This window comes from Chondromyces crocatus, from assembly GCF_001189295.1.
Lineage (GTDB): Bacteria > Myxococcota_A > Polyangia > Polyangiales > Polyangiaceae > Chondromyces > Chondromyces crocatus.
On record NZ_CP012159.1, the window covers coordinates 7,495,001 to 7,552,671 of the forward strand.

Annotated in this window: 10 protein-coding genes (2 of these 10 running past the window's edge); all 10 read left to right on the top strand. The window is 70.2% G+C overall.

The window, feature by feature from the left end; all coding sequences use genetic code 11:
• Positions 1-3,808: the 3' portion of a HEAT repeat domain-containing protein gene (locus tag CMC5_RS26950; RefSeq protein ID WP_050433112.1), read on the top strand. Its footprint begins 827 nt before the window's first position; the window shows 3,808 of its 4,635 coding nt (coding positions 828-4,635); its start codon lies beyond the left edge, outside the window; the stop codon is at positions 3,806-3,808.
• Positions 3,809-4,051: 243 nt separating this feature from the next.
• The gene (locus CMC5_RS26955; RefSeq protein ID WP_050433113.1) at positions 4,052-10,570 is read left to right on the top strand and encodes a type I polyketide synthase; all 6,519 of its coding nucleotides are present in this window, start codon (positions 4,052-4,054) and stop codon (positions 10,568-10,570) included.
• 21 nt (positions 10,571-10,591) lie between these two features.
• On the top strand, positions 10,592-20,803 hold the full coding sequence (locus tag CMC5_RS26960) for a type I polyketide synthase (RefSeq protein WP_050433114.1): 10,212 nt from the start codon (positions 10,592-10,594) through the stop codon (positions 20,801-20,803).
• A 2-nt stretch (positions 20,804-20,805) separates the two neighbouring features.
• Positions 20,806-27,474, top strand: a complete 6,669-nt coding sequence (locus tag CMC5_RS26965) for a type I polyketide synthase (protein ID WP_050433115.1) — start codon at positions 20,806-20,808, stop codon at positions 27,472-27,474.
• Between the two features lie 55 nt (positions 27,475-27,529).
• Positions 27,530-31,765, top strand: a complete 4,236-nt coding sequence (locus CMC5_RS26970; RefSeq protein WP_050433116.1) for a non-ribosomal peptide synthetase — start codon at positions 27,530-27,532, stop codon at positions 31,763-31,765.
• A gap of 20 nt (positions 31,766-31,785) precedes the next feature.
• Entirely contained in the window at positions 31,786-38,322 is a 6,537-nt protein-coding gene (locus CMC5_RS26975; protein WP_050433117.1) for a type I polyketide synthase, read from the top strand.
• Positions 38,319-43,061, top strand: a complete 4,743-nt coding sequence (locus CMC5_RS26980; RefSeq protein WP_050433118.1) for a type I polyketide synthase — start codon at positions 38,319-38,321, stop codon at positions 43,059-43,061. The genes CMC5_RS26975 and CMC5_RS26980 overlap by 4 nt, the downstream gene beginning before the upstream one ends.
• Positions 43,058-51,898 (top strand): type I polyketide synthase, encoded by an 8,841-nt coding sequence (locus tag CMC5_RS26985; protein WP_050433119.1) that lies wholly within the window; start codon positions 43,058-43,060, stop codon positions 51,896-51,898. Before CMC5_RS26980 ends, CMC5_RS26985 begins: the two co-directional genes overlap by 4 nt.
• Positions 51,895-56,757, top strand: a complete 4,863-nt coding sequence (locus CMC5_RS26990) for a type I polyketide synthase (RefSeq protein ID WP_050433120.1) — start codon at positions 51,895-51,897, stop codon at positions 56,755-56,757. Before CMC5_RS26985 ends, CMC5_RS26990 begins: the two co-directional genes overlap by 4 nt.
• Before the next feature lie 39 nt (positions 56,758-56,796).
• Positions 56,797-57,671, top strand: partial view of a cytochrome P450 gene (locus CMC5_RS26995; RefSeq protein WP_050433121.1) — the 5' portion only. 502 nt of this gene lie beyond the right edge of the window; the window shows 875 of its 1,377 coding nt (coding positions 1-875); the start codon lies at positions 56,797-56,799; the stop codon falls past the right edge of the window.

Here is a 57,671-nt window from a genome sequence, read left to right on the forward strand (position 1 = left end):
CGGAGGGCTGGGTGACGCCGCCGATGCCGAGGTCCTGCTGGTCCTGGCGGAAGAGGATCCTGCGGGTGCCGGCCCGGAAGCGCTCGAGGCGTTGCGCCAGCTCAAGCGGCGTGGGCGCTCGCTCGACGAGGATCAGGCGCGTCGCGTGATCGACCTCGTGCTTCGATACGCGCTGCTGTCGCTCGAAGCGGCGGCCGAGTGTGCGAGCAGCAGGGCCGACGCGATGGTCTCTGTGCTCGATCGAGCCTTGGACGAGGGGGCACCGAAGGCGCGTGTCGTGCGACTGCTGGGCGCCTTCGGGACCCGGGGGGCGATCGGGCGACTGGTCGAGATGGCGGGTACCGATGCCGACCTGCACCTGTCAAGGGAGGCCATCCGCGAGCTGGGCAGGCTGGAGGAGCGCTCGGCCGAATCCATGATTCTGGCGAGGCTCGATGCCGAGCCCGATGCCTGCCTGTTCGCTCTGGGTCGGCTCGGCGGCGCAGCCACGGTGGCGCGACTGCGGCTGCTCCTCGATGGGCCTCCCCTCCCCTGGCAGTCGGCAGGCCTCTCGGTCCTCTTTCGACTGGATTCGTCGCCCCGCGTGCTGGCTGCGGCAGTCGAGCACGGGGCGATCTCCGCCGAGACGCTCGACGCGCTGCCGGCGCACGGGAGCGAGGAGCAGCGTGAAGCGCTCGCAGCCATCACCGAGGCCCCGGGGCACCCGTTCCGCATCGCAGCGATTCGAGCGCTGGGCCGCACGGGTGGGCCGCTCGCGGTGGACTCGCTCGGGGGGCTGCTGACCGATGGAGACGAGGGGGTTCGCGCTGAAGCGCAGGCGGCGCTGCGGGTGTTGGGGCAGCGCCTCGCCACGCCCGATCCGCCGCTATCTTGCCTGGAGGGTGCGCTCGACCCAGGTGGCGCGCTCGTCGCGGAGGCAGCGCTGCGCAGGCTGCGTTCGAGGCCAGTGTCCGTGACCGAGACCACGCTGCTGCTCGACGCGGTCGCCGGTCATCGCCATCCCCACCTGGTGCGCGTGGTGCGTCCACTCTTGCGCCGGGACAATGCCGAGATTCGCAAGCGCGCAGTCGCCTGCCTGTCCGCCGCAGGGCCGGGATGTGCGGGCTGGGTCTTGCCGTACTTGAGCGCGACCACACCACTTCCGGTCGCACGTCAGGTCTTGCTCGCCCTCGGTGGGGCGGCAGTGCCTGGGATGGGCGTGGAGCTCGCGGCGTGGCTCGCCCATCCCAACATGAACCTGAAGAAAACGGCCGCAGAATTGCTCGCCCGGAGCGCGGATCCCAGGGTCGTTCCCGCGCTGGTCGAGGCGCTCGCGCACCATGATCAGCCAGGCCTGAGGGTGCTTATCGAGGGTGCGCTACGAGCACTCGCGGGACCGTTCTTCCGTTCGCTGCTCGTCGAGCGACTCACTGCCGCAACCAATCCACGACACGAAGGCTTGCTCGCGACCGCGCTCTCGGGAGCCTTCTCCCCTGCAGAACTCGCCGCCCTCGTCGCGCATCGCCCCGACGTTCCCATGGCCTTGCTGGCTCATGTGTACGCGGCGGACGCTGGTCTCATGGCTGGAAAGCATGCAGAGATGGACGCCGAGCTGCGCCGGCGTGGCGTCGGACATCGCATTCCAGATGAAGGTGACGTGGCGCCAGGGAGCCTCTTGCGTGCGGGCCTCGCACGGGCAGATGCGGCACGTCGCGCATCGACGCTGAGCAGGCTCCTCCGCGCGTTGCCCTTCGAGGACGCGGACGCGCTTTCGTCCGACGTGGTCGCCGGGATCCAGGCGGCGGCAAATGGGTCTCCCGCCATCCTGACGCTCTCGATCGTCGAGCAGCGCCTCCTCGCCGGGCTCCTGCCTCGGCTCGATTCCACGATACGGAACGACGCCATCGCGCTCCTCGCCACAACGACGGATGCCTTCGTCCTGTGCCGGGTGCTGCCGTTTGTCGAGGGTGAGGGCAAGCTCGATCCACGTCATGCGCCACTGCTCGTCCCGATGCTCCTCCAACGCGGGCCGGAGACGGCGCGTGCCCTGAGCCGCGCATCGCGCCCGGAGGTGCGCGCCCAGGCCGCGCTCGTGCTGCGGCTCGCAGGAGAAGCAGGGATCGCGCATCTGCCTCCGGATCAGCGCACCGTGATGATCTCTTCCTGGATCGAGGCGGGGCGCGATGACGTGCTGCACGCGATGCTGGAAGGTTCGGGAGCGGGCGCGCTCGCCGAGGTCACCGCCCGTCTGGCCGAGCAAGCGGGAGCCGCCGCGGCGTGGTCCCTGGCGGAAGCGTATGTCGCTCGTTCTCCGCTCGAGCGGGCCCCCGCCCTGGTGGATCTCGCGTTTCTCGGCGAGGTGGCCGAGCCGGCGCTCCGGGAGCTCGCCAGGAGCGATGCGCGTGGCGAGGTGCGCCGGCGGGCGCTCCAGGCGCTGTCCAGGAGGCGCAGCGCGGATCGGGCGCTCCCGCGAGGGCTGCTCGACGATCCGCACCCCGGTGTCCGTGAGGCGGCAGCGGAAGCGCTCCTGAAGGCGGGGGATCGCGACGATCGCGCGCTGGTGCTCGGCGCGTGGCTGGCAGGCGCATTCCGGAAGGCGTTTCGGCTCGGGATGGATGAGCAGGACGCGCCGGTCGTCGCGGCAGCGATGGCGGAGGCAATGACCGAGGCCGCGCAGCTCCATCTCCTGGGCGCCATGGAGGCGCTCCCTCCGAGGGAGCGCGTTCCGCTGCTCATGGCGCAGCTCCCCTCCCCTCATCCCCGGGTGGCGGCCGCAGCACGCGACGCCTTGCGCTCGCTCCCGCCGACGGAGGTGCTCCCCTTCGTCGAGGGTCAGCTCCGAGCAGGTGACGTCACGTGGCTCGACGTGATCGGTGTGACGGGCGCGCTGCCGAGAGGGCTCGCCGAACTGGCGCGCACGTCCCCAGACGCCACCGAGTGGCTCCGGTTCTGTCTTCGTGCAGCGGGGACTGGTGTCCTGTACCCGGCGGGACTGGGTCCCTCGATCGCCGCGTGGGCGGCGGCGGATCCCTCGCCTACGGCGCTGTCGGTGCTCGCGCGCCTCGCCGACTGGTACGAGGTGCGGCACGCGCAGGGGCTCGTCCGGGCCCTCGCTCCCGCCCTCTCGGGGGCGAGCCGTGAGGCGGTGCTCGGTGCCATGCTGGATGGGCTGCGCGAGCAGCCACCCGAGCTGGTTGCGCGCGTGCTCTCGGGTCTGGTGCGTCCGACCGACGCCACGGCGCTGCTGGCTCTCGCCAGGGCCGAAGCCGGATCGCCAGGGCTGCTGCGCCACCTGGAGCCCACCATGCGGATCGCCGTCGAGCGCACGCTCGACACAGCGCTGGACACGGCCGACCCAGAGAGCGCACGCCGCCTCCTCACCTACTTCGTCGACCGGACGGAGAGCCCATCGGAGCGCGAGCGCGTCCTCGCGCTGCTGGAGCGACACGTCCGAGCCCCGTCACGTCGCGTGCGCCTCCATGCCCACCGCTTGCTCCGGGTCATGGCCCCGCGGGAGCGCTACCTCCGGGCGAGCCGCGCGCTCCTCGACGACGCCGACGCCACGACGGTGCGGCTCGCCATCCGTGTGCTCGCGTTCGGTGGCGACGTCGACTCGGTCGCGGCCATCGCCGAGCGACTGATCGACGCGCACGCCGGCGTCGCACGCGCTGCGCGAGAAGGGCTGCTCGCTCTCGGGCAGGCTGCCGTGGCACCGCTCGTTCGCCACCGGACGCGATTGCGTCCCGATCGCCGCGCCGTCATCGATACGCTCCTCACCGAGATCCAGAGTCGCTCCTCGTCAGGCACGGCGCCTCACGAGCAGGGGTAGCTCTTCATTAAACGTGGTTCCTCGACGGGATCGCTCGAGGACGATACCGCGTGAGGGCAATGCCACGGCGCGACGGTGACGCCATACCCCTAACGGGTCATCAGCGAGGCCAGAGACGGCGAATGGGGATAGGAATCCCGAGCACGCGAAGGACGAAAACGTTTCCTTCGCGATGGCCGAATCCGACCATAACAAAATTACCTCTGGTTGTTATGCCCGGGCGCGTTAGCATCCGCGCGCCTCATGGAGCACAAGGCCCGGCTCACCAGCGCCCTGCTCGCGATCAAGAAGCTTCAGGGCGATCTCGACGCCGTGGAGCGCTCCCGCCGCGAGCCCATTGCAATCGTAGGCATGGCATGTCGCTTCCCTGGCGGTGCCATCGACCCGGGCGCGTTCTGGCGGCTGCTCTCGGAGGGTGTCGACGCAGTGACCGAGGTCCCGCCGGATCGCTGGGACGCCGACGCCTGGTACGGGCCGGGCGCTGAGGGAAAGATCTGCACCCGAGAGGGAGCGTTCGTCGGACCGCTCGATCGCTTCGATCCTGCCTTCTTCGGCATCTCGCCCCGCGAGGCAGCCACGCTCGATCCTCAGCAGCGTCTCTTGCTCGAGGTGGCCTGGGAGGCGCTGGAGCGCGCCGGCATCGCGCCCGATGCGCTCTCGGGCTCGAAGACCGGCGTCTTCGTGGGCGTGGGGCTCGACGACTTCGCGCAGCTCGCGCTCCGGACCGGCGACGTGCGCTCGCTCGACGTCTACAGCGGCACGGGCGCGGGCCTCTGCTTCACGGCAGGGCGCATCTCGTTCGTGCTCGGCCTGGAGGGCCCGAGCATGGCCGTGGACACGGCGTGCTCGTCCTCCCTGCTCGCCGTCCACCTCGCGTGCCAGAGCTTGCGTCAAAGGGAGTGCTCGCTCGCCCTGGCAGGGGGCGTGAACGTGCTGCTCTCGCCCGAGATCAGTGTGTACCTCTCGCAGTCCCAGGCGCTCTCCCCCCGTGGGCGCTGCAGGACGTTCGACGCTGGCGCGGACGGGTACGTGCGCGGCGAAGGGTGTGGTGTCGTGGCGCTCAAGCGCCTGTCCGACGCGCTCGCCGATGGCGACGACATCGTGGCGCTGGTGCGCGGATCCGCCGTTGGCCACGACGGCGCGAGCAGCGGGCTCACGGTCCCGCGTGGGCCAGCGCAGCAGTCGGTGATCCGTGCGGCGCTCGAGAACGCTGGGCTCGATCCGGCCCGGATCGGGTACGTGGAGGCGCACGGGACGGGGACGTCGCTCGGCGATCCCGTGGAGGTGGAAGCGCTCGCCGCAGCGCTCTGCCAGGGGCGAGCCGAGGAGCAGCCGCTGCGGATCGGCGCGGTGAAGACGAACATCGGGCACCTGGAGACGGCTGCCGGGATCGCAGGGCTGATGAAGGTGGCGCTGTCGCTCCAGCACGAGGCGCTGCCCGCGAACCTGCATCTGGAAAAGCCGAACCCACTCATCCCGTGGGCCGAGCTGCCCGTCACGGTCGTGACGGAGCAGACGCCCTGGCCACGGTGCAAAGAGCCACGCGCAGCCGGCGTGAGCGCGTTCGGCCTGAGCGGGACGAACGTGCACGTGGTGCTGGAGGAGGCGCCGCCGAGGCAAGAGGCCGCGAACCGCGAAGAGGCCGCCACCGCGGAGCGACCCTTCCACTTGCTGCCGCTGTCCGCGCGGAGTGAGCGCGCGCTCCGCGATCTGGCCGGTCGCTACGATCGCCACCTCGGGGCGCACCCGGAGCAGCATCTGAAGGACGCAACGTTCACGGCCGGCGTGGGACGCGCACACATGGTCCACCGAGCCGCGATCGTGGCGCGGGACGTCCGCGAGGCGCGCGGACGGCTCTCAGCGCTCTCCGAAGACGCGCCGAGCGCGGGGCTCGTCACGGGGCACGCGGCGTACGGACGGCGTCCCAGGGTGGCATTTCTGTTCACCGGGCAAGGCGCGCAGTACGCCGGGATGGGCCGGGCGCTCTATGCTACGGAGCCGACGTTCCGTCGCGTGATCGATCAGTGCGCAACGCGGCTCGGGCCGCACCTGCCCGAGGGGCTCGTCGCGGTGATGCACGACGCAGAGGCCGGGCGCTGGGCGCTGAACGAGACGGGGTGGACGCAGCCGGCGCTGTTCGCGCTGGAGGTGGCCCTCTGCGAGGTGTGGCGCGACTGGGGGATCACCCCATACGCAGTGATGGGTCACAGCGTGGGGGAGCTCGCGGCGGCCTGCGTGGCTGGCGTCTTCAGTCTGGAGGACGGTCTGCGCCTCGTGGCCGATCGAGGTCGGCTGATGCAAGCGTTGCCGCGGGGCGGGGCCATGGCCGCGGTCTTCGCACCGGAGCCGGTCGTCGCCGAAGCAGTACGCAGGAGCGGAGACGCGGTCGCCATCGCCGCGGTGAACGGGCCGTCCGAGGTGGTCATCTCAGGGGCGGAGGCGGAGATCGAGGGGGTTCTCGCGCTGCTCGAAGCCGCGGGCGTGAAGGCACGGCGGCTTGCGGTGTCTCATGCATTCCACGCGCCTCAGATGAGTCCGATGCTCGATGCGTTCGAGGCCACGGCCGCCCAGGTGACGTACGCAGCGCCTCAGATCCGGCTCGTGTCCAACGTGACGGGCGCCGTCGCGACGCCGGATGAGGTGACGAGCCCCGCTTACTGGCGGCGGCACGTGCGGGAGACGGTGCGGTTTCTGGACGGGATCCGGGCGCTCGCGGCACTCGGGATCGATGCCTTCGTGGAGATCGGGCCGAAGCCGACACTGCTCGGGGCCGGGCGGCAGTGCTTGCCGGAGAGCGAGGCGGCGTGGCTGCCGTCGCTGCGCGAGGGGGAGGCGGACCTCCAGCAGATGCTCTCGAGCCTGGGCGCGCTCTATACACGGGGCGCCGAGATCGACTGGGCCAGGCTGCACCGGGGCGCGGGGCGACGCCGGATTCCGCTGCCCACGTACCCCTTCGAGCGAGAGCGGCACTGGGTCCAGGTTCCCACGCGCCGGGGCCCTGACGCTGCCGCTGGGTCGCCGTGGCTCGGCCGCGCGTTCAGCTCCCCGGCCGTGGCGGAGCACTTCTACGAGCGCGCGATCTCGGTCGCAGCGCTGCCGTTCCTCGGCGACCACCGCATCTATGGCGGCGTGGTCGTACCGGGCGCGAGCCACGTGGCGATGATGCTCTGCGCCGCCGCGGAGCAGCTCGGGAGAGGGCCTTGCGTGCTGGAGGACGTGGCGTTCGTCCAGCCGCTGCGGCTCGGTGACACCGAGGAGCGATCGCTGCAGATCGCGTGGCGGCCGGAGGGCGAAGGCGCGGCGTCATGCCGGATGTGGAGCCGCGGGTCGGGGCCGGGCGAGACCTGGCTGCTCCACGCGGAGAGCAGGCTTCGGGCCGCTGAGTCCGAGGCCGTACCGCGTCCTGGCGCACCGCGACTGGGCGCACCGGACGGCGAGGGCTGGCACGAACTCGATCCGGAGGACTTTTACCGTTCGGTCGCCGCGCGTGGGATCGATCTGGGGCCGACGTTCCGCTGGATCCGGCGAATCGCCCGGCGAGGTGGTGAGGCGTGGGGCGAACTCGTGGCCCCCGAGGGACTCGATGAGGGCGCGCCGCTCCACCCTACCCTGCTCGACGCTTGCATCCAGCTCTTCGGCGCGAGCTGGCCGGCCGAGCGCTTCGACGAGGTGGCGTACGTGCCGATGGGGATCGAGCGCCTGCGCTTCCGTGGCGGGGCCGTGATGCCCACCCGGCTGCGAGCGCGCGCGGTGCTCAGACCGGGCAGCGGAGAGGGCAAGGACCGGCTCGTGGGTGACGTGGTGCTCGCGGACGATGCTGGGCATTTCGTGGCGGAACTCTCGGGCCTGCACGCGAAGCGAGCGCCGGTGGAGATCTTCTCGACCCGGACGCGGGGGAACGATGTGCTCTATGAGATCGCGTGGCCCGAGGCGAAGCGCCATGACCGGGTGGCGCTGGTGGAGGCGCCGGGACGCTTCGTGATCCTCGCCGACAGGGTCGGCATCGGGGCGCAGCTGGGGGCCCTTCTCGAACAGCGGGGCGCGAGCATGGTGCTCGTGAGCGCAGACGACGACGTGACCGATGCCGCGCGGCTCGACGCGCTGCTCGCCGACACGATGCAGAGCGGAGCAGCGCTCGCCGGCGTGGTGAGCCTGCGGGCGCTCGATGCGCCGCCGGCCGACCAGCTCGACGCAGCCGCACTGGAAGCTGCAGGGGCGCTGTCCCTCGGCGGCGCCCTGCACGTCGCACAGGCGCTCGCGCGGGCCGAGTCGAGAGCGCGGCTCGTGCTCGTGACGCGTGGAGCCCAGCCGGTCGCACCAGGGCGCGTCGAGGTGGCTCAAGCGCCGCTCTGGGGCCTTGGTGCGGTCATCGCCCTGGAGCACCCGGAGTGGCGCTCGACGTTGATCGATCTCGACCCGACAGCGAGTGTCGCAGCGTCGGCCGAGACGCTGCTCGAGGAGATCCTCGGGAGTGACGGAGAGGATCGGCTCGCATTCCGCGGCGGCGCGCGCCACGTGGCGAGGCTGGTCCGAGCGGACGCGCGCCGCCACGGTACGGACCGCGAGACGGACACGCCTTCGCAGCTGCGGATCCAGTCGAGGGGCTCGCTCGAGGGTCTCGGGTGGGTCCCCATCGAACGGCGGGTGCCGGGGCGCGGCGAGGTGGAGATTCGCGTGCGGGCCACGGGCCTGAACTTCCGCGATGTACTGACCACGCTGGGGATGTACCCGGGAGAAGGCGGGCCGCTCGGGCTGGAGTGCGCGGGCGAGGTGGTCCGGGTCGGAGACGGGGTGGAGGGGCTCCGCCCAGGCGACGAGGTGGTGGCGCTGGTGGCGGGGAGCTTCAGCACGTTCGCGACCGTGGCGGCCGCGTTCGTGGCGCCCCTGCCGCCCAGCATGCGCTTCGAAGAGGCAGCGACGCTGCCCATCGCGTTCCTGACCGCGGAGTACGCGCTGAACCGGCTGGCGCGGATGAAGCGCGGAGAGCGCGTGCTGATCCACGCCGCGGCCGGTGGTGTGGGTCTCGCAGCGGTGCAGCTCGCGCAACAGGCCGGCGTCGAGATCTTCGCGACTGCCGGGAGCCCGGAGAAGCACCGCTACCTGGCGTCGCTCGGAGTCCAGCACACGATGAGCTCACGCTCCGCCGACTTCGTCGATGAGGTGATGGCGCGGACCGGCGGCGCGGGCGTGGACATCGTACTGAACTCACTGACCGGCGAGATGATCCCCAAGAGCTTGTCGGTCCTGGCGAAGGACGGGCGCTTCGTCGAGATCGGCAAGGCCGGGATCTGGAGCGCGTCCGAGGTCGCGGCGCTGCGGAGCGACGTGGCGTACTCCGTGTTCCTCCTGGACGAGAACGCGGCCGAGCGTCCGGCCGAGGTGGCGGAGGCATTCCAGGCTCTCGTGCGCGGGGCCGAAAAAGGCGATGTGCGGCCGTTGCCCGCGCGCGCATTCCCACGCGCCGAGGCGGCCGAGGCCTTCCGGTACATGGCCCAGGCGCGGCACATCGGGAAGATCGTCGTGACGCAAGTGGCAGAGGTGCGGTCCGACGCGACGTACCTCGTCACGGGCGGCCTCGGGAGCCTGGGGCTCTCGGCGGCGAGCTGGCTCGTGACCCTGGGTGCGCGTCACGTGGTGTTGATGGGACGGCGTGGGCCGAGTGACACGGCGCTCCAGGCAGTGCGGGCGCTGGAGGAGGCCGGCGCGGAGGTCCGCGTCGTCAACGGTGACGTCGCGCGCGCGGAGGACGTCGCGCGGGTGCTCGGCGAGATCGACACGTCGATGCCGGCGCTCCGAGGCGTGCTCCACCTCGCGGGGACGCTCGACGATGGCGTGGTGCGGACCCTGCGGTGGGATCGTGTCGCGGAGGTGCTCGCGCCCAAGGTGAAGGGCGCCTGGAATTTGCACGCGGCCACGCGAGACCGGCAGCTCGACCTGTTCGTGCTGTTCTCGTCGACCGCCTCGATGCTCGGGTCGCCCGGACAGGCGAGCTACTCGGCGGCGAATGCGTTCCTCGATGCGCTCGCCCACCACCGCCACGCCGACGGACGACCAGCGCTCAGCATCAACTGGGGCGCGTGGGCCGACGGCGGGATGGCGGCTGGCGTCGACCCGGAGCGCCTCCGTGCGCGCGGCATCGATCTCATCCCGCGGGATGAAGCGATCGCCTGGCTCGACCACCTGGTGCGGAGCGACGCGGCGCAGGTAGGTGTCTTGCCAGTGCGGTGGGACGTCTTTGCACAGGGAGGGTCAAGGCCGCTCCTGTCCGGACTGATCCGACCGCCTGCACGGCCCAGTGGCGTCGGGGCAGATATACCGGCCGGGCCTTCGTTCCTGGAGCGTGTGCGCGAAGCTGCGCCGAGCCGGCGGCAGGGCCTGGTGACCGCAGCGATCGAGGAGCAGGTCGCGCGGGTGTTGCGCCTGCGCGGTCCTGTCGAGCCGCAGCAGCCACTCCGCGAGATCGGGCTCGATTCGCTCATGGCGGTGGAACTCAGGAACGCGATCGGCCGAGGGACGGGGCTGACGCCGCCCATGACGCTGCTGTTCGACTATCCGACGATCGATGCGCTCACCGGCTATGTCCTACGACAGCTCGACGCACCCACCGCGAATGGCGCGACCGTCCGAGGGCCTGAACGCACTACGACATCTACCGAGGTGCGCTCGATGCTCGGCGAGCCGCTGGATCTTCCGGCGGAGGAGCTGTCCGACAGCGAAGCCGAAGCTCTGCTCGTCGAGGAGCTGGAGCGGTTGAACTACTGAGTCGAGTTGCGAGGGAATGCTGTGAACTCCGGAGAAAAGCGCGAAGAAGCAACCACGGCGTCTGCGCCCACGGTGGTGAAGCGCGCGCTCGCAGCAGTGCAGGATCTCCGCGCTCGGTTGGCCGCGGCGGAGCAGGAGAAGCACGCGCCGCTGGCAGTGGTCGGCCTGGGCTGCCGCTTCCCGGGCGGCGCCGACGACCCGGAGAAATTCTGGGCGCTGCTCCGCGAGGGTCGCGACGCCGTGACCGAGGTCCCCCGGAGCCGCTGGGATGTCGACGCGCTCTACGATCCAGACCCGGACGCGCCAGGCAAGATCGCATCGCGCCACGGCGCTTTCCTCGCGGACGTGGATCGCTTCGACGCAGGCTTCTTCGGCATCGCGCCGCGGGAGGCAGCCGCGATGGATCCGCAGCAGCGCCTGTTGCTCGAGGTGACCTGGGAGGCACTGGAGCACGCCGGCATCGCAGCCGATGGGCTCGCCGGTAGCCGCACCGGTGTGTTCCTGGGCATCTGCAAGGGAGACTATCTGCGCTTCCTGCTCGACGATCCCGAGCGCATCGACGCCTACGTGGGGACGGGCAATGCGGAGAGCGTCGCCGCCGGGCGACTCTCCTACCTGCTCGGCCTGAAGGGGCCGGCCGTGTCGATGGACACGGCGTGCTCGTCATCCCTCGTGGCGCTTCATTTCGCGTGCCAGAGTCTGCGGCGGAAGGAGTGCGATCTCGCGCTGGTCGGAGGCGTGAACCTGACCCTGGCGCCGGAGATCTCGATCAACTTCTCCAGGGCGCGGATGCTCGCGCCGGACGGGCGATGCAAGACATTCGACGCGGCGGCGGATGGGTACGTACGCGGCGAGGGCTGCGGGGTGGTCGTGCTGAAGCGGCTGTCCGATGCGCTGGCGGACGGCGATCGGGTGCTGGCGGTGATCCGCGGCTCGGCCGTGAACCAGGATGGGCGAAGCAGCGGGCTGACCGCGCCGAACGGGCCCTCGCAAGAAGCCGTGATCCGCGATGCGCTCCATGACGCAGGAGTCACGTCGGCTGCGGTCGGCTACGTGGAGGCGCACGGGACGGGCACATCGCTCGGCGATCCCATCGAGGTGGAGGCCCTCGGGGCGGTGTTCGGTGAAGAGCGCCGCGAGCGCCCTTGCATCCTCGGGTCGGTGAAGACGAACATCGGTCACCTCGAAGCCGCAGCGGGCCTGGCCGGACTCATCAAGGCGATCCTGGTGGTGCAGCACGGAGAGATCCCACCGCACCTGCACCTCCGGACTCCGAGCCCCCGCATCCCCTGGGATGCACTGCCGCTGACGGTCACGACGTCGCTCTCTCCATGGAATGGCGGCGGCGGTCCTCGGATCGCCGGCGTGAGCTCGTTCGGCTTCAGCGGAACCAACGCGCATGTGATCGTCGAGCAGCCGCCGGAAGAAGGAGCCAGCGTCAGCGCGAACGTCGATGCGCCGGATCGGCCGCAGCTGCTCTCGCTGTCGGCGAGGTCGGAGACGGCGCTACGCGCGCTCGCGGGCCGGTACGTGGAGCGGCTCGCAGAGAAGCCGTCCCTGCGCCTCGCTGAAGTGTGCTTCACGGCGAACGTGGGGCGCGCGCATCTCGGGCATCGGCTCGTGGTGGAGGCGGGGACCACCGAAGCGCTCCGCCAGAAGCTCGCAGCTTTCGCTGACGGCACGTCGCCCTCCGGCATGGTGAGCAACGTGCTCGAGCGTTCGGGCTCGCCGCAGATCGCGTTTCTGTTCACCGGGCAAGGGTCGCAGTACGCGGGGATGGGGCGTGGGCTCTACACGCGCGAGCCCGTCTTCCGCGAGACGCTCGACCGATGCGCCACCCTCCTCGAAGGGCAGCTCCCCCTGCCCCTGCTCACCGTCCTGTTCGAGGAGCAGACGCCGCGGCTGCTCGACCAGACCCTCTACACCCAGCCCGCCCTCTTCTCGCTCCAGGTCGCACTCGCCGCCCTCTGGCGCTCCTGGGGGCTACGCCCACACGCCGTCCTCGGCCACAGCGTCGGCGAGCTCGCCGCCGCCTGCGTCGCCGGCGCCTTCGACCTGGAGGAAGGCCTACGCCTGGTCGTGGAACGAGCCCGATTGATGCACGCCCTGCCCACGGGTGGCGCCATGGCCGCCGTGTTCGCCGACCCCGCTCAGGTCGAGCAGGCGATCCTCGCCGAGGCGGAGGGGCGCGCCGTGATCGCCGCCTGGAACGGCCCCAAAGAAGTCGTGCTGTCCGGCGACGCGGACGCGGTGGAGCGGACCGCTCAGCGGCTGCGCGCGCAGGGGGTGCGGGTCCAGTCCCTCGCCGTGTCCCATGCCTTCCACTCGCCGCGGATGCTACCGGCACTCGACGCGCTCGAACACGCTGCCTCCGCCATCACCTACCGGCGCCCCGACGTCGAGCTCGTCTCGAACCTGACTGGAGCGCCGCTGCCCGAACTCTCCGCTCCCTACTGGCGACGCCATGCCCGCGAGCCGGTGAAGTTCGCCGAGGGCGTCCAGGCGCTGTACGACCTCGGGGTTCGGCTGTTCGTCGAGATCGGGCCCCAGCCCACGCTGCTCGCCATGGCCCAGCGCTGCCTGCCGGTCGATGCGGCCACCTGGCTGCCGTCCCTGCGCAAGGGCAAGGACGAACTCGGCATCGCGCTCTCCTCTCTCGCCGAACTCCATGTCCGCGGCGTCGACGTCGACTGGCGCGCTCTCCAGCACGCCACGCCACGACGCAAGGTCTCGCTGCCGACGTACCCCTTCCAGCGGCTCTCGTACTGGGTCGAGCGCAGCGCCAGGCCCGCACGCTCCGAGGGCGAGAAGGACGTTTACGAACTCGCTTGGATCGACGCGACGCACGACACGGTCGCGTCCCCTGGCGTCGGGCGCTGGCTGATCTTCGCGGACCAGGGCGGCCTCGGGGAGGCGCTCGCGGAGCAGCTCTCGGCCGGAGGCGCCTCGTGCACGCTGGCGTTCGCGGGGCGCGAGGTCGACGTGGCCTCGTCCGAGACCATCGCGCGTGACGTCGAGGCGCTCGCAGGCGAGGCGCTCGCGGGTGTCGTTTACGCCTGGGGACTCGACAGCCCCTCTCCTGACGAGTCCACGGTGCCCGCGCTCGCCGAGAAGGCAGTGCTCACTGCGCTCTCGGTACTGCAGGCCATCGCGCGCCGAGATGGCGCCGTAGCGCCCCCGCGCTTGTGGATGGTCACCCGAGGGGCGCAGGCCACGGGCGGCGCGTCGCCAGCGGTCGCGCAGGCACCGCTCTGGGGTCTGGGCCGGGTCTTCGCGGTGGAGCACCCTGATCGCTGGGGTGGGCTCGTGGATCTCGACCTGGAACGCCCGGACCATGAGGTGGCCCCACTCGCCGACCAGGCAGCCATGGTCGCCAATGAACTCGGGCGTGACGCGGGCGCCGAGGTCGCTCACCGCGGCGGGCGTCGCCTGATCGCACGCCTGATGCCCGCTGGGACTCTCCCCGGTGGGCCGCCGAAGCTCGACGTCTCGGCGACCTACCTCGTCACCGGCGGCCTCGGCGCGGTAGGCCTGCACGTCGCACGCTGGCTCGTGGCGCAGGGGGCACGCTCTCTGGCGCTCGTCGGCCGCCGCGCGCCTTCGGATGAAGCGCTCACAGCGCTGCGTGGTCTCGAGGCCAAGGGCGCCAGCGTCCAGGTGTTCCGCGGCGACGTCACCGTGCTGGAGGACGTCACCCGCGTCGTCCAGGGCCTGGACGCGACAGGACGCCGGCTGGGCGGGGTGTTCCACGCCGCTGGCGTGCTCGAGGACGGCGTCCTCTCGCGGCTCGACGGGGGGCGCATGACGCGCGTCCTCTCGCCCAAGGTGCGCGGCAGCTGGAACCTGCACCTCGCGACGCGAGGGCGGAATCTCGATTTCTTCGTGCTGTTCTCGTCGGCGTCCTCGCTGCTCGGCTCACCGGGACAGGGCAACTACGCGGCAGCGAATGCCTTCCTCGACGCCCTCGCGCATGCACGACGCGCAGCGGGCGAGCCTTCGACCTCCATCCACTGGGGCCCCTGGGCCGGCGAGGGCATGGCGCAGCGGGATGCGCGGAGCCGGCAGCGCTGGGCTTCACAGGGGGTGCACTTGCTCGCACCCGACGACGGGCTGCGCCTCCTCGGGCGACTGGTCGCACCGGGCGCCCCCGTCGAGATCGCCGTGCTGCCGTTCGACTGGGAGCGGCTCCGCGCCTCGCTCCCGGGAGCGGCGCTCCCGCTCCTCGAGGGCCTCGCGTGCCACGAGGTTGCGGAGACCGCTGCACCGACGCTCGAACGCGCCCGCGCTGGAGAGCTCGTCCGGAAGCTCGAAGCTGCACCAGCCGCGGAGCGCATGGAGGTGGTGCTCGCCTTCGTTCGCGGTCAGGCCGCCGAGGTGCTCGGCTTCGACGGGTCGCACCCCCTGCCTCTGCACCGGGGGATGTTCGAGCTGGGCTTCGACTCGCTGATGGCCGTCGAGCTGAAGAACCGCCTCCAGGCGGCCGTGGGCGACGCGCTGCCGCTGTCCAACACCGTGGTGTTCGACCACCCCACGCTCCACGCGCTGGCCGAGTTCCTGGCCGGACGCGTCATCAAGGGCGAGGCCGTGATCGCGTCGAGGATCCAGGCGGCCTCGGACGACCCGATCGCGATCGTGGGCGTGGGCTGCCGGTTTCCAGGCGGAGCTGACGGGCCGGACGCTTTCTGGCAGGTGCTGCGCGATGGGCTGGACGCGATCGTCGAGGTCCCGAAAGAGCGCTGGGACATCGCGGCGTTCCACGATCCCGACCCCGAGGCTCCTGGCAAGATGGTCTCGCGCTCGGGCGGCTTCCTGCGAGACATCGATCAGTTCGATGCGGACTTCTTCGGCATCGCGCCGCGCGAGGCGACGTTCATGGATCCGCAGCAGCGGCTGCTGCTCGAAGTCACGTGGGAGGCGCTCGAGAACGCGGGGATCGCGCCAGGTGAACTCGCAGGCAGCAGGACGGGCGTCTTCGTCGGCATCAGCGGCACCGACTACGCGCAGCTCCAGCTCCAGCAAGGCGATCCCCGCCGCATCAACGCCTATTTCGCGACGGGCGGGGCGCTCAGCGCAGCGGCCGGGCGGCTCGCGTACGTACTCGGCCTCCGCGGCCCCGCGATGGCGATCGACACGGCGTGCTCGTCGTCCCTCGTGGCCGTCCATCTGGCGTGCCGTAGTCTGCACGCGGGCGAGAGCAGCGTCGCCATCGCGGGGGGCACGAACCTGGTGCTCCTGCCGGAGACGAACGTGAACCTGTCACGTGCCCGGATGCTCGCGCCAGACGGGCGATGCAAGACGTTCGACGCGGCGGCGGACGGGTACGTGCGCGGCGAGGGCTGCGGGGTGGTCGTGTTGAAGCGGCTGTCCGATGCACTGGCGAACGGCGATCGGGTGCTGGCGGTGATCCGTGGCTCGGCCGTGAACCAGGACGGCCGGAGCGTCGGGCTGACAGCGCCGAACGGGAGCGCACAGGAAGCGGTGCTCCGCGACGCACTGGCGAGCGCTGGCGTGCGGCCCACCGACGTGGGCTACGTGGAAGCACACGGGACGGGGACGTCGCTCGGGGACCCCATCGAGGTGGAGGCGCTCGGCGCGGTCCTCGGCGAAGGGCGCACGCCGGACGCGCCGTTTTACCTGGGATCCGTGAAGACGAACCTCGGGCATTTGGAGGCCGCGGCGGGCGTGGCGGGCCTGATCAAGGTGGTGCTCGCGCTGCAACACGAGGCGATTCCCCCTCACCTGCACTTCCAGACGCCAAGCCCTCACATCCGCTGGGAAGAACTCCCGGCGCGTGTGACGACGGCGTTGACGCCCTGGCCTCGAGGAGGACAGCGACGGATCGCTGGCGTGAGTTCGTTCGGCTTCATCGGTACGAATGCGCACGTGATCGTCGAGGAGGCGCCTGCCTCCGTGAAGATCGACGCGGACTCCGAGGTGCTGACGGAGCGGCCGCAGCTCCTCTCCCTGTCGGCGAAATCGGAGGCAGCGCTGCGTGTGCTTGCGGGCCGGTACGCGGAGCAGCTCGCAGAGGAACCGTCGCTGCGGCTGGAGGAGGTGTGCTTCACAGCGAACGTGGGGCGCGCGCACCTCGCCCACCGTCTCGTGACCGTGGCCAGCTCGACGGCGATGCTCTGCGCAGAACTCGGAGCGTTCGCGGAGGGAGCGTCGCCCAAGGGGGTGCTCACAGGAGAGGCCAGAGACCAGGGCGAGCTACGGGTGGCGTTTCTGTTCACCGGGCAAGGGTCGCAGTACGCGGGGATGGGGCGCGGGCTGTACACGCGCGAGCCCGTCTTCCGCGAGACGCTCGACCGATGCGCCACCCTCCTCGAAGGGCAGCTCCCCCTGCCCCTGCTCACCGTCCTGTTCGAGGAGCAGACGCCGGGGCTGCTCGACCAGACCCTCTACACCCAGCCCGCCCTCTTCTCGCTCCAGGTTGCACTCGCCGCCCTCTGGCGCTCCTGGGGACTGCGCCCACACGCCGTCCTCGGCCACAGCGTCGGCGAGCTCGCCGCCGCCTGCGTCGCCGGCGCCTTCGACCTGGAGGAAGGCCTACGCCTGGTCGTGGAACGAGCCCGGCTGATGCACGTCCTGCCCGCCGGCGGCGCCATGGCCGCCGTGGTCGCCGACACCGCTCAGGTCGAGCAGGCGCTGCTCGCCGAGGCAGAGGGGCGCGCCGTGATCGCCGCCTGGAACGGCCCCAAAGAGGTCGTGCTGTCCGGAGACACGGACGCGGTGGAGCGGACCGCCCAGCGGCTGCGAGCGCAGGGGGTGCGGGTCCAGTCCCTCGCCGTGTCCCATGCTTTCCACTCGCCGCGGATGCTGCCGGCACTCGACGCGCTCGAACACGCCGCCTCCGCCATCACCTACCGGCGCCCCGACGTCGAGCTCGTCTCGAACCTGACCGGAGCGCCGCTGCCCGAACTCTCCGCTCCCTACTGGCGACGCCATGCCCGCGAGCCGGTGAAGTTCGCCGAGGGCGTCCAGGCGCTGTACGACCTCGGGGTTCGGCTGTTCGTCGAGATCGGGCCCCAGCCCACGCTGCTCGCCATGGCCCAGCGCTGCGTGCCGGCCGATGGGGCCACCTGGCTGCCGTCCCTGCGCAAGGGCAAGGACGATCTCGCCACCGCGCTCTCCTCCCTCGCAGAACTCCATGTCCGCGGCGTCGACGTCGACTGGCGCGCGCTCCAGCACGCCACACCGCGACGCAAGGTCTCCCTCCCGACATACCCCTTCCAGCGACGCCGCTTCTGGATCGAGGACATCGCAGCGCGGCCCGCCCGACCTCGGGCGGCCCAGGAGCAGGCCGGCGTGACCGAGCATCCGCTGCTCGGGCGCCGCGTGTCATCCCCGGCCATGCAGGATGTGGTCTTCGAGGCGCTGCTCAGCATCCACGCGCCCGGGCTGCTCGATGATCACCGGGTCCAAGGGCTGGCCGTGGTGTCGGGCCCGACCGAGGCGTCAATGATCCTCGACGCGGCAGCACGCGTACTCGGCCAGGGCCCACTGCTCATCGAGGAAATGGTGATCCAGGAGGCGTTCATCCTGCCCGAGGAGGGATCACGCAGGGTGCACACCGTGCTGACGCCACGAGGGGACGACAGAGCGACATTCCGGCTCGCGAGCTGCAAAGCAGGTGACGAGGAGGATCCCACGGCGTGGCGGCTGCACGTGAGCGGCCAGGTCCGTCAGGTGAGGGACGACGAGCCGTCGCCGGAGGTCGCTGGCCCCACGTTCGAGGAGGTCCAGGCACGTTGCACCGAGCCCATCTCTCGCGAGGCGTTCTACGCGGAGCTAGCTCCGAAGGCGGCGTTCCGCTTCGGTCCCACCTACGAGTGCATCGACGCGGTGTGGCGTCGCGATCGCGAGGCTCTCTGCTGGATGCAGCTTCCCCAGGTGGTATCGGCCGACGAGGCGGCCTGGTACCGCATCTACCCGAGCTTGCTGGATGCGTGCTTCCAGCTCTTCATCGCGGCCCGCTTCGGGCTCGGCTCGGGTCCAGGGACGGGGGACGGGTGGGTGCCCTTCGCGATGCGGGGGCTGCGGTTCGAGCGCCACGGGGGCGGGCGGCTGTGGTGCCACGTCGCGGTGGATGACGACGGGTCGAGTGGGAAAGAGACGGTCCGCGGCGAGCTGCGCCTCTTCGACGAGTCCGGGGCGCTCGTCGCAGTCTCACGGGACCTGATGTTCAAACGCGCCCGGCGCGAGGCGCTGATGCGCGTGCGCGCGACGCTGGAGGGGCTCTCGAGCTGGCTCTACGAGCTCTCGTGGGTCGAAAAGCAGGTGGCTCGCCCGGATCCAGGCCCGGCCGGGCGCTGGCTGCTCCTCGCCGATCGCGGTGCCCCAGGGCAGGAAAGCGTCGGGGCCGCCCTCGCCGCGCGCCTCGCGCAGCACGGAGACGAGGCGGTGCAGGTGCTCGCCGGGGAGCGCTTCGAGGTGCTCGCTCCAGGGCGAGTGACCGTGCGTCCCACAGACGCCGGCGATCTCCAGGATCTCTTCCGGTGGGCGCTGGAGGAGCACCGGCTGCCGCTCCGAGGAGTGGTGCACCTCTGGGCGCTGGACGGTGGGGCGCAGGAGGACTGCACGGCATCAGCGGTCGAGGCCGCGGTCGAACGCGCCTGCGTCCCCGCGCTGCTCGCGCTCCAGCAGATCGCCCGGGCCAGGGAAGGCGCGGGCGCACGGCTGTGGGTCGTCACGCGCCATGCGCAGGCGGTGGGCGAGGTGCGCGTGGATGCCGCCGCAGCGACGCTGGCAGGCCTCGCGGCCGTGGCCGCAGTGGAGGTGCCTGCTCAGTGGGGGGGCCTCGTGGATCTCGACGCGAGGTCCCAGGAGCCGGCGGCGCAGGAGGACGAGGTGGAGGCATTGCTCCGCGAGATCCGCACGCAGGTGACGGGCGAGCGCGTCGCGCTCCGGAGTGACCGGCGGCTCGTCGCCCGACTCGCGAGGAGCCGTCGTCCCGCCACGCCCGCAGACGCCGTACCCATCTCTCCGGACGCGAGCTACGTGATCACGGGTGGCCTCGGGGCGCTCGGCCTGCAGGTTGCACGCTCGCTGGTGCAGCAGGGCGCCCGGCACCTGGCGCTGCTCGGGAGGGGTGAACCATCCGACACGGCGCACTCCACCGTTCGGGCGATGAAGGAGGCGGGAGCGCGGGTGCTGATCCTTTCCGCGGACGTCGCGCAGATCGAGGATGTCGAGCGCGCTCTCGCGCGCGTCCGCGCAGAGCTTCCCGCATTGCGCGGCGTGATCCACGCGGCGGGTGTGCTCGCGGACGGCATGCTCGTCGAGCAGAGCGTCGAGCGCTTCACCGAGGTCATGCCACCGAAGGTCGCGGGTGCGTGGAATTTGCACCTCGCCACGCGAGCGGATCCGCTCGACCTGTTCGTTTTGTTCTCGTCCGCCGCGTCTCTGTTCGGCTCGGTCGGGCAAGGGAACTACGCAGCAGCGAATGCCTTCCTCGACGCCCTCGCGCACCACCGTCGCGCGCTCGGTCTGCCGGCGCTCAGCATCGACTGGGGGCCCTGGGCCGGCGAGGGCATGGCGGCCCAGGTCAGCACGCGCCGGTGGAGCGACTGGGGCGTGGAGCGCATCGGGCCGGAGCAGGGGGCGCAGCTGCTTCGAGACCTGCTCGGCCGGCGCGACGTCGCCCAGCTCGGCGTCCTGTCCGTGTCGTGGCCGAAGCTGTTCGAGCGCACCGCTGGAAGCGCGAGGCTCGGAGTCTTCGAGTTGCTCGCCGCAGAGGCACAGCCAGCACGGCCAGGTGCGGCCGCAACGCCCACCTCCGATGGGCTCGCGGAGCGTTTGGCTCAGATGGAACCGAAGCGACGCCGTGAGCTGATCGCCGAGCGCGTGCAGCAGCTGTGCACCGCTGCGCTCGGGCTCGATCCCGCCGCGCCATTCGACCGGCGCAAGCCGTTGTTCGAACTGGGGCTCGACTCGCTGATGGCCGTCGAGCTGCGCAACAACCTCCAGCGCGTGGCTGGCGTGCCGCTACCACCGACGGTGGTCTTCGAGAACCCCAGCGCCGACGCGCTCACCGAGTTCGTGCTGGGGCACGTCTCCGCGGAGCCGGTACCAGCCACGTCGTCCCCTACCCTCATCGCGGTCACGCCGAGCCCTGTCACCGCTCTGCCCGCTCTGCCCAGCCTCGAGAACCTTTCCGAGGCGGAGCTGTCCGATCTCCTCGCCGCCGAGCTCTCGGCCTCCGCAGCGCTGATGGGACCTGGGATGGACTGATCATGAGCAACTCGACCGAAACACCCGACCCTCAGGCACGCCTGCGAGAGGCCATCCTCGCGATCCACAAACTCCGGACGCGCCTCGACGCCGTGGAACGCCAGAAGACGGAGCCGATCGCGATCATCGGTGTAGGCTGCCGCTTCCCGGGTGGCGCTTCGACGCCCGATCGCTTCTGGAGCCTGCTCCGCGACGGCGTGGATGCGGTCGTGGAGGTCCCGGCTGCACGCTGGGATGCGGACACCTGGTACGATCCGACGCCTGGCGCACCGGGCAAGATGTACGTGCGCGAGGGAGGGTTCCTCGAAGGCGCGGTGGATGCCTTCGACGCGGATTTCTTCGGCATCTCGCCGCGCGAGGCGGCCGCGATGGACCCACAGCAGCGGCTCCTGCTGGAGGTGGCACGGGAGGCGCTGGAGCACGCGGGTGAGGTGCCTGAGAAGCTCGCCCGGAGCGCCACGGGCGTGTTCGTGGGCGTGATGGGCAATGACTACTCGCGCTTGCAGATGCGGAACGGGGATCCGCGCCGCATCGGGCCGTACACGGGTACGGGCTACGCCTGGAGCTTCCTCGCCGGACGGGTGTCGTATCTTCTCGGGCTGCAGGGGCCCAGCATGGTCGTGGACACGGCGTGCTCGTCTTCGCTCGCCGCCGTCCACCTCGCGTGCAGCAGCCTGCGAGCGGGCGAGTGTGATCTGGCGCTTGCGGGAGGGGTGAATCTCATCCTGGCGCCGGAGTCGAGCGTGGTCATGTGCCAGCTCCAGGCGCTGGCCAAGGACGGACGGTGCAAGACCTTCGACGCCGCGGCCGACGGCTACGGACGCGGCGAGGGGGCGGGCGTGATCGTACTGAAGCGTCTCGGCGCTGCGCTCGCCGCGGGAGACCGGGTGCTCGCAGTGATCCGCGGCTCGGCCGTAGGTCACGACGGGCCGAGCGGTGGTCTGACGATCCCGAATGGTGCCGCGCAGCAGGACGTCATCCGGCGCGCGCTGGCGAATGGGAAGGTGGCGCCCTCCCAGGTGAGCTACGTCGAAGCTCACGGGACGGGCACGTCGCTCGGCGATCCGATCGAACTTCGTGCGCTCTGGTCCGTGCTCGGCGAGGGGCGCGCGCCCGAGCGGCGACTCCGGGTGGGTTCGGTGAAGACGAACTTCGGGCACCTGGAAGGGGCCGCGGGGATCTCGGGCCTCATCAAGGTGGTGCTCGCGCTGAAGCACCAGCAGATCCCCCCACATCTGCACCTGAAGAAGCTGAACAGCTACATCGCCTGGGACGAGATGCCGGTCGACATCCCTCAGTCGCTGTCGTCCTGGGAAGTGCCAGAAGGGGTAAGTCGGATCGGGGGCGTGAGTTCGTTCGGGCTCTCCGGAATCAATGCCCACGTCGTCCTCGAAGAGGCGCCCGCGCAGGCTGTGCCCACGGATGAGACGACTGTTGGACCGGTGCTCTTGCCACTGTCTGCCCGCAGCGAAGGGGCGTTGCGCGAGCTCGCACAAGCCTACGTCCCTGTGCTCTCAGGCGAGGGGCCGTCGCCCAAAGACATCGCGGCGACCACCGCCTTGCGGCGCGCCCACCACGAGCATCGGCTGGCCCTCGTGGGCGCGACGCTCGCGGAGTTGCGGGAGCAGGTGGAGGCCTTCCTCGCTGGCGAGGCGCGCGTTGGAATGTCATCCGGCGTCGTGCCGGCCGGGGTGTGTCGCAAGGTGGTCTTCGTCTATCCCGGGCAGGGATCGCAGTGGGTCGGCATGGGCCGCGAGCTGCTCGAAAGCGAACCGGTGTTCCGCGAGGCCATGGATCGCTGCGAAGCGGCCATGAAGCCGTGGGTCTCCTGGTCGCTGAGCGGCGTACTACGAGGAGACGGCGCCGAGTTCGACCGCGTCGACGTGGTGCAGCCCGTGCTCTTCGCGCTCGCGGCTGCCATGACGGCGCTGTGGCGCTCGTGGGGGGTCGAACCCGACGCGGTGGTGGGACACAGCCAGGGCGAGATCGCCGCCGCGTATGCCGCGGGTGCGCTGACCCTGGAGGACGCCTCACGGATCGTCTGCGAGCGCAGCAGGCTCGTGGCCACGGCTGGAGGGAACGCCGGATGCGGCAAATACGGGATGGGCGTGGTGGAGCTGTCCTGGCAGGAGGCCGAAGCGCGACTCTCGGGGCTCGAAGGCCGGGTCGCCGTGGCGGCGCACAACGGGCCACGGTCCACGGTGCTGAGCGGCGAGACGGAAGCGCTCGACACACTGATGGCACGCCTTAACGAGGAGGGACGCTTCTGCCGCCGCGTGAAGGTGGACTACGCATCGCACAGTCCGCAGATGGATGCGCTCGAACCCGAGCTCCTGCACATGCTCCAGGGCATCACGCCCCGCGCGGAGAGCACGACGTTCTACTCGACGGTGACCGGCGAGCCGCGCTGTGGCGCAGAACTCGACCCGACCTACTGGGCACAAAACATCCGCAGGACGGTGCGCTTCACGGAGACCGTGGAGCGGCTCTCGCGGGATGGCTACGAGGTCTTCCTCGAGATCAGCCCTCACCCTCTCTTGACGATGGAGGTCGAGGCCAGTGTGGGTGAGTCGGGGCGTGTCCTGGCGCTACCGTCACTGCGGCGCGGCGAGCCGGAGCGAGCGTCCATGCTGGGCGCGCTCGGCGCGTTCCATACCGCGGGGTACCCCGTGAACTTCGAGCGGCTCTGTTCGCGTGGAGGAAGGTTCGTCGATCTGCCCACGTACCCCTGGCAGCGGCAACCTTACTGGCTCGAGGACGATGGCGGAGATGGCTGGGCTGGCGCGGCGCCCCCCGGTGCCAGGCAGAATGCGACGTCACGACACCCCCTCCTCGGCGACGTGCTGCACGCGTCGCTGGAGGGAGGCTCCCATTTCTGGGAGCGGGATCTCGCGACGGATCGCCTGCCGCTCCTCGGCGATCACCGCGTGCAGGGCGCCGTTGTGATGCCCGCCGCGGCCTACCTGGAAATGGCGCTCGCGGCAGCAGCGGAGGCGCTCGATGGCGCGACGCCCGTCGTGGAGGGCGTGGCGTTCCACAAGGCGCTCTTCGTCCCGGAGAGTGGCGCACGCAGGCTCCAGGTGGTGGTCACGCCCGAGCTGGGAGCGACCGCTTCGTTCCAGATCGCGAGCGCACCGCCCGGGGAGCAGGCCTGGACGATCCACGCGACCGGCAGCGTGCGACTGGATGGGGGCTCCGCACAGGCGAGAGGTCATGCGGATCTGGCTGCTATTCGCGCTCGGTGCACCGAGCGCGTGAGCGGGGCCGAGCACTATGAGACCGCCCGCGCGCGTGGCCTCGACTATGGTCCCAGCTTCCAGGGTGTCACTGAGATCGCCCGCCGGGATGGTGAGGCGCTCGCCGCCATTCATGGCCCTGAGGTCATCGCGACGGAGGCGGTCGCGTACGGGATCCACCCAGCGCTCCTCGACGCGTGCTTCCAGGCTGCGAGCGCCGCTGCGCCGCGAGCCGTCGATGGGGATCAGGCGTGGTTGCCTGTCCATCTCGACCGATTCCGTCTGGTTGCACGACCGAGCCCCAACGGCGCCCTCTTCAGCCACGCCGTGGTGCATCCTGCTACTGGAGACGAAGGATTCATCGCCGACGTCGAGGTCCTCGATGCCGAGGGAAAGCTCGTGGCCGAGGCGCGGGGCTTCAGGGCAAAGCCGCTCGAGCAGCTCGGCGGAGATCCCATCGGAAGCTGGCTCTTCTCGCTGCGCTGGGAGCGCCGGGAAAACTCGCCAGCACCGATGTCCCGCGGCACGGGCCGCAGTGCCGCAGAACGAGGCGCATGGCTCGTCTTCGACGAGGGGCAGGGTATCGGATGCGCGCTGACCGCTCGGCTCGAAGAGCGCCATGAGCGGGTCGTGACCGTGACCCCTGGGACCACCGGCGAAGGGCTCGCGCGGGAAGCAGAGGATCGTTACCGGCTCGACCCGGCCTTTTCGCAGGGCTTCCGCAATCTGCTCGCGGAAGCCTTCCAGGGAATGTCGCCTGCCGGGGTGCTCTTCGCCTGGAGCCTCGGCGCCCCCCCCTCCGATGACACCGGCCTCACGTGGCTGCACCGCGCCGAGGAGCTTGGCCCCGTGAGCGCGCTGCACCTCGTGCAAGGGATTGCCGAAGCGGGCTGGAGCGTTGCGCCACGGCTCTGGCTCGTCACGCGAGGTGCGGTTCCGATCGGTGATGGGCGCGTCGTACCCGCCATGGCGACGATGTGGGGCCTTGCCCGGACGCTCGCCTACGAGCATCCGGAGCTTCGATGCACCGCCATCGATCTCGATTCCACAGGTGGCGCGCAGGAGATCCCCACGCTCCTCGCCGAGTTCGAAGCGGCGGATCCCGAGGATCAGGTGGCGCTGCGCGGTGGAGAGCGCTTCGTGGCCCGTCTTGCACGCACACAGACGACAATGGACGGCAACCCCAGCGCGCCCTCGGCGATCCGCGCAGAGGTTGGCCAGGTCTCGTTCCGCCTCGAGATCGATGCGCCAGGCGTGCTGGACAACCTCGTGCTGCGCGAGTCGGTGCGGCAGCCCCCAGGGCCGGACGAGGTCGAGATCGAAGTCCGCGCCGCTGGGCTCAATTTCCTCGACGTCCTCTCGGCCATGGGGATGCGACCGGATGTCGAGCCTGGTGGTGTTCCGCGGCTCGGCGGTGAATGCGCCGGCACGGTGACGGCGGTCGGTGAGCGGGTGGACTTCCTCCAGCCGGGCGACGCGGTGATCGCGCTCGCACCACACAGCATGGGCTCCCACGTCACCACGGCTGCAACGTTCGTGGTCAGGCTGCCAGCAAACCTCGGCTTCGAGGAGGCCGCAGGTATCCCCATTGCTTTCATGACGGCGTACCACGCGGTGTGTCGCCTGGGGCAGCTGGGCCCGGGCGAACGCGTCCTGATCCATGCCGCGTCGGGTGGCACGGGGCTCGCGGCGGTGCAGCTCGCGCGACGGTGCGGCGCCGAGATCTTCGCGACTGCAGGCAGTGAGGAGAAGCGCGCGCTCCTTCGCGCTCAGGGCATCGAGCACGTCATGGACTCGCGATCTACGTCCTTCGCCGACGAGATCCTTCGCGCCACTGGCGGCAAAGGGGTGGATGTGGTGCTCAACTCGCTCACGGGCGAGGCCATCCCCAGGAGCCTTGCCGTCCTCGCGCCCTACGGCCGGTTCCTCGAGATCGGCAAGCGGGACATCTACGAGAATCGCCGTCTGGGGCTCGCGCCGTTCCAGCGAAACCTCTCGTACTTCGCCGTGGACCTGGCGCGCATGCTCGTCGAGCGCCCGGAGCGCTGCGGCGCACTCCTCCGCGAGGTCGTCGGTCTCTTCGCGTCCGGCGAACTCTCACCGCCCCCGACGAGCCCCACCCCGATCGCCGAGGCAGCCGAGGCGTTCCGGCGGATGGCGCAAGCAAAGCACGTGGGAAAGATCGTGCTGCTCTGCAACGATCCTGGGCCCGTCGCACCGCTCCGCCGCGGGCAGCTCCGGCCAGACGGGACTTACCTCGTGACCGGAGGCCTGGGGGGCCTCGGCCTTGCGCTCGCGGAATGGCTGGTCGGCGAGGGCGCACGGCACCTCGTTCTCGTAGGTAGGAACGCGCCGAGCCCAACGGCCCATGAGGTCATCCGTCGCCTGGAGACGGCAGGTGCGCGGGTCTTTGCAGGTCGCGCCGACGTCGCCGACCGCGTTGCGCTGGCCGATCTCCTCGCCGAGGTGCGGCGGACTTCGCCCCCCCTGCGAGGCATCTTCCATGCAGCCGCGGTGCTGGATGACGGCATCGCGCTCGAGCTCGATCGGGCGCGCGTTCGCCGGGTCATGGCGCCCAAGGTCGACGGAGCGTGGAACCTGCACAGCCTGACGCAGGACGACCCGCTGGATCTGTTCGTGCTTTTCTCGTCCGTGGCTTCCGTTCTCGGCTCGCCAGGTCAGAGCAACTATGCGGCTGCGAACGCTTTCCTCGACGCCCTCGCCCACGAGCGCCGTGCGATGGGGCTGCCCGCGCAGAGCTTCGACTGGGGCCCGTGGGCCGAGGTGGGGCTCGCGGCCCAGCAGGACAACCGTGGCGCGCGGCTCGAGGCCGAAGGGATGGGAAGCATCTCACCACGGCTCGGCCTGGAAGCCCTCCGGCGGCTGCTGCATGAGGATCCCGTACAGCCGGTGATCGTGCCGCTGAATCTCGAGCGCTGGCGGGAGAGTCAGCCAGGGATCGCGAACCGACCGCTGCTCTCGGCTCTTCTCGCCGCGACGGTAGCGCAGACGCCCCGTGAGCGTAGCGAAGGTTCGTTGCGCCAGGAGCTGCGCAAGATGCATGTCGATGAGCGCTCCGCGCGGATGGAGGTCCACCTGCGCGAGCAAGTGGCGAGGACACTGCGCGCCTCTCCCACCCAGATCCGTTCCGATCTCCCGCTCCACCGCATGGGCGTCGACTCACTGATGGCGATGGAGCTGAAGAAGCGTATCGAAGCAGAACTCGGCGTGACCGTCCCGGTGGTGAAGCTGCTCAAGGGCCCCAGCCTCGCGGAACTCGCAGGGCAGCTCCTCGAACTCGTCGCCGCCGAGGAGGTGCTCGACGCGGTGATCACGAGCGGCACTCAGGGCGGCGCGCTCGGGTCCGAGGCTCTGGGCGATGCCGAGAGCGTCGCTCCCTCCGAGGACGAAGAGATCGAGGTACTCCAGTTCTGAACGGCAGAGACGGGGGAGCACGTGGCAACCCGAGGAGTGACGAGGTGATTGGTCGATGAGCGTCATGGCCTTGCTGACGGACCTGGCGAAGCGGAACGTCCAGATCTCGGCGACGGGTGAGCAGCTCGATGTTCGGGCACCGAAGGGGGCGCTCACCCCGGAGCTGCGCGAACAGATCGCAAAGCACAAACCGGAACTCCTCTCGTTCCTGAAGCAGCGATCGAGCGACAAGGAAGCGCAGAAGCTGCCAACCGTCTTGCCCGAGCCGGCGCGGCGCCACGAGCCGTTCCCGCTCACGGACATCCAGCAAGCGTACTGGATCGGCCGCAGCGCGGTCTTTCACCTCGGTGACGTGTCGATCCACATCTACTGGGAGCTCGACTGCCAGGGTCTGGATCTCGACCGGCTGGGCGCTGCGTGGCGACAGGTGATCGCACGCCACGACATGCTGCGCGCGGTCGTGCTATCCGACGGGCAGCAGCAGATCCTGCGCGAGGTCCCCGCCTACACGATCGAGGAGGAGGATCTCCGCGGCTGCCCGCAAGCGGAGGTCGACATGGCGCTCGCTGCTACCCGCGAGCGCATGTCCCATCAGCTCTTCCAGGCCGATCAGTGGCCCATGTTCGACGTGCGGGCGACGAAGCTCGACGGCGATCGCACGAGGTTGCACGTGAGCGTCGACCTCCTGCACGTCGACGGGGGGAGCCTGTTCATCCTGAACCAGGACTGGGTGCAGGCCTATCTCACGCCGGAAAGGCCCCCCCCGGCGCTCGAGCTGTCGTACCGGGACTACGTGCTCGCCGAGGTCGCCCTGCGCGAGACCGAGCTTTACCGACGCTCGCTCACCCACTGGCGCGAGCGCGTGAAGACGCTGCCACCCGCGCCGGCACTGCCGCTCGCCAGGGACCCGGCCACGCTCTCGAAGACCCGCTTCGTGCGCCGTACCGAGCGGCTCTCGGCCGAAGCATGGGGCCGCGTGACCGCACGCGCGTCCGCGCTGGGGCTCAGTCCGTCGGCTGTCTTGCTCACGGCATACGCCGAGGTCCTCGCCGCCTGGAGCAAGCACCCTAGCTTCACGATCAATGTCACCCTGTTCAATCGCCTTCCTCTCCACCCCCAGGTGAACAGCATCATTGGCGACTTCACGTCGATGATCCTGCTCGGTGTCGATGCCGCGGTGGTCGAGACCTTCGCGGCGCGGGTGGGTCGCGTGCAGGAACAGCTCTGGAGTGATCTCGAGGCGCGCTATGTCAGTGGTGTCGAGGTGCAGCGCGAACTGGCGCGGGCGCAAGGGACTCCGTCCGCGAACATGCCCGTCGTCTTCACGAGCATGCTGAACCTCGGCGGGCAGGGCTACCGCCCCCCCGAGACCGTGTGGAAGGCGCTCGGTGAGCTGGTGTGCAGTTTGACGCAGACGCCGCAGGTCTGGCTCGATTGTCAGGCGTTCGAGGACGACGGGCAGCTCATCTTCTTGTGGGACGCCGTGGAGGATCTGTTCCCGCCAGGGATGCTCGATGCGATGTTCACGGCGTTCTGCGATTTGCTTGCGCGGCTCACGAAGGAAGAGGGCGCGTGGCAGGGAGAGCCCGCGGCCCAGCGGGTATTGCCGCCGGAGGAGCAGCTCGAGCTACGAGCCCGGATGAATGCGACCGATGCGCCCGTTCCTGACGAGGTGCTGCCATCGCTGCTCGCCGCACAGGCTTCGCGCCGGCCCGATGCGCCGGCGGTGATCGCATCCGATCGGACGCTCTCGTATCGCGAACTCGTCCGCAGCGCATGTCAGCTCAGCCACGAGCTCGTCGCACAGGGCGTCCGTCCCGGAGCACTCGTCGCAGTCGCAGCCGAGCGAGGCTACGAGCAGGTGATCGCCGTCTACAGTGTGCTCTGCGCGGGCGCCGCTTACCTGCCCATCGATCCGGAGGTCCCCGCCGAGCGGCTGCGTTACCTGCTCGAGCAGAGCGAGGTCAGGGTAGCACTCACGCAGCGGCATCTCGACGCTCGGCTCTCGTGGCCTGAGGGGTTTCAGCGCGTGCTCATCGAGGCCAATCCAGACGGCCCCCACGCCGACGCGCCCGCTGCGATGCCCAGGCCAGACGATCTCGCATACGTGCTCTATACGTCCGGCTCCACGGGGCTCCCCAAGGGTGTGATGATCGAGCACCGCAGTGTGGTGAACCGCATCCTCGACGTGAACGAGCGCTTCGAGATCGGCCCTGCGGACCGTGCTATTGCCCTCACGGCCCTGCACCACGACCTCTCGGTGTACGACCTCTTCGGAGTGATCGCTGCGGGAGGTACGATCATCGTGCCAGACGCCGCATCCGCCCGTGATCCGATCCACTGGGCCGAGCGGATGGTCGCCGAAGGCGTGACGCTGTGGAACTCGGTGCCCGCCTTCTGCGAGATGCTGACCTCGGCGATGGAGCACGAGGAAGCGAAGATCACGTTCCCATCGCTCCGGCTGGTGCTCCTCGCCGGGGACTGGATCCCGGTGACGTTGCCGCGCAGGCTCTGGGCGCTGGCCAGCAGCGCGCGATTCATCAGCCTGGGGGGGCCCACCGAGACGACGGTCTGGGACATCTGCCATCCGGTCGACCGTGTGGATCCGGACTGGCCGAGCATCCCGTACGGCAGGCCCATGCGGAACGCTCGCTACCACGTGCTGAACGAGGCGCTCGAGCCGTGCCCGACCTGGGTCCCCGGCCAGCTCTACATCGGTGGCGTCGGACTCGCGCGTGGCTACTTCCGCGACGAGGCGCGAACACAAGCGAGCTTCATCCTCCATCCCCGGACCGGTGAGCGCCTCTACCGCAGTGGCGACATGGGACGCTACCTGCCGGATGGGGAGATCGAGTTCCTCGGCCGCGAGGACTTTCAGGTGAAGATCCAGGGCCAGCGCATCGAACTCGGTGAGATCGAGGCGACGCTCGCGCGGCACCCCGCGGTCCGCCACGCGGTGGCGATGGTCGCCGGCGACGGCGTGAAGCGACTCGTGACCTACGTGGTCCCCGTCCAAACAGATGGGTCCGCCGCCCGGCCGGACGGCGCGCTTCCGGGCACCGCAGCGCTCGAGTCCTCGCAGGCGGGTGTCCTCTCCGATCCGCTTGAACGCGTGGAATTCAAGCTCCGGCGTCTCGGGCTCCGACCCATCGAGCCGAACATGACCACCTTCGACCTCGGCAAGCTCACCGAGGACGAAGCAAAGTGGGCGCTCTATGCATCCCGCAGCACGCACCGGAGTTTCGACCCCGATCCGCTCCCGATCGAGCGTGTTGGTCGGCTGCTCGCGAGCCTCGTATCCATCCACGCCGGCGCGCTCCCGAAGCATCGCTACCCCTCGGCGGGTGGCCTCTACCCGGTGCGCGTCTACCTTCATATCAAGCCCGGACGCCTCGATGGACTGCCGGGTGGCGTCTACTATCACCACCCGGAGGAGCACCGCCTCGTGAGGATCTCCGATGGTGAGGGGCTCGGCCCCAGCATCCATGCGCCTCCGAATCAGGCCATCGCCGAGGCCGCCGCATTTACGCTGTTCCTCGTAGGTCACCTGCCCGCGGTCCAGCCGATGTACGGCGAGGCGGCGCCCTCGTTCTGCTCGCTGGAGGCGGGCTACATGGGCCAGCTCCTCATGAGCGAGGCGACCGCCTGCAGGATTGGCCTGTGCCCGCTGGGCTACGTCGAGCCTGCGCAGGTGCGGGAAGCGCTCGCGCTGGGGGAGGACGACCTCCTGGTCCACGCGCTCCTCGGTGGCGGCATCTCGGCGACACAGGCCGAAACACTCGCTGCACCAGAGGAAGCAGCGCCGGCGCGCTCGCTCGCGGAGGACCTCACCGCGTTTCTACGGCACAAGCTGCCTCCCCACATGGTGCCTCGCGTCGTGATGCGGGATGCGCTGCCACTCACGCCGAACGGCAAGGTCGACCGCAAGGCGCTCGCCGCCATCGCAGCGACCGATGGGGCGCCGTCGAACGTGCCGTTCGTGGCGCCAAGCGACGACATGGAGCGGACCATCGCCGCGATCATCGAGGAGGTACTCCAGGCGCCGCGCGTGAGCGTGCACCAGAGCTTCTTCGATCTGGGCGCCGACTCGCGACACATCGTCCAGATCATCGGCAAGCTGCGGCAGAAGCTCGGCGTGGACATCCGGCTGACGGAAGCGTTCCAGCACCCGACCGTGAACAAGCTGGCCGCACACCTTCGCAAAGATCCGGGCGAGGACGATGCAGCACGACAGGGGCGCGATCGCGCTGAGGCGCGGCGCGCGTCGCGTGAGCGGAGGCAGCGCCGCTGAGGCGCGGCGAGAGGCAGAGCATGGAGAACGACGTCGCGATCATCGGCATGGCCTGCCGCTTCCCCGGCGCGCCCAACACGGCGCGGTTCTGGGACAACCTCCGCGAGGGGGTCGAGTCCATCTCGACATTCTCGGACGAGGCCCTGCTCGCATCTGGCGTGGCTCCCGCCCGGCTGCGCGACCCGGCCTACGTCCGCGCCGCGGCCGTGCTGGAGGACATTGACCTGTTCGACGCGTCCTTCTTCGAGATCAGCCCCAAGGAGTCGGAGCTGCTCGATCCACAGCGGCGGATCTTTCTGGAGGTAGCCTGGGAGGCCCTGGAGGACGGCGGTGTCGATCCAGCCCGCTTCCCGGGCGCGATCGGTGTGTTCGCCGGTTCGAGCGTGTCGACCTACCTCCCCTCGGCCATCAGACCCACCCGCGACCTCACCCTGTCGCTGGACGCGCTCGAGGTGCTGATGGGCAACGACAAGGACTACCTCGCCACGTACCTCGCTTACAAATTGAACCTCCGCGGTCCCTGCATCGCGGTGCAGACGGCGTGCTCGACGTCCCTCGTGGCGGTGCACCTCGCCTGTCAGAGCCTGCTCGACGGTGAGTCGGACATGGCGCTCGCGGGGGGCGTCACGGTCCGCGTGCCGCAGAAGGCAGGTTACCTCTTCCAGGAGGGAGGCATCTTCAGCCCCGATGGGCACTGCCGGACGTTCGACTCATCCTCACGCGGCACGCTGTTCGGGAGCGGCGCGGGCCTGGTGCTGCTCAAGCGCCTCGACCGCGCCCTCCAGGACGGCGACCGGATCCGTGCCGTCATCAAGGGCTCCGCGATCAACAACGATGGCGCACGAAAGGTAGGGTTCACTGCGCCTGGCTTCGACGGACAGACGCACGTGCTCGCCGAGGCGCTGGCAGTCGCGGACGTGGAGCCGGAGACCCTGAGCTACGTCGAGTGCCACGGGACGGGCACGCCTGTGGGCGATCCGATCGAGATCCGGGCCATGGCCGAGGCGCTCCGCGGCGCGGGGGGACAGGGGCGGTGCGCCATCGGTTCGGTGAAGACGAACTTTGGGCATCTCGAGTCTGCGGCCGGTGTCGCAGGGCTCATCAAGGTGGTGCTGTCGCTGGAGAACGAGGCGCTGCCACCGAGCCTGCACTTTCGAGAGCCAAACCCCGACCTCCACCTGGGAAGCACGCCGTTCTTCGTGAACACGACGCTGCGTCCCTGGAAACGCGGCGCCACGCCGAGGCGCGCAGGCGTCAACTCGTTCGGTATCGGTGGCACGAACGCGCACACGGTGCTGGAGGAGGCACCATTGCCTGAGGCCACGCCCATTGCGACGCCCGACATCAAGCCCGTTTTGCTGCCTCTCTCTGCGCGGAGTCCCGGGGCGCTGCGAGCCCTCGCACAGGCGTACGTCGAACGCGCGTCCGGGCCCCTCCGCGAGGGATCCATCCACGATGTCGCACGCGTGGCCTCGCTGCGGCGCGCACACCATCCGCACCGGCTGGCGCTCGTGGCATCGAATCTCGACGAGGCAGCCCAGCACCTCCAATCGTATCTCGCTGGTGAGGTACGTCCGTTGATGGCGAGCGGAAAGAACTCCGGGCATCGCCGCAAGGTGGTGTTCGTGTTTCCGGGCCAGGGGTCGCAGTGGACGGGGATGGGTCGGGAACTCTGGCAGAACGAGCTGGTGTTCCGGAGGGGAATGCAGGACTGCGAGCGGGCGATGCGACCTTTCGTGGACTGGTCGATCGAGCGTGAGCTGTGGGCATCAGAGGAAGCGTCGCTGCTCGGCCGCGTGGACGTCGTGCAGCCGATGCTGTTCGCGATGTCGGTCGCTCTCTCGGCACTGTGGCGGTCCTGGGGGGTGGAGCCGGACGCGGTTGTCGGTCACAGCATGGGCGAGATTGCAGCCGCTCACGTGGCAGGTGCGCTTTCCCTCGACGAAGCGTCACGGATCATCTGCGAGCGTAGTCGCCTGGTGCAGAGGGCCTCCGGACGCGGGGGGATGGCCGTGGTCGAGCTGTCTCAGGTCGAGGCAGCAAGGCGTATCGAGCCCCACGGCGGGCGCGTGTCGATCGCGGCGAGCAACAGCCCGCGCTCCACCGTCCTGTCGGGGGACAGGGGGGCGCTCGGCACGGTCCTCGCGGAGCTCGAGCGCGAGGGGGTCTTCTGCCGCTGGATCAAGGTGGACTTCGCGTCGCATAGCGCGCAGATGGATCCTCTTCGGGAGGATCTCCTTCGGCGCCTGGGACGGCTGTCACCGCGGGCCGCCGCGATCCCCATTTACTCGACCGTCACGGGTGAGCCGACCGACGGCTCGGGTTTCGACGCGAGCTACTGGGCCCGAAACCTGCGCGACCCTGTGCTGTTCTCGGGCACGATCGAGCGGCTCGTAGAGCACGGTCACGGTCTGTTCGTCGAGGTGAGCCCTCACCCCATTCTGCTCGGGGATGTCTCCGCGTGCTTCCCTCGGAGCGCACGCGAAGGGGCGCTCGTCGCTGCGCCGTCGCTGCGTCGGGGCGACAACGAGCTGGCATCGATGCTCGGCTCACTGGGCGCGCTCTACGCATCGGGCTTCGAGGTGGATTTTCGCAAGATCCACCCGGGCACCGGACGGTGGGTCGATCTGCCGCTCTATCCCTGGCAGCGAGCGCGGTACTGGCCCGAGCGCCCTTCGATAGAAGGCACACACGGCAGTGGCGCGACGCGCCGAGAGGGCAAGCACCCGCTGGTCCACAGCCGGATGGAACTCGCAGGGCTCGGACGAAGCTACGTCGCCGAGGTCGAGCTCGACGCCGAAACCTTTCCCTTCCTGGAGGACCACCGTCTCGACGGGCTCCTCGTCGTCCCTGGAACCGTATACCTCGAGATGGCACTCGCCGCCGCAGCCGAGGGGTTCGGTGCCGAGGCGTTCACGATAGAGCGCGTGCAGTTCCTTCGCCTGCTCACGCTCACGGAGGGTGCGCGCACCGTGCAGCTCCGTGCGACGGAGACCTCGGCGCAAGTCATCACGTTCGAGGTCTACAGCCGACCAGCTGGCCCCCGCGACGTGAGCTGGACGCTCCACGCGAAGGGGACGCTCGTGGCAGGAGGAGAGGTGGTGACCGATCGCTCGCCGATCGACGCGATCCGTGCTCGCCTGCCCGAGCAGATCGCGCCCGAGGACTACTACGCTCGCCTTCACGCGCGCGGCCTGGAGTACGGCCCACGGTTCCAGGGCATCACGGCGCTCAGCCGTCGGGATGGCGAAGCGCTGGGCAGGATCGAGCTGCCCGCCGGCCTCGCCACGGAGGAGAGACCTTACCGCACCCACCCTGCGCTTCTCGATAGCTGCTTGCAGGTGCTGCCGGCGGCAGCGCAGGTATCGCACGCGACCGAAGGGCCGAACGGCGACGCTTTCGTGCCGGTGGGCATCGAGCGGCTCCAGGTCCGCAGCCCCCTGGAGGGCACGCTCCTTTGCCATGTACTCCTGCGGCCGGAGTGCACGCCAGGGCGGCTGGAAGCGGACCTCATGATCGCAACGCCCGAGGGACACATCGTCGCCGAGATCCTGGGCTTTCGCGCGGAACGAATCGAGCGCGAGAACCGTACGGCGGACGAGATCTCGGGATGGATCCACGATGTGGTCTGGCGACAGCGCCCCTTGCCTTCCACGGGGCCGAGCAGCAAGTCGGCAGGGACTTGGCTCGTCCTGGCGGACGCGGGAGGGGTGGGCGAACGGCTCGCTGCCTCGCTCGGCGAGGGGGTAGTGCTGGTCGCCGTGGGCAGAGAGGGAGGGAATGAGGGCATCGAGCGCCTCGGCCCGGGTCGATACCGCGTGGACCCGGCACGACCCGAGGCGATGCGTCGGCTGTTCGACGAGGCCTTCGGGCAAGCACCACCCGTCGGCGTCGCGTACCTGTGGGCACTCGACGCGCCACAGCCAGACGGCTCGGGGGGCCTCACCGCGCTGCACCGCGCCGAGACGCTCGGCCCGGTCGGCGTACTCCATGTCGTCCAGGCGTGCGTGCAGGCCGGCCTGCGTCACGCCCCCAGACTCTGGCTGGTCACCCGTGGGGCCCAGGCAGTGGGCGTCGAGCGCACGCCTCCCTCGCTCGCGCAGTCCACGCTGTGGGGCATGGCCCGTACGATAGGGCTCGAGCACCCGGAGCTCCACTGCACCACGGTGGACCTCGATCCCAGTGGTAGCGCCGCCGGCGTCGTCGCGCTCCTCGAGGAGCTCCGAGCTGACACCGGAGAGCCGCACGTCGCGCTCCGCGACGGCGCGCGGTACGTCGCGCGGCTCGTGCGCGGCGCCACGCAGGAAGCGCCTCAGCGCCCCGCGACCACGAGCGCTGCCGGAGAGCGGCCGTTCCGCCTGGAGATCGTCGAGGCCGGCGTGCTCGACAGCCTGGCGTTCCGGCAGGCGACGCGACCCGCACCTGGGCCGGAAGAGATCGAGGTCCGGGTGGAGGCAGCCGGTCTCAATTTCCGCGACGTGCTGGTCTCGCTCGGGGGCAGGATCGACCAGAGCGACGAGATCATCCTCGGCGGCGAGTGCGCCGGCACGGTCCTCTCGGTGGGCGAGAGGGTGCAGGGGATCCGGGTAGGAGACCCGGTGGTGGGCATCGCCCCGGGCACCTTTGGCTCCCACGTGATCGCGCCGGCGGTGCTATTTGCTCCGAAGCCCGCGCGCCTTCGTGCCGAGGAGGCCGCGACGATCCCGATCGTGTTCTCCACGGTGCTCTACGCCCTGCGTCACCTCGCGCGCCTGGGAGAGGGAGAGCGCGTCCTCATCCATGCCGCAGCCGGTGGCACAGGTCTCGCGGCGGTGCAAATTGCGCAGCGCGAGGGGGCAGAGATCTTCGCGACCGCGGGCAGCCAGGGGAAGCGCGAGTACCTGCGCGGCCTCGGCATCCGCCATGTCTTCGACTCCCGCTCGCTTGCGTTCGCCGACGAGCTCCTCGATGCGACGAGTGGCCGAGGGGTCGACGTGGTGCTGAACTCCCTGGCGGGCGAGGCAGCCGCGAAGAGCCTCGAACTCCTTGCGCCGTATGGCCGCTTCCTCGAGATCGGGAAGCGCGACATCCACGAGGGTGCGAAGCTCGACCTGACTCCCTTCGCGAAGAACCTCGCCTACTTCGCCGTGGACCTCCAGGGGATGAGTGTCGACCGGCCCGCACGCCTTGGCGCATTGCTCCGCGAGGTGATGGAACTCATCGCACAGGGTGTACTCGACCCCTTGCCGGTCACTCACTTCCCCGCCGTGAAGGCGCCCGAAGCTTTCCGGCTCATGGCCCGGGCTGGGCACATCGGCAAAATCGTACTCACTGGTTTCGGCCCCGAGGTGCCCATCGACGACACGCGCGACGGGGGCCCGATCCGGTCGGACGCTACCTACCTCATCACCGGTGGACTCGGTGGCGTGGGCCTGGTGCTGGCTCGCGGCCTCGTCGAGCGCGGCGCGCGCCACCTTGCGCTGCTCGGTCGGAGCGGCACCTCGCCCGCGGCCCGCGACGCGCTCGCCGGCCTCGAAGCCATCGGGGCAAGCATCTCGGTGATCGAGGCGGACATCGCGGATCCCGCGCAAGCTCAGGCGGCCCTCGCCCGGATCGAGGCAACCCAGCCGCCACTTCGCGGCATCGTCCACGGCGCTGCGGTGCTCGACGACGGCATCCTCCTCCACCAGGACGGGCAGCGGCTCCGCAAGGTGATGGCCCCCAAGGTGGACGGCGCCTGGAATTTGCACACCCTGACGCTCGGCAAGCCGCTCGATTTCTTCGTCCTGCTCTCCTCCACGGCATCCGTGCTCGGGAACCCTGGTCAGTCGAGCTACGCGGCAGCGAGCGCGTTTCTCGACGCGCTCTCCGCTCACCGTCGCGCATGCGGACTGCCGGGACAGACGATCAACTGGGCCGGCTGGTCCGAGGTGGGCCTGGCCGCGGCGCAGGACAATCGCGGCGCGCGCGGCGCTGAAGTCGGGCTCGGAGCGATTTCCCCCACGGCAGGCGAAGCCTCCTTCGCGCGGCTACTCGCCGGAGGCGCCGGACGGTGGGTGGTCATGCCGTTCGACTTCCGGCGCTGGGCTCAGTCCATCCCACGTGCCGCATCCTCCCCGCTGTTCGAGGAGCTCGGGCGGCGGCAGACCAACGTCACCGGGAGCCCTGTCCGTGTGCGGCTCTCCGCCGCCCCCCCCGAGGAGCGCCTCTCGTTGCTCGAGGCCCACGTCCGCGAGGAGATCGCCCGCGTGCTCCGGCTCGCGCCCGAGCGCATCAGCACGGACACGCCGCTCAAGTCCCTCGGGTTCGACTCACTCATGTCGATCTCGCTCCGCAATCGGCTCGAGGAAGCGCTCGGACTCACGCTCTCGGCGACGCTCGTGTGGGCGCACCCGACGCTCTCGGAGCTCGTCCCCCACCTCGCGGACCGGATGCAGATCGCGACCGTGTCAGCCGGCCACGACGATGCGCGTGAACCCCAGGAGTCCCGGGACAGAGCCGCGCTCGACGCCGCGCTCCACGAGGTCGAGCAGCTCTCCGAGGAAGACGCCCTGGCGGCGCTGATGAAGGGAACATGAGCCGATCGACCGCTCGAGAGGGCCGGATCTCCGCCGTCAAGCTGGCGCTCCTGGCGCAGCAGGTGCGCTCGAAGATCGAAGGGGCGGAGCTGCTCGGCTCCGAGCCGATTGCCATCGTGGGCATGGGTTGCCGCCTACCGGGCGGCGCGGATGATCCCGATCGCTTCTGGCAGCTCCTCGCACGCGGCACGGACGCCATCCGCGAGGTGCCCCACGATCGCTGGGACATCGAGGCGTGGTACTCCCCGGACCCGGACACGCCAGGGAAGATGTACACGCGCTGGGGCGGCTTCCTGGAGGGCGATGTCGCCCGATTCGACGCCGATTTGTTCGGCATCGCGCCGCGTGAAGCCGCGACCATGGACCCTCAGCAGCGCGTGCTCCTCGAGGTCGCGTGGGCCGCGCTCGAGGACGCGGGCGTCGCACCGAACCGCATCGCAGGCACGGCGGCAGGCGTGTTCATGGGTGTCTCGTCCACGGACTATTCGAGCCTCCTGTTCGCTGACCCCGATCGCATCAGCCCCTATGCCGCCTCGGGCGCAGCCGGCTGCATCGTGTCGAACCGCCTGTCCTACCTGCTCGACCTGCGCGGCCCCAGCGTGACCATCGATACGGCCTGCTCGTCGTCGCTCGTCGCAGTGCATCTCGCCTGCCAGAGCTTGCGGTCGGGTGAGAGCCGGGTCGCGCTCGCTGGTGGAGTGAACCTGCTCCTCATCCCCGAGGTCACCGTCGCGCTCTCCAGGGCGCGGATGATGGCAGCCGACGGCCGCTGCAAGGTCTTCGACGCGCAAGCAGACGGGTACGTTCGAGGCGAGGGCTGCGGGGTGCTCGTGCTCAAGCGGCTCTCCGACGCGCTCTCGGCGCGCGACAGGATCCATGCGGTGCTGCGCGGGACGGCGACGAACCAGGATGGCCGCTCCAACGGCCTCACGGCCCCGAACCCCAGAGCGCAGCGAGACGTGATCCGAGCCGCGCTCGACAATGCCCAGTGCGACCCGACCGAGGTGACGCTCATCGAGGCGCATGGGACCGGGACATCGCTCGGAGACCCCATCGAAGTCGAGGCACTCAAGGAAGTCTACGGGGCGCCGCGAGGCGAGGGCGAGGCATGCGCGCTGGGCTCGGTGAAAGCGAACATCGGCCACCTGGAGGCCGCGGCCGGCGTCGTGGGTGTCATCAAGGCCGTGCTCTGCCTGCAGTATGGGGCCATCCCACCGCACCTGCACCTGGGCACGCTGAACCCGAACATCTCACTCGAGAGCACGCCGTTCGTGATCCCGACGGCGCTCCGCCCCTGGTCGGCGAGCAAAGAGCGGCGGCTCGCGGCGGTGAGCTCGTTCGGGTTCGGGGGCACGAACGCGCACGTGATCCTCGAGGAGGCACCTGCCATCCCCGCGCCCGCTGGCAAGACCGATCGCCCGATGCACGTCTTGCCTCTCTCGGCCCAGGACGAGGGTGCTCTCGCCGCGCTCGCAGGCCGGTACGAGGAGCACCTCGCGGGCCGCCCGGAGGCTTCGCTGCCGGACCTTTGCTTTACAGCGGCTACGACGCGGACCGCATTCGGCCACCGCCTCGCGATCGTTGGCGCATCGAGCGACGAGGTGCGCGCCGGGCTCACCTCCCTCCGGAAAGGCACCGCCGCTGAAGGGGTTCACCTCGGCACAGCACCGGGAGCGGGCCCCTTGCGCGTCGCGTTCCTGTTCACAGGTCAGGGCGCGCAGTATGCGTCGATGGGGCGGCGGCTCTACGAGGTCGAGCCGGTGTTCCGCGAGGCGCTCGATCGCTGCGAGGAGATGCTGAGGCCGTACCTCGAACGACCGCTGTGCTCGATCCTGTTCCCAGCGACGAGCGACGCCGAGGTCCTGCTGGAGGAGACGGCGATTGCCCAACCTGCCCTCGTGGCGCTCGAACTCTCGCTCGTCACCCTGTGGCGCGCGTGGGGTGTGGAGCCGGATCTCGTCATGGGCCACAGCGTCGGCGAGATTGCGGCCGCCTGCGTCGCCGGCGTGCTCGGTCAGGAGGACGCGCTCAGACTCGCGGCCGAGCGCGGGCGCCTGATGCAGGCGTTGCCAACAGGTGGCGCCATGGCCGCGATCGCTGCTGGGGCCACCGAGGTGGCAGCGCTGATCGGACCCGAAGCAGGTCCAGTCTCGATCGCTGCGCTCAACGGCCCAGCGGACACCACGATTTCCGGACCGCGTGAGGCGGTCGCCGCGCTCATAGAGCGCTGTCAGGAGGCGGGGTGGCGAACCCGAATGCTGCCCGTCTCCCACGCGTTCCATTCGGCGCAGATGGATCCCGTGCTCGACGATCTCGAGCGCGTCGCAGCCAGCATCCGACGTTCTCCACCGCGCCTCCCGCTCGTCTCCAACGTGTCCGGAACCCTCGCAGGCCTGGAGCTCATGGGCCCGGCGTACATCCGGCGTCAGGCGCGTCAGGCGGTGCAGTTCGAGGCCGGAATGCGCACGCTCGCGGCCGAAGGTGTGACGGTGTTCGTGGAGATCGGCCCAGCGCCAGCGCTGCTCGCCATGGGGCGAAGGTGCCTGCCCGATCACGAGGGAGCCTTCCTGCCTTCGATGCGTAAGGGCACGGATGACGCACGGCAGATGCTCACGAGTCTCGGTGCGCTCTTCGTGCGCGGGGTGACGGTCGACTGGGGCGGGCACCACCGCCCCTTTGCACGGCGGCTGTCGGCTGCACCGACCTACCCATTCCAGGGCCACCACCACTGGGTCGACACCCCCGCCCGCCGCGCGGCGCTGGAGGCACCCGTCTACGAGCTGTCGTGGGTCGACGCCCCTCGGGGCGACGTCACCGTGCCCTCCTCGAGGCGGCGCTGGCTCGTCCTCTCCGACCGCGAGGGGGTAGGCGCGGCACTCTCTGCACGGCTCGTCGCGGGAGGCGATGAGGTCTTCATCGCCATCCCTGGCGACCACTTCACGCGAGAGGGCCCCCACTTCACGCTACCTCCAGGCGACCCTCAGGCCTTCGCGCAGCTGCTCGCGGAGGCGCAGGCCGGCGGCGACCCACCGCTCACGGGCATCGTGCACCTGTGGAGCCTGGACACCTCGGCGACCTCCCTCGAAGCGCTCTGGCACGCCCAGGAGCTCGGCTGTGCGAGCGCCGTGCTCACTGTCCAGGCGCTCCTTCGCAGCGCTCCGGGGATGGCTCTGGGCACACTCGGAGCCCCTCCTTCGAAGGAGACGGAGGCGGGCGCACCACCGCGCCTCTGGCTGGTCACACGCGGTGCGCAGGCGGCCACGAAGGAAGGAGGTAGCGACCACGCGCTCGCGATTGCGCAAGCGCCACTCTGGGGCCTCGGGCGAGGCCTCCTCGTCGAGCACGCCGAGATCTTCGGCGGCCTGGTCGACCTCGATCCGAACACTCCGCCGGAGGACGTCGAGCTGCTGACGCTCGAAATCCTCGCCCCCGATCGAGAGCAACAGCTCGCGCTCCGCGCAGGGATGCGGCGCGCGCTTCGCCTGCTTCACGCCCAGCCCCTCGACCGCACCCCGATTTCACTGCGGCCCGACGGAACCTACTGGATCACCGGCGGCCTTGGCGGCATTGGCCTTGAGGTCGCGCGCTGGATGGTGGACCGCGGCGCACGCCACCTCGTCCTCACCGGTCGTCGACCTCCCGAGGGGCCGACCGAGGCCGTCGTGCACGCGCTCGAACAGAGGGGCATACGGGTCGCGGTCATCGCGAGTGACGTGGCGCAGCCCGCGGATGTCGCACGCGTGCTCACCGAAATCGACCATGCGATGCCACCTCTGCGGGGGATCGTCCACGCCGCTGGCGTGCTCGCCGACCGACTCCTCCCCCAGCAGGATCTCGAGAGTCTCCGAGAGGTTCTCTCACCGAAGATCGCAGGCGCCTTCAACCTGCACGAGCAGACCGCGGAGCGGCCGCTGGATTTCTTCGTGCTGTTCTCGTCGGCCTCGGGCTGGTTCGGTGCGCATGGCAAAGCCGTCTACGCGGCCGCCAATACGTTCCTCGACGCCCTCGCCCACCATCGCCGAGCCCGACGCTTGACCGCGCTCACCGTGAGCTGGGGTCTCTGGGCGGGCGTCGGCATGGCTCAAGGTACCGAGGCCAACCGATGGCAAGCGCGCGGGGTTGGGCTCATCGTACCCGAGCGGGGACTCGATCGGCTCGGACGCGCCATCGCGGTCGATCGTACGGAGCTGGGGGTCTTCTTCTACGACTGGGAGCGCTTCTTCTCGGCCGCCGCGGTCGAGCCGCCACCCCTCTTCGACACCTTGCTCGCAGCCACGCCGCGACGCGCGGGGCCGCCAGATGCGTCCCCTGGGCGGCTCGCCCTCGCGCGGGCGCTGGAGCAGGCGTTGCCAGGCGAACGCGAGGCCACACTGCAGCGGCTCCTCCGGGGTGAGGTCGCCGCCATCCTGGGACAGAATCCCGCGCGCGCTCCGGACCCCCGGCAGGGCTTCTTCGAGATGGGGATGGACTCGCTCATGGCCATGGAACTCAAGCGACGGCTCGAGATCGGCCTGGGGATTTCCCTACAAGCGAGCACCATCTTCAACTTCCCGACCATCGAAGCCCTGTCTGGGAGACTGCTCGCAGCCTCCCGTTCAGCAACGCCGCAGCGAGCGGAGTCCGACGCCGACGAGGCCATGCGCGCCGAGGTCGAGGACCTCTCGGACGACGAGGCAGCCCTGGCGCTCGCAGAACTCGCCGCGGAGGTGCTCGGCGACGACGAGGAGATGATGGAATGAGCCGCCAAGGGCCGTCCGACCCCGCGGATCTTTCCGCACAGAAGCGCGCTCTGCTCGCCCTGAAAAAGCTCCAGACGAAGCTCGACACCATGGAGCGCGCGGCGACCGAGCCGATCGCGATCGTTGGCGCGTCATGCCGGTTTCCGGGCGGCGCGGACGACCTCCCCTCGTTCTGGCGCCTCCTCCATGAGGGCCACGACGCCGTGCGCGACGTGCCGCCTGGTCGCTGGTCTGCCGAGCGCTATTACGATCCCGATCCCCAGGCCGCCGGCAAGACGTACACCCGCAGCGCGGGATTCCTCGAGCGCGTCGATGGATTCGACGCCCTCTTCTTCGGGATTTCACCGCGCGAGGCCGCCCGGATGGATCCGCAGCAGCGGCTCCTGCTCGAAGTGGCGTGGGAAGCGCTGGAGGACGCGGGTCACCCGCCGAGCACCCTCACGGCTCAGCGAACCGGCGTGTTCCTGGGCATCGGGGTCAACGACTACATCCAGCTCGGCGGCGCCGATCCCAGCAAGATCGATGCTTACGACGGGACAGGAAACGGCTTCTGCTTCGCTGCAGGCCGCATCTCGTACGCGCTCGGCCTGAATGGCCCCAGCCTCGCCATCGACACCGCCTGCTCGTCCTCGCTCGTGGCCTTGCACATCGCGGCCCAGAGCCTGCGAGCGAGTGAGTGCCGCGTCGCCCTCGTCGCAGGCGTTCAGCTCCTCCTGTCACCCCTGCCGTTCGTGTTCCTCTCGCGCCTCCGGGCCCTGGCGCCCGATGGCCGCTGCAAGACCTTCGACGCCGCAGCAGACGGCTACGGACGAGGAGAGGGCGCGGCAGCCATCGTGCTGAAGCGCCTGTCCGACGCCCGCGCCGACGGCGATCGCATCCTCGCCCTCGTTCGCGGCTCTGCGATCAACCATGACGGCGCTTCGAGCGGCTTCACCGTACCGAACGGGCTCGCACAACGGACCCTCCTCCGGAGCGCACTCGCCGCTGCCGGCGCGGCTCCATCGGATATCGACTATGTGGAGGCTCATGGAACCGGGACGCGGCTCGGCGACCCGATCGAGCTCGACGCGCTGGCAGAGGTGCTCGGCGATGGGCGCGCCCCCGATCGACCGCTGCTCGTGGGCTCGGCCAAGACGAACGTCGGCCACCTCGAGGCTGCCGCGGGCCTCGTGGGCCTGCTCAAGGTGGTCCTCGCGCTGGAGCACGGCGAGATCCCCGCACACCTCCACTTTCGCACCCCGAGCCCGCTCATCGGGTGGGACGCGCTCCCTGTCCGCGTCGCCGCGGAACGCACCCCCTGGCCCCGCCTCGAAGGGCGTCGCCTCGCAGGCGTCAGCTCGTTCGGCCTGAGCGGCACCAACGCGCACGTCGTGCTGGAGGCGGCCCCCCCGCCGGCTCCTCGCCCAGTGCTCGTCGATCGCAGCGCACACGCAATCACCCTCTCAGCACGCAGTCCGGAGGCACTCCGTGCGCTCGCAGGGCGGTACACACGCTTCCTCGCGCAGGCGCCGCTACCGCCGCTCGGAGACATCGCATTCACGGCGAACGCAGGCAGGACTCACCTGCGCTGCCGTAGCGCGTTCGTCGGCACCGACGTCGATGAGCTGTGCCGCGCGATCTCGGCCTACGCCGGCGGCGAGGAGGCCGCGATCTCAGGCACGTGCGGCAGGGACCGGCCCCGCATCGCGTTCCTGTTCACCGGCCAAGGCGCCCAGTACCCCGGCATGGGTCGCGACCTGTACGAACGCGAGCCGGTCTTCCGCGAGGCGATCGACCGCTGCGACGCGATCTGTCGCCCACTCCTGCCCGCCTCGCTCTGCTCGGTACTCTTCGCTGCCGACGGCGAAGCCACCGGGACATCGCTCGACGACACCCTGTACACACAGCCCGCGCTCTTCGCGCTGGAGTACGCCCTCACCGAGCTCTGGCGGAGCTTCGGCGTGACCCCACAGGTCGTGATGGGACACAGCGTCGGTGAGATCGCAGCGGCCTGTGTCGCCGGCGTCCTCAACCTCGAAGATGCACTCCGACTCGTCTGCGAGCGGAGCCGGCGCATGCATGCACTGCCACCAGGCGGTGCCATGGCCGCCATCGCGGCCTCCGAGGCCCACGTCGTCGAGGCTCTGGCCAATGTGAGCGCCTCGGTCTCAGTCGCGGCCGTGAACGGCCCGTCGGAGACGGTGATCTCCGGCGCGGCCGAGGTCGTCGCCGAACGGATCGCGTGGTTCGTGTCCCACGGGATCAAGGCACAACCCCTCGCTGTCTCGCATGCGTTCCACTCCCCCCAGATGGACCCGATCCTGGACGACTTCCAGGCAGCGATCGCTGGCCTTTCCTACTCCCCGCCTCAGATCGGCTTCATCTCCAACTTGACTGGCCGACCTGCGGAGTCCGGACAGACGCTCGACGCGGCTTACTGGCGCCGCCACGCGCGCGCGCCCGTGCGATTCGCTGCGGGGATGGCTGCCCTCGCGGAGCTGCAGATCGACGTGTTCGTCGAAGTCGGGCCGAGACCCACCCTGCTCGGCATGGGTCGCAGGAGCCTGCCCGATCATCCGGGCGCGTGGCTGCCATCACTCCGCAAAGGGCAGGATGAGCAGCGGCAGATCCTGACGAGCCTCACGACACTTCACGTGCGCGGCGCCCCTGTGGACTGGGCAGCCTACGATCATGGCCGCACCCGGCGTCGGGTCGCCCTCCCGACCTACCCCTTCGAGCGGGAGCGCTACTGGATCGAGCAGCCCGACGCGGACCTCGCCGACCACCCCTCGGCGAAGTCGACCGAGGAGCCGGACCGCATCGCGTGCCCTCCCGTGTCCGATCGCAACGCGTCCGTCTCCAGCGGGCCCCTGGTAGAAACGAACTCCGACGTCGTCCGTCGCCTGCGCACAGCCTCTCCCGCGCGGCGTCGCCATCTGCTCGCCACGCACGTAGCGTCCGAGGTGGCTCGGGTGCTGGGTTTCGACCCGGCACGGCCCCTGGATCCCGCGCTCGGGTTCTTCGAGCTCGGCATGGACTCGCTCCTCTCCGTCGAACTCCGGGGTCGCCTTCAGAAGAGCCTCGGGTGCGCACTGCCCACCACCGTCGCGTTCGACTATCCGAGCGTGGACGCACTCACCGCGCATCTGGCCCGGAATGTCCTGGACCTGGAGGGGCGAGCCCCCCCGATCACCGCTGCCGCGATCCGACGAGACGAGCCGGTCGCGATCATCGGAATGGCATGCCGCTTCCCCGGTGGCGCCAACAACGTCGACGCCTACTGGCGTCTGCTGCGCGACGGCGCCGATGCCACGCACGAGGTCCCCCGGGATCGATGGGACGTCGACGCCTACTACGACCCGGATCCCGACGCCCCGGGCAAGATGATCAGCCGCCGTGGCGGCTTCGTGCAGGGCATCGGCGTCGACATGTTCGATGCCTCGTTCTTCCACATCTCGCCCCGCGAAGCGGTGACCATGGATCCTCAGCAGCGCATCCTGCTGGAGACCACATGGGAGGCTCTGGAGGACGCGGGTCAGATCGCAGATCGGCTCGTCTCGAGTCGCACCGCGGTCATGCTCGGGATTGCGAGCAACGACTACGCAGCCCTCCTCGGCAGCTCGGAGGGGTCGAGCACCATCGACGGTTACGCCTTGACCGGCAACGCAGCGAGCTGCGCCGCGGGGCGCATCTCGTTCATCCTCGGCCTTCAAGGGCCCTGCCTGTCGGTCGACACGTCGTGTTCGTCTTCGCTCGTGGCGACCCACCTCGCCTGTCAGGCCCTGCGCAACGGCGAGGCCGAGCTCGCCATCGCGGGCGGTGCCAACCTCATCCTCCTCCCCGAAGTGAACGTCATGTTCTCGCGCCTCCGCGCCCTCTCCCCGGACGGTCGCTGCAAGGCGTTCGATGCTTCGGCCAACGGCTACGTCCGCGGCGAGGGTGCGGGGATCGTGATCCTGAAGCGCCTGTCGGATGCGCTCCGCGACGGCGACCGCATCCACGCCGTGCTCCGCGGCTCCGCAGTCAACCACGACGGCAGATCGAGCGGACTCACGGTCCCGAACGGTCCGGCCCAGCAAGCCGTCATCCGCCAGGCCCTGGCGAGTGCCGGCGTCAGCCCGGCCCAGGTGGGCCACATCGAGGCCCACGGCACGGGCACGCCACTGGGCGACCCCATCGAGGTGCAGTCGATCGCGGCCGTGCTCGGCGAGGGCCGGCCCGCCAGCTCCCCCGTGCTCCTCGGCACGGCCAAGGCCAACATCGGCCACCTCGAAGCAGGAGCTGGCGTGGCAGGCCTCATCAAGGCGGCCCTCTGCGTCAAACACGGCGAGATTCCGTCGAACCCCCTGTTCGAGACCCCCAGCCCGAAGATCCCCTGGGCCGACATCCCGGTCGTGGTTCCGACCGAGCTCACCGCGTGGCCCGCCATCGACGGGCCGCGCACCACGGGCGTGAGCTCGTTCGGCATGAGCGGGACCAACGCGCACGTCGTGCTCACCGAGCCCCCCTTGGCCTTCGCGCCCGAGCCGTTCACCTCCGGGTCCCCGCCACTCGTGCACCTGCTCCCGATCTCCGCACGCAGTCCGGAAGCGCTGCGCGCGCTCGCGACCGCCTACCGCGATGCCCTGTCGCGTGGCGCGCTCTCCGGAGACGACGTTCTCGCCCACGACGTCTGCTTCACGGCTGGCACCCGCCGGACGCACCACCTGCACCGGCTCGCCGTGCGCGGCGCGAGCCGCGAGGACCTCGTCGCGGGGCTCGACGCGGCGCTCACAAACTGGAGTTCCAGCGCCTCACCTGCGCGGGGACGCAAGCTCGCCTTCATGTTCTCGGGCCACAACTCGCAGTGGGTGGGCATGGCGCGGGGGCTGCTCGATGAGCCTGTCTTCGCCGAAGCCCTCGGGGCATGTTCGCGCGCCCTCGCGCCCTACCTGGGCGAGTCGCTGCTCGATCTGCTCGCCTCGGGCGAGGACCGCTACCACGAGATGCATGTGGTCCACCCCGCGCTCTTCTCGGTCCAGGTGGCCCTCGCTGCGCTCTGGCGCTCCTGGGGCGTCGAGCCGGACGCCGTGGTGGGTCACAGCTTCGGCGAAATCGCCGCAGCCCACGTCTCTGGCGCGCTCTCGCTCGACGACGCGGCACGCGTGATCGGACTGCGCTCCGTGCTCTACGAGCGCCTCCGCACCTCGGGCCCGCGCGGGGCCATGGCCTCCGTGGAGCTATCGACGGACGACGCACGCGCGGCCATCGCCGACATGAACGACCGCGTCTTCATCGCCGTCTCGACAGGACCGACTTCGAGTGTCCTCTCCGGCGAGGCAACAGCGGTCGAGCAGGTCGTGAAGGAACTCGAGCAGCGCGGGATCTTCGGGCGCCTCCTCCGCGTCTCCATCGCGGGTCACAGCCCGCACGTCGAGCCGCTCCGCGAGGAACTGGTCGCGGGCCTCCAGGGGATCGAACCGCGGCAGACCGCGGTGCCTATGTTTTCCACCGTCCTCGGCCAGTACATCGATGGCGAGGCCCTCGACGCCGACTACTGGGGTAGGAACCTTCGCGACCGGGTGCGGTTCTGGGACGCCCTCCAGGGTCTCGCTGAAGACGGTTTCGACGCTTTCCTGGAAGTGAGCCCTCACCCGGTGCTCCAGAACGCCGTGGAGCAGGGGCTGCATCAGCTCGGGCGGGACGGGCTCGCGCTCCCGAGCTTGCGGCGCGACGAGCCCGAACGACCCTCGCTGCTCGACACGCTCGGCGCACTCTACACAGCGGGCTACCCGATCGAGTTCGGCCGCCTCTTCCCGAGCGGGGGTCGCGTCGTGGACCTGCCGACCTATCGTTTCCAGCGCACGCGCCACTGGATTGAAACGCCCACGCGCAATGCCCCTGCCGGACAGACCTCGGCCCGAGGCCCACGCTTGCTCGGCGAGCGGATCACCTCGGCGCGCTCGCCCGGGGAGCATTACCTCGCCCTCGCCCTCGCTCCCGCCGCCTTTCCCTTGCTGAAGGAGTACGTGCTCCGACGGCTCCCGCTCGTCTCACCCGCCGTGCTCCTGGGGATCGCCTGGGCCGCGGCTGCCGAGGTCCTCGACGTCTCGCCCACCACCGGCCCAGACCACCGCGCGTCACCGCTCGTCCTCGAAGACGTCGCACTGCACACGCCATGGGTCGTTCCCCAGGAGGGTCCCCGGCACGCCCAGCTCATCCTCTCCTCGCGTGCGGAAAACGACGCATCGTTCGAGATTTTCAGCAGCGCGACTCCCGGTGGTCCATGGCAGCGCCACGCCGCCGGTCGAAGCCGGCGTCTCTCGCCCGACGAGATCTCGATGCCAGCCCCCGTCGCGCTCGCCGAGATCCGGGCGAGGTGCGCCGAGGAACTCACCGGCGAAGCCTTCCTCGACGGGCTCGCGGCAGGGGGCCTCGCCCTGGGCCCTGGCCTCCGGTGCGTCGAGCGTGTCTGGCGCCGGCCAGGCGAGGTGCTGGGTCTCTTCAAGCTCTCCGAGCGCGGCGCTGCCGAAGCTGGCGCGCTCCGCCTTCACCCCGCCTTGCTCGACAATGCGCTGCATCTCCTTGAAGCAGCCTCCTCCGCCGAAAATGAAGGCACGAGGATCGCTGCGACGTTCGAGCGGGTGCGGATCGCCGGACAGCCTGGCGCCGTGGTCTGGGGCCACGCGCGTCTCCGCGAAGAAAACGACACCCCGCCAGGCACCGTGACGGGCGACGTCTCGCTCCTCGACGAGGCTGGACGCGCTTTCGCCGAGCTCGCGGGCGTCACCCTCACCCCCGCCCCTCGCACGCTCGTGGGCGAGACCGCGCGGCACTGCCTCGACACCTGGTCCTACGAGATCCGCTGGGAGGCGATGGCGCGCACGCCTCCGCGGCGTCCCGTCGAGAAGGGCGCCTGGCTGGTGCTCGCCGATCGAGGCGGCCTTGGCGAGGCCGCCGCCGACCAGCTCACGCGGCGCGGCCACGTGGCGCTGCTCGCGACCTCCGGTCCACGCGAGGCGCTGGGCGGAGGCCGCTTCCACATCGACCCGGCGAGCCGCGCCGACCTCGCATGGCTCCTCGATCACGCCCGCGGCGCGGGGCCAGCGGTGCGCGGCGTCGTGCATCTCCTCAGCCTCGACGCACCTCCCACGGAAGCGCTCACGCTCGAGACGCTGGTCGCCGCGCAGCAGCTCGGCTGCGCCACCGTCCCTCCCCTCGTCCAAGCGCTCCTCGACGCAGCGCTCCCGATCTCGCCCCAGCTCTGGCTCATCACCCGGGGCGCGCAGCCTGCAGGCGGAGCCCCCGAGCCGCTCGCCGTGGCGCAGGCTCCGCTCTGGGGTATTGGCCGCATCGCTGCGCTCGAGCATCCCGAACTCTGGGGCGGCCTCCTCGATCTCGATCCCCACGCCCCGTCCGGCGCGATCCAGGCCGAGGCAGCGAGGGTCGTCGACGAGCTGCTCGGACCCGACGGCGAGGATCTCCTCGCGCTCCGCGGCGCCGAGCGTCGCGTGGCGCGCCTGATCCGGAGCCCTGCGCTCCCCCTCCCTGCAGAGCGCCCCGGGCTCCGACCAGACGCCACCTACCTGATCACGGGCGGCCTGCACGGCCTGGGCCTCGAGGTTGCCCGCTGGATGGTCGAAGCAGGGGCCCGCCACCTCGTGTTGACCGGCCGCCGCGGGTTGCCCGACCCCACCGCCGACGGGGCCGCCGAGATCCACACGGCCATCGCGAACCTGGAGCGAGCCGGTGCATCCATCCGGATCGTCGCTGCCGACGCCAGCAACCTCGGACAGATGGAGGCCCTCTTCGCCGACATCGCCAGGCACGGCCCACCGCTCGCCGGCATCGTCCACGCGGCCGGCACGTCCCGCCCTGCTCTGCTCGCCCAGACCGACCAGGCCGCGGTCGAGTTCCTCCTCGCCCCCAAGGTGCAAGGAGCCTGGATCCTCGACCACCTCACACGCGAACTCGACCTCGACTTCCTCGTGCTGTTCTCGTCGGCAGCCGCGGTGTGGGGTGGCGGCTTGCTCGGCCCCTATGCCGCCGCCAACCACTTCCTCGACGCCATCGCCCATCACCGCCGCGCCCTGGGGCGTACAGCCCTCAGCATCAACTGGGGCAGCTGGCAGGCCGGCAGCATGCTCACCCACATGCCCGAGGACGCACGCCGTTATCTCGAGGGCATCGGCTTCGGCACCATGCCCTTGGACGAGGCACTCGAGGTCCTCGGCTGGCTCCTGGGCACTCCCCTCGCCCAGCGCGCCATCGCGTCCATCGACTGGGGGCGCTTCAAGCCCATCTTCGAGGCCCGCCGGCGTCGCCCGCTGCTCGACCTCATCGAAGCCCCCGCCGCGAACGCGTCGCCGGCGGCCGACGAGCTGCTCCTCCGTCGTCTCGAAGCAGACGGCCCCGAGGCGCGCATGACACGGCTCATCGAGCACACACGCCGCCTCGTCACCGAGACCCTCCAGCTCGAGGAGCCCGCTGCGTTCGACCTGGATCAGGGCTTCTTCCAGCTCGGCATGGACTCCATCATGAGCGTCCAGATCCGCAAACGCCTGGAGGCCGATCTCGGCCGGCGCTTGCCGCCGACCCTCGCGTTCGATCACCCGAGCGTCCGGCGCCTCGCCACCTACCTCGCGACCGAGATCCTCGCACCGACACCGGAGACCGCAGCTCCCCCCTCCCCCGACGCATCCTCTGCGCCTTCTCCGACCGGCTCGGAGACCGCCCCGGATCCACTCGACGCGCTCACCGAGGACGAGCTCGTGGCGCTGCTCGCAGCCGAACTCTGGCCTGCCCGCGCAGGCCTCTCCGACGCCCGGAGCGGCACGCTGTCCGAAGGCCCCCAACGCCCGGAACCCCACACCGCATGAGCAGCCCGCCGCTCCCTCTCGATCGCCACGCCGTCCTCAAGCACGCCCTGCGCGAGATCCAGCAGCTCAGGGCACGCGTGGACACCTCCGAGCGCCGGGAGCGCGAGCCCATCGCAGTCCTCGGCATGGCTTGCCGCCTCCCCGGGGGCGTCACCTCACCGGAGGCACTCTGGCGCCTGCTCGAGGACGGCATCGACGCCACACGCGAGATTCCCTCGGATCGCTGGGACGTCGATGCTTTCTACGATCCCGACCCTGGCGCGCCCGGCAAGATGTACGTCCGCCGCGGCGGTTTCCTCGACGAGGTGGATCGCTTCGACGCAGCCTTCTTCGGCATCCACCCGCGCGAAGCAGCGTACATCGATCCCCAGCACCGCCTGTTCTGGGAGGTCGCCTGGGAGGCCCTGGAGCGCGCCGGCACGTCCCCTCATGCCCTCTCGGGCAGCCGCACCGGCGTCTATCTCGGCATCACCAGCAGCGACTACAGCATGCTCCAGGCGCTGTCCCTCGACCTCTCCGAGCTCGACGGCTACGCCGCGCTGGGCAGCGCGTCCAACTTCGCACCTGGGCGCCTGTCGTACATGCTCGGCCTCCAGGGCCCGAGCGTCGCCGTCGACACCGCCTGCTCCTCCTCGGCGGTGGCCACGCACCTCGCCTGCAAGGCGCTGCTCAGCGGAGAGATCGATCTCGCCATCGTGGGCGGCGTGAACCTCGTCCTGTCACCAGGTGGCAACATCGTCCTCTCCAAGGCCCGGATGCTCTCGCCCGACGGCCGCAGCAAGGCCTTCGACGCCTCCGCTGACGGCTACGGCCGCGGTGAAGGATGCGGCGCCCTCGTGCTGTCGCGGCTCGGGGACGCGCTCGCGCGCCGCGCCCCGGTGCTCGCGACAATCCTCGGCTCGGCGGTGAACCAGGATGGCCCGAGCAGCGGCCTCACGGTCCCGAGCGGCGCGGCCCAGCAAACGCTCGTCCGCGAGGCCCTGTCCCGCGCCGGCGTCATCCCCGCAGAGGTCGGCTATGTCGAAGCCCACGGCACGGGCACGCCTCTCGGCGATCCCATCGAGCTGCGCGCGCTCGGCGCCGTCCTCTCCGAAGGACGCCCCGCCGGACACCCCCTTCTCGTCGGATCCATCAAGAGCAACATCGGCCACCTCGAAGCCGCAGCCGGCGTCGCCGGCCTCCTCAAGGCCGTGCTTTGCCTGCAGCACCGCCGCATCCCGCCGCACCTGCACTTCCGCGACCCCAACCCGAACGCTCCCTGGGCCGAGATCCAGGCTGAGATCCCCACGCGCTCCATGCCCTGGGCGACCGGAGGCCGCCGCGTCGCTGGCGTCAGCTCCTTCGGTGCCAGCGGCACGAACGCCCACCTCGTCCTCGGCGATGCCCCTGCTCCCGCGACGTCTCCCCTCCAGGACGAACACGTCTGCCACCTGCTCACGCTCTCGGCCCGGCGCGAGCCTGCGCTCCGGGCTCTCGCCGCTCGCTACGAGGCCTACCTCGCCGAGAACCCCTCGGTGTCGCTCGGCGACGTCGCGTTCACGACACGTACTGGCCGCGCCCACTTCCCCCACCGGCTCGCCCTCGTCGCCTCCTCTGCGTCCGAAGCCCGCGAGCGCCTCGCTTCGTTCCTCGCCAGCACCCCGGGCCCGGGGCTCTCGAGCGCCCGCGCACGCACCGATCGCCGGCCCCGGATCGCTTTCCTGTTCAGCGGCCAGGGCGCTCAGTACCCTGGCATGGCCCGCGCGCTCCACGCGACCCAGCCCGTGTTCCGCGAGGCCGTCGATCGCTGCGCTGCGCTCCTCGACCCGCACCTCGAGCGCCCCATCACCGAAGTGCTCTTCCCGCCGGAGGGCGCGCCTGCCGCCCCCGGGGCGCTCGACCAGACCGCCGTCACCCAGCCCGCGCTCTTCACGATCGCCTACGCCCTCACCACGCTGTGGCGTTCTCTCGGCGTCGAACCCGAGGCCGTGCTCGGCCACAGCGTCGGTGAGATCGCCGCCGCCTGCTGTGCGGGTGCCCTCTCCCTCGAAGACGCCGCCCCGTTCATTGCCGCCCGGGGCCGCCTCATGCAGTCCTTGCCCGGAGGCGGCGCGATGGCGGCCGTCTTCGCCGCTCCCGAGCAGATCGCCGACGTGCTCGCTCCCCGCGCGACCGAGATCGCGATCGCTGCGCTGAACGGCCCCACCGAGACCGTCCTCTCGGGCGCAGCCGGACCCCTCGACGAGCTTCTCGAGGTGCTCTCCGCGAGCGGCATCACGTCGCGTCGCCTTCATACCTCGCACGCATTCCACGCCCCGCTCATGGATCCGATCCTCGACGATCTCGAACGGGCCGCCGCCTGCACCCGCGCCGTGACGCCGCGGATCCCGTGGATCTCCAACCTCACGGGCGACCTCGTCACCTCCCCCGTCGACGCAGCCTACTGGCGCCGCCATGCCCGGGCTCCTGTACGCTTCGCCGAAGGCCTCCAGCGCCTCCACGCCCTTGGCATCGATGCCTTCGTGGAGGTCGGCCCCCGCCCCACGCTGCTCGGCCTCGCACGCCGCTGCTTGCCCGAGAGCACCGGCGTCTTGCTCCCCTCGCTTCGCGACGGGCGAGACGATCTCCGCACGCTGCTCGGCAGCCTCGCCGAACTCTATACGCTCGGCGCGCGCCTGGACGGGACCCGCCTCGATCACGGCCCGACGCAGCGCCTCGTGTCACTGCCGACGTATCCCTTCCAGGGGGAGCGGCACTGGATCCCTGCCGCTACCCCTCGGCACGCGGCGCCAGCCCCGCAGCGCGTCACTGCCGCCGGACTCGCCGCGGACGCCACGCACACCCACCCCCTGCTGGGACGGCGCGTCCCCTCCCCCAGCGTGATCGCGTTCGAAACACAGCTCGACCCTGCAGCACTCGCGGCCCTCCGTGATCACCGCGTCCACGGACGCATCGTCGTCTCCGGCGTCCTGCACCTCTCGATGGCCATGGCCTCCATGGCCGAGATCCAGACCGCCACGGGTGATCTCCGCGTCGAGCAGATCACCTTCCTGGAGCCGCTTCTCCTGCAAGAGGGCGAGGTCAGGACCGCGCAGCTCATCCTCGAACCGGACACGGCCGGACATGCCATGCGCTTCCAGCTCTTCAGCCTGGACCCGGACGGCACCGACACGGGCGCGTGGACACTGCACACGACGGCTCTCCTCAGCGCCTCACCGCCTGGCGCCCTTGAGCGCGCTGGCGAAGGCGCCCCTCTGGACGCGATCCAGGCCCGTTGCGGCGAGGCCTTGTCCGGCGACGACTTCTACGCCCGGTACTGGAAGACGGGTGAGCACGAAATCGGTCCGAGCTTCCGCCTGGTGCGTCGCCTGTGGCGCCGCGACGGCGAGGCCCTGGCCGAACTCGAAGCCCCCGAGCCGCCCGCCCTAACGTCCAACGACATCCGCCAGGTGGCCCACCTGCTCACCGAGGCCTGCGTGGCCGAAGCCTGCGGGCAAGTCGTCAAGGCCGCGCTCCCGCTCGACGCCACCAGCACCGTGACCATCGGCGTCGGTGTCGATCGCCACCACCAGCGCGGCGCCACAGCCGGCAAGAAGCGCTACTGCCACGTCCAACTCCGGTCCTCGCTCGAAGCAGACCCCCTCATCATCGCCGACATGCGCCTGCTCGACGAGACCGGCCAGGTCATCGCGGTCTCGGAGGGCATGCGCCTCGCACCAGTCCGCGCCGACACGATCCGCCGCGCCGCCACACGCCATCGCGACCGCCCCCGCCCGGAGGTCGATCGCGCCTTGAAGGAGCTCCACGCCGCCCCCTCCCCTGCCGAACGACGCGACGCGCTCGAACGCTACCTCCGAGCCCAGATCGCTGCCCTCTCGGAACTCTCCCCCGACGCCATCGACGCCGACGCCCCCTTGCGTGACGTGGGACTCGACTCGCTCCAGGCCGCCGACCTGCGCGCCAGCCTCGCCCGGGACCTCGGCGCCGACATCCCTGCGGTCGACCTGCTCCAGGGTCCCAGCCTCGGCGATCTCGTCGCTCGTCTCGCCACGAGCCTGCTCGGCGAGACCCCCCCCGCGCGGAGCGCAGCCTCCGTCACCTCGCCACCGGCCCACACCACCACGGCCTCTCGCGACGACACCGCGCGGTGGATCCGCAGGCCCACCCCGAGGCCCGAAGCGCGCATCCGCCTGCTCTGCTTCCCGCTCGGTGGTGCCGGTGCCTTCATGTACCGCAGCTGGGCCAGCGCACTACCGACCTCCGTGGAGCTGTGCAGCGTCCAGCTCCCTGGCCGCGAAGATCGGCTGAACGACCCCCCCGTCGACAGTCTCTCCGATCTCCTCGACGCCCTCGTGGAGATCATGCCCCCACTCCTCGACCGCCCCTACGCCGTGTTCGGCTCCAGCATGGGAGGGCTCCTCGGCTTCGAGCTCGTCCGGCGCCTCCGCGCCACGCACGGCAAGAGCCCTCTGCACCTCTTCGTCGCCGCCTCTCCAGCCCCGCAACGATTCCGCCGCATCATCGACGAGCGATTCTCCTCCCCAGATCTCGGCTTCCTCCGTCGCTTCGACATGATCCCGGACGCCGTCGCCGAAGATCCCAGCTTGCTCGCCGCGGTCTTGCCCGCCTTGCAGGCCGATTTCCAGCTCGTGAGAGGCCACCTCCACCGGGATGAGATCCCCCTCGACATCCCGATCTCTGCATACGGAGGCAAGGAGGACGCGCTCGTTCTCCCCGAGGATCTCGTCGCATGGTCCGAGCATACCCGCGGCGACTTTCAGCTCCGGATGTTTGCTGGTGGCCACCAGTTCATGAAGACCGATACGCCCTCCGTACTCCAGGCCATCCGCCGAGATCTATCGATCCACAGCCAGCTCTGACCTCGTCTCCCAACCCCTGCCACTCTCAGGAACACGCCCATGAAGTCCTCGCTCCCTCCCGGCCCGAGACTCCCCGGCTTCATCCAGACGTCGCTGTACATGTCCCGTCCGCTTCATTTCCTGAAGCGATGGAGCCAGCAGCATGGTGACACGTTCACCGTGCACATGACCGGCTCGGGTGACTTCGTGTTCATCACCTCGCCAGAGGACATCCGACGGGTCTTCACGGCATCCATCGACGTCATCTACGCTGGCGAGAGCAACTCGCTCGTGCGCCCCTTCGTCGGCGACAGCTCCGTCGTCGTTCTCGACGGGGAGGCCCACATCCGGAGCCGTCGACAGCTCCTACCCCCCTTTCAGAACGAGCGCATGCAAACCTACGCCACCATCATGCGTGATGTGGCGGACGCCTCGCTCGATCGCTGGCCCGTAGGGCGCCCATTCCCGCTCCTCTCGAAGATGACCGAGATTGCGATGGAGCTGATGCTCCGGAACATCTTTGGCCTGGAGGATCCACGCGAAATCGCGACGTTCCTCGAGCGCTTCACCTCGGTGCTCGACGAGGCGACCTCGCCCATGCGCGTGATGGCGTCATTCGCCGGACTCGACCTGTACAAGCTCTTGCCCTTCCTGCACGTCTCCAAGCTGAAGCGTCAGCTCGACGATTCCATCTACGAACTCATTGCTCGCCGCCGCGCTGCACCGCGAGATCCGACGCGGCAGGACGTGTTGACCCTCATCCTGGAGAGCAAGCACGAGGATGGACAGGCCATGACGGATCGCGAGCTTCGCGACGCGCTCGTGACCCTGATCGCCGCAGGCTACGAGACATCCGCGATCGGCATGACGTTCGCGGTGGAGCGCCTGCTCGCCGAGCCCTGGGCCCTCGCCAAGGTGCACGAAGAACTCGATCG

Excerpts from the sequence above, each read along its gene's own strand:
- CMC5_RS26985 (WP_050433119.1), top strand. The coding sequence starts at position 43,058 with ATGAGCCGCCAAGGGCCGTCCGACCCCGCGGATCTTTCCGCACAGAAG.
- CMC5_RS26990 (WP_050433120.1), top strand. The coding sequence starts at position 51,895 with ATGAGCAGCCCGCCGCTCCCTCTCGATCGCCACGCCGTCCTCAAGCAC.
- CMC5_RS26955 (WP_050433113.1), top strand. The coding sequence starts at position 4,052 with ATGGAGCACAAGGCCCGGCTCACCAGCGCCCTGCTCGCGATCAAGAAG.
- CMC5_RS26970 (WP_050433116.1), top strand. The coding sequence starts at position 27,530 with ATGAGCGTCATGGCCTTGCTGACGGACCTGGCGAAGCGGAACGTCCAG.
- CMC5_RS26965 (WP_050433115.1), top strand. The coding sequence starts at position 20,806 with ATGAGCAACTCGACCGAAACACCCGACCCTCAGGCACGCCTGCGAGAG.
- CMC5_RS26975 (WP_050433117.1), top strand. The coding sequence starts at position 31,786 with ATGGAGAACGACGTCGCGATCATCGGCATGGCCTGCCGCTTCCCCGGC.
- CMC5_RS26980 (WP_050433118.1), top strand. The coding sequence starts at position 38,319 with ATGAGCCGATCGACCGCTCGAGAGGGCCGGATCTCCGCCGTCAAGCTG.